The sequence below is a fragment of the Marilutibacter penaei genome (assembly GCF_014145395.1).
Classification (GTDB): domain Bacteria; phylum Pseudomonadota; class Gammaproteobacteria; order Xanthomonadales; family Xanthomonadaceae; genus Marilutibacter; species Marilutibacter penaei.
The window spans coordinates 1-56926 of the sequence record NZ_JACHTE010000003.1; the positions used below are offsets into that span (position 1 = coordinate 1).

Here is a 56926-nt window from a genome sequence, read left to right on the forward strand (position 1 = left end):
ATGTTCGGAAGCGATAACCGCTGAAAGCATCTAAGCGGGAAGCGCGCCTCAAGATGAGATCTCCCGGGAGCTTGACTCCCCTGAAGGAACCATCAAGACCAGGTGGTTGATAGGCTGGGTGTGTAAGTGCAGCAATGCATTGAGCTAACCAGTACTAATGATCCGTGTGGCTTGACCATATAACCTCAAGTGGCCTTGGTCTCGACGATACGTCGACGACATTCGCCTCATTCGCTACTTCCCACCCCATGCAAGCTGGCGCGCCTCGCGCTGCTTCACCAGCTTGTTCAGCGACCATAGCGCTGTGGACCCACCCGATCCCATTCCGAACTCGGAAGTGAAACGCAGCTGCGCCGATGGTAGTGTGGCCCATGCCATGTGAGAGTAGGACATCGCTGGACATTTACACCGAAGGCCGGATCCCACAAGGATCCGGCCTTCTTCTTTGCCGGCCCCTGCCTTGCCCGTCGCCCGAACATCGCAGCTGACGGACCGCTGATGGAGATGCGCGTCCCAGGCCGGTCCGCGCCAGGCAACACGCACGCCAGGCAACAAAAAGCCCCGCTCGCGCGGGGCTTTTGCGTTGCGGATGGAATCGCGGGGGACGTAGGCACCGGCGCTCGCACTCAATCCGTCGACGCTCCTAGAGGCGTCAGCAGTTCCGGCCCCGGCGCCCCCAACCGATAGGCGTTTCCGGCGACCAGCGTCGACGGATCGCCGTCGTCGATGAGGTCGGGCCATGGATTGTCGTGTTGCGGCCCGGGCACGAACGCATGCCATTCCCCATAGGCCGTGGCCGTCCGCCCGGGCGGAATGAACTCCACGGGAACCCGTGCCAGCCACGGGGGCGCGTTGTCCGGGCCGGTCGGCGGTGCGAACGACCACGTCTTCGCTACAGCGAGGGCTGCGCGCTCCAGGCCATCGCGCATGCGTTGCATCTGGATATCGTTGCCCAGCGTCGTGAGGTCCACACGCTCGGCCAGCACGTCCGCCACGCTGCCGTCCGCCGCGATCCTGACCACCACGTAGACCGTTCCGCCTACGCCCAGATCCACGAGGTGGGGCGGGTAGTGCGGCGCGGCCAGCGGCTGCCGCGGACGTATTCCAGACCCTGTTCGCCCGCTGAAACGTGCCCCGGCGATGCCCATGAAGTAGCGATGCTCGTCGATCTTCTTTGCGCGCACCCGGATGCTTGCACGCGTGCTGACGGAGGCGGGCACGCCATCGACCCGGACCGGCTTGAAGCGCCAGCCGGCAATGGTCTCTTCGACCAGACTCAGGACTTCCGGCGGCAGGGCGTCGGGCCGGTCGAGACGGTAGGCCGCCACCGCGCCGTCCGCGGTGACGTCAATGTCCCCGGTGACGAGCATGCTGGCTTCGATCTGGCTGCGCGCGGACGCGGGTGGAGGGCCTGCCGCCCAGGTCGAAACCGGTAACGCCAACCACAATGCAATCAGGGCGAGGGTGCGATGCATTTCTTTCCTTCCTTGGTCATGGCGCGAAGCCGTATGGAATGCGCGTTCATGGCGCGCGTTAACCCTGGGGCAGCAGCTCGAAACGGCTGTCGACCGCCACGGCCTCGTTCTTCCCCTTGCCGGCCGCTGCCTGGCACACCGGCGCGGCGGCCTGGGTCTCCCGGATGGCGTTCCGGGCCTGCGCGCTGGTGACGCCTGCGGGGCGCCGAACCATCATCATCGGCAACTCCATGACGGTGGAGACCGGGCGGTCACCGATGACCTCGGGATTGAACCGGATCCGTGCGATCTCCCGCCGGAGGTCACGTTGCCAGCCGGGGGCATAACGGCGATCCAGCTCCGGATCGAGCAGGCTTGCGTCCAGGAGTTCGGCGCGACCATCCGGTTGGACGCGATAGCGGATCAGGAACTCGTACTCGACGCCGGCCGTCGCGGTCCGCATGAGGTTGATCGGGAGGGTGGGGCGCCATTGGCCGGATACGCTGCCTGGCCCATTCATGCCCTTGGAGATGGCGACGTTCAGGTGTCCTTCGGTGGAAGGTGCGAGGCATATCCGTACGTCGGCCCACGTCTTGCCGCCCACCGGTTCGCCGTTCTCGACGATCGGTTTGAATTGCCAGGTCTGGACCGCTTGTTCCGTTCGCTCGCGCAGCACGTCGGGCAGGCGCGCCGTGGGGTCCAGTTCGACACCCACGACCCGCCCACCGGCATCGACTTCGATTCCCGCCTGCACCACGACCAGGGTCGGGGTCTGTTCCTCTTCGGCCCGGAGTCCGGGCGGAACCCACAGTCCGCCTGCCAGCAGACCAAGGACCACCAGCGAACGGGTCACGCGCATGCCATGCCTCCGGTACGACGCGGTTGTGTCCGGTGCCCGGTACGGCGGCTCAACCCTCGCCCGCCTGCAGCGGCGTGAGGAGTTTGGGGCCGTCCAGGCCCACCGGATAGGTGCCATTGGCCGCGAGGGTCTCCGGAGATACGCCATCGTCCTCGTCCGACCAGGGGTTGGCCTGCCGCGGACCCGGCACGTAGGCCTGCCACTCGCCGTAGGCGGCCTCTTGTCCGACAACCACGAAGTCGACCGGTACGCGCACGGACCAGGAACCGTCGGCATCGATCTCGACGCCGTCGGGCCGCGGGAATGTCCACGTGCGTGCGGCGGTAAGTGACGCTCGCGCGAATGCATTGCGCATCTGGGCCATCTGCCGCTCGCGGGCGACGACCGTCAGGTTGACCTGCTCGGCGATCTGGTCCTCGACCTTTCCGTCCGGCCCGACTTTCAACAGGAGGTAGACGGTCGCGCCGGCGCCGGCCCTGAGCAGGTCCGGGGGATAGGCCGGTGCCCTGCGGTCCGTGCGCTGGGCTATCGGGTATTCCCCATGCGCACTCCCGCGATGCGCCGCGGTGAAGTGGGCGCCTCCGATATGCACGGCGAAGCGGTCGTTCTCGACCTCCCGTGCGACAAGACGGATGCTCGCGGGCACGCGTGCGGGTACCGCCTGGCCATCGACGATCACCGGCTCGAAGCGCCATTTGGGGATCTGCTCGCCGAGCATGGCCGTGACCACGGCCGGGAGTGCATCGGCTTTGTCGAGTACGTGACCGGAGACACTGCCGTCGGGCTCGACGTCGATCGTGCCGGTCACCAGCATGCTTGCCTCGATCGCCCCATTCGTCTTGTCCGGTGCCTGCGCGGCGACTGCCGCCGTGGCGACGAACAACGCCAGCCCCATCAGAATCTTTCGCATCGACTTTCCCTCCTGGAGAGTGCGCCGCCGGAACCGTTGGCGGAACGAGGACACGATAGCGGGGGTAAAGCGGTCGCAGCAACTCGTGGCAGGGGCGGGCGGGACGCGTGCCATCCCGCGGAAACCTGTGGGGTCAGCGGCCGCCGAGCTGGGTCAGCAACTGCGGGGCATCGGGATCGACGAGGCTGATCGTGTCGGGCGGCAGCGCATCCGATCCGCCCTCACCCGCTGCGATCCAGTCAGGCTGGGTGCGGGGACCGGGCAGGTAGGCCTCCCATTGCCCATAACCCGGGCCGGATGGGGAGTCGGCATAAGGCCGAAACACGACGGGTACGCGCGCATTCCAGTACGGGTCCCCCGCGAGCTCCCCCCGGGTCGGGGTAGTAAACGTCCAGCGCTCCACGGCCTTGAGCGCGGCCCTTGCCAACTGGTCGCGCATGTAGACGACGCTGGGCCCGTGCCTTGGGTATTGGGTCAGGTTGACCTGCTCGGTGGCCACCCGGGTCACGCGGCCCTCCCGCGAGACCTCCATGAACAGATAGACGATGCCCGCCACGCCCTCGCCCTGGAGCAGGACGGGGTAGCGCGGCCTTGTGTCGTCCGTGAGTTCAATCAGGCTGAGCCCGCCGGCGACGGCCTCGTCCCCGAACGTGGCGCCGACCACTTCCAGGTTGAATCGTCCGTCTTCGCGGGGCCGCGCGCGCACGCGGATGTGGGCCAGGGCGCCAACAGGGGTGGGCACGCCGTCCTGCAGGACGGGTTTGAATTTCCAGGCCGGCACCTGCCGTTCCAGCAGGCGGGCGACGCCTTCGGGAAGTGCGTCGCGCCCGTCCAGCGCGAAGGATTCGACATCCCCGGCGGCACTGATGCGCATCTTCGCTGCAACGACCATGGTGGCTTCGGTCTGCTGGCCCCCGGCGTCCGCGCGGCCCCAGACCGTGACCGACACCAGTACGATCGCCATGAACACCAGGATTCGACGCACGGTTCATTCCCCCAGGCGCGCCACCGGAACGGATGGCGGATCGCTGACACAATAGCGACAGCGCGGGATACGCCGCAATCGCGATGGCGTCCCGGCGCCAGGAGCCCCCATGCACAGCGAAAGCCTCGACATCGCCCTGCTGTTCCTGCTCGCCGCGGTGATCGCGGTGCCGGTGTTCCGTCGCTTCGGCCTGGGGGCGGTGCTGGGCTACCTGGCCGCAGGCGTGGTGCTCGGGCCGTTCGGGACGGGCGTGGTGCGCGATGCCGAGCGGGTACTGGCCGCGTCGGAGATCGGCGTGGTGATGATGCTGTTCGTGATCGGACTCGAGCTGTCGTTGCCGCGGCTGAAGGTGATGCGCAAGCCGGTGTTCGGCGTCGGCGGATTGCAGGTGCTGGCCTGCGGGGTGGCGCTGGCGGCGATCGCGATGCTCGGTGGCCTGGGTGCGAAGGCGGCCTGGGTCGTGGGGTTCGGCCTCGCGCTGTCGTCGACGGCCGTGGGGCTGCAACTGCTGGCCGAACGCAAGGCGTTGACGGCACCGCACGGGCGGCTTGCCTTTGCGATCCTGCTGTTCCAGGACATCGCGGCCATTCCACTGCTGGCGGTGATCCCACTGCTCGGGGTGGGGGCGGCCGGGGACGCGGAGGGCGGCTGGCAGGCCGTCGGCATCGCCATCGCGGCGATCGCCGCGCTCGTGTTCGGCGGGCGGCTGCTGCTGCGGCACGTGTTCCGGATCGTCGCCCGCTCGCAGATGCCCGAGGTGTTCACCGGCGCGGCGCTGCTGATCGTGCTCGGCTCGGCCTGGATGATGCAGCACGCGGGGCTGTCCGCCGGCCTGGGCGCATTCATCGCCGGCGTGCTGCTGGCCGACTCCGAATTCCGCCACGAGCTTGAAGCGCAGATCGAGCCCTTCAAGGGCCTGCTGTTGGGCCTGTTCTTCATGGCGGTGGGCATGAGCATCGACCTGGGACGCGTACTGGCCGAACCGGCGGCCATCGCGGCGTTGGTGGCGGTGCTGATGCTGGTCAAGTTCACGCTGATCTTCGTGATCGGCCGCGGCCCGGGTCGGCTGGACATGCGCGAGGCGGCCCAGCTGGCGACCGTGCTGGCGCTGGGCGGCGAGTTCGCGTTCGTGGTGTTCGCCGAAGCGGTCCGCGCCGGCCTGCTGGACCTCGTCGTACGCGACCGCCTGGTCGCGGCGGTCGGCGTGTCGATGGCGCTGACGCCGGTGTTGCTGATCGGCCTGGCGTACCTGTTGAAGGCGCGGCCACGCGAGCGCGCGCCGCGCGATGCGGATGCCCTCCCGGAGGACGGGCAGCCGCAGGTGCTGATCGCCGGCTTCGGGCGTTTCGGGCAGATCGTCGCGCGCGTGTTGGCGATGCACGACACGCCTTTCATCGTGATCGAGCATGACGTGGAACAGCTGGAGTTTTCCCGTCGCTTCGGCAACACCCTCTATTACGGCGACCCGGCCCGCCCCGACCTGTTGCGGGCGGCCGGGGCGGCGCAGGTCCGTGTATTCGTGGTGGCCATCGATGATCCCGCGGAAGCGCTGAGGACGAGCCGAGCGATCCGCCACTTCTACCCCGAGGCGCGGGTGATCGCGCAGGCGCGTGACCGCAGAGTGGCGTGGGAACTGAAGGATCTCGGGGTGGAGCCGGTGCGTGAGGTGCTGCATTCCAGCCTGCAGGCAGGCTCGCAGGTGTTGCAGGCGCTTGGCGTGGCCGCCACTGCAGCGGACGCGCTCACGGCGCGCTTTGCCGAACATGATGCGCGACTGTTCGAGGCGCAGCACCCGATCCGCCACGACCAGGACGCCCTGCTGCAGACGGTGCAGGACGCACGCCGCGAACTGGAAGAACTGCTGCGGGCGGACGCCGGCGAAGGCGTGCTGGGGCAAGCCGGGCCGCGTGCCGCTCCGGGCACCCCGCCGTCGGACGCGCCCGCGGGCGACGGACGCTAGGAGCGGTCCCGCAGGAAGCGCGCCATGGACACGCCCTGCGGGGCGGTCGGGGGCGCGAACTCCGCGGCGATATCGACGAAACCGCGCATCACCGCGATCTCGCGCGGGGTGCGGTTGAGCGCGTCGCGTGCGTCCGGGTCGGCGCCGGCCCGCAACAGCCAGCGCACGATCCCCAGTAGCCCATGCAGGGCCGCGAGGTGCAGCGGTCCGAAGCCGCGCGGATCGGCGACGTCGAGGCGTGCATCATGGTCCAGCAGCAGCTCCAGGCCCGCCAGCAGGGTGTCTTCGTCCGCCTCGGTGCCGGGCTCCGCGCGCGCGCCGAGCAGCAGCAACAGGGGCGTGGCGCCCCCGGCTTCGAGGTTGCTGTCGGCATCGCCGCCGGTCAGCAACAGGGTGTCGAACAGCGCAACCAGGCGGCTGCGCTCGCGTGCGGTGAAGCCGTACATCGCGGCGCAGTGGATCGGCATGCGGCCCTGGCTGTCGGCGGCATGGGCATCGGCACCGGCGGCCAGGAGGCGGGCGGCCATGTCGGGCAGGCCCAGCGCGCAGGCCACCATCAGCACCGTGAGCTCGCCCGGCAGGCGCTGCTCCAGCGCGGCGCCGGCCTCGATCAGGCGGTCGACGATCTCCACGTGGCGCATGCTGACGGCGGCGGAAAGCGGCGTCGCGCCGGAGTTGGCGGCGTACTGGGGATCGGCACCGCGCACCAGCAGCAGATCGACGAGCGCGCCATGCCCGCCCCCTGCCGCGCGCAGCAGCGCCGTGCAGCCCTGGTTGTCGGTGGCGTCCACCGGCAGGCCCAGGTCGAGCATGCGCCGCACGGCGTCGGCGTCGCCGACGATCGCCGCGGCGGGCACGTCGCTGGCACGCAAGGGGCGCCGCGGCAGGCTCCAGCCGCGCCAGTCCAGCCAATCGGCAAGATCACGGCGGCCCGCGGACAGCGCCACGCCCAGCGGCGTCTGGCCATCGGCAGCCAGCAGGTCGGGGGCCGCTCCATGGGCGATCAACTGCCGCAGCATGGCGGTGCGGCCCAGCGCTGCGGCCAGGTGGAGCGGGCTCATGCCATGCGCGTCGCAAAGGTTGGGGTCGACCCCGATCTCGAGCAGGCGGTCGAGCAGGTGCCGCCATCCCAGCCGCAGGGCCAGGGTGGACGGCCGGTCGCCGCTGGACGAGGTGCCGAAGGGGTCCGCGCCGCACTCGAGCAACTGCAATGCAAACGCCTGCTGGGCCGGTCCGGAGGCCCCTTGGCGCATGCAGGCGGAGAGGAAGCGGGCAAGCCCGCCCCGGCCCGCGGGGGAAACCCCATTGTCGAGCAGCACCCGCAGCCGCGCGACGGCCGCGCCGCCCTGGTCGAACCAGTGGAACATCACGGTATCGCCGTCGGCGGTGCGCACCCCGGGGTCGGCTCCGTGGCGCAGCAACCACTCGACCTGCATGGGCGAGGGCGCCAGCGCATCGTCGAGCAGGAAGCGTCCCGACTGCGACGGCGTCAGCAGCCGTGCCATGGCGCCCGCCCCGGCCTCGCGGCCGGCATCCAGCGCCTCGCGCAGCAGTTCGGCGGGCGGACGGTCCGGCGGGGGCGTGGTTCCGGAATCGACGGTGTCGTCGTCGACCACGTTGGCCGGCAGGTCGTAGCCGGCGTCCAGCGCCGAAACGAGCGCCCAGCGTCCGGCCTGCGCCGCATGGTCGAGCGCGCGGTCGCCGTTGGCGTCCCTCAGGTCGGGATCGACCCCGAGGGCGAGCAGCCGCTGTACCAGCGCCGGGTCGGTCTGTTCGGACAGGCAGGCATGGTGCAGGGCGCTGCGGCCCTGGGCATCGGTCGCCCGTGCCTCGACGGCCCCGTCGCCGGGAAGCTGCGCCAACAGGGCTTCCAGCAGGGCGGAACGGCCGACGGCCGCGGCTTCCAGCACGGCATTGTTGCCGGCGTCGTCCGCCAGCGCGGGGTCGGCGCCCGCCGACAGCAGGAACCGGACGATGTCCTCGTGCCCGGCACGCACGGCTTCATGCAGGGCGGTGCGGCCCGTGGCGTCGCGAGCGTCCACGCGCGCCTTCTGCTTGAGCAGCAGTTGCACGCCGGCCGGGTCGTCGTCTTCGGTCGCGGCGGCCGCCAGCAGGGCCGGGACCCCGCCCACCGGGTGCGTCTGTGCGCCCCGCTCGAGCAGGAACCGCGCAAGGCGCCAGTTGCCGGCTGCGCAGGCCACGGCCAGCGGCGACTGGCCTTCGGCGTTGAGCACGTCGAGCTCGGCCGCGGCATCGCGGAGCAGCGCGGCGACGCCCGGGTCGGAGCTGCGCGCGGCATGGTGCAACGGCGTGTTGCCGTCGGCGTCGGGCAGGCGGGGATCGGCCCCGTTCGCCAACAGGGTCATGACCGCATCGGGGCGGCCGTGCCAGCTGTCACGGGTCGCCGCGATGAGCGCCGTCATGCCGCCGCCGGGCGGCTGGTTCAGGTCGACGCCATCGGCGATCAACTGGCGCAACAGGCGCAGGTCCGGCAATACGGCGGCCAGTGCCGCCAGGCTGCGGCGGTCGCGATCGCCCTCGGGCGGGATGGCGTGCGGGTCGGCACCGTCCTCGATCAATGCGAGTGCCCGTTCGACCCGCCCACTGCGCGCGGCCGCATACAGGGCGGGTTCCAGCGGCTCGCCCGGCGCCGGGGCCTCGGCTTCGACCTCCGCGACGACGGGCGCCGGTGCATGGCCGGCGCCGACCACCAGGACCGGATCCGCTTCCGCCACTCCCTGCAGCACGGCATGGGCGATCGGTGACCCCAGCGCCAGCAGGACCACGGCGGTCCAGCGCGCGGCGCCGTCGAGCAGTCCGGGCCAGGCCAGCAGCAGCACCAGGCCCAGCAGGGCCAACACCATCGCGGCCACGCCCAGGCCCCGCAAGGCGCCCATTTCCACGTCGTCCATCGCCTGCCAGGCGGGCCCGAGCGGTCCACCGCGACGCTCGACCGAATGCCAGAGCGGCCAGGTGCGCCACAGGGCGACCAGGACCAGCCCAACCACCGTGCTGACGCCGAGTGCCGCCGACAGCTGCCCGGTCGAGACCAGTGCATTCAGGGGCCAGGCCAGCAGCAGGCCGGTCACCAGGCCGCCGCCGCCCCACAGCGCCAGCAGCGCCAGGCCGTCGCGGCGCAGGTCAAGCGGGCGCGGCGATGCCAGCACCGCTGCCGGTGCCTTGCGGCGCGCTCGCCACTCCCGGGCCGCGATCGCCCATGCGGGCTGGGCCAGCAGGCCCGCGAGCAGCGCCACGACGCTGCCCACGCCGGCCACCAGCGCGAGCACCGTTCCGACCGCGACGGCCGGCCACAGGTGTCGCGACACCGAGGGTCGAGCCGGGGCCACCGCCGCCCTGGAAACCGGTTCAGGCATCGGTACCCCAGTCTTCCGTCATCGGATCGGCGACGGTGGGCGGGAACTGCAGATGGAACCCCCGCGCCACCAGGTTCTTCCGCACGACCGCCGGATCTTCCCGGGCCAGCCGGCGATCAGGGGTCAATCCCACCTCGAGCACGAAGGCCAGCGGACCCAGCTGGGCTCGCACCGGGTCGGGGAGGCGGTCGAACGCGTCACGCGCGGCCAGATACACGTAGGTGTCGGCTTTGCGCAGGCTCTTGTAGACGTAGGCGTGCATGGGCGGGCGGCGAGCCGCGGGGGACGGCCGTGGCGAAACAGTGTCCACAAGCATACCCGGCCACGTGCCGCCCGCACACTCGCCGTGCGGGTGGGCCGCGAAAGCCGGGGCGGGTCGCCTCAGTGGTAACCGGCATCCGCGGCGATCTTGCCGCTGAACACCCGGTAGGACCACCACGTATAGCCCAGGATGGCGGGAAGCAGGACCACCAGCCCGGCCAGCACGAAGCCCTGCGAGGCCGGGGGCGAGGCGGCTTCCCAGAGGGTCAGCGAAGGCGGCACGAGATAGGGCCACATCCCCAGCACCAGGCCGGCGAAGCCGAGCAGGAAGAAGCACAGGGTCAGCAGGAAGGGCTTGCCGTCTCGCCCCTCTTCCATGACCGCGCGCCACATCGCCCAGGCGTTGACCAGCACCAGCACCGGCACCGGGGACAGCCACAGGAAATTGCCGCCTTCGAACCAGCGGGCCATGACGCGTGAGTCGAGGAAGGGCAGCCAGGCACTGACCAGCCCCATGAAAACGACCACCACCAGGACCAGCGGGCGGGCCAGCGTGCGGGCCACCTTCTGCAGCGGCCCTTCCGTCTTGAGGATCAGCCAGCTGGCGCCGAGCAGGGCATAGCCGAATACCACCGCCGCACCGGTCAGCATGGAGAAGGGGCTGAACCAGCCCAGCGCGCCGCCCACGTACTTGCCGCCCTGAAGGGGCATCCCTTCCACCAGCGCACCAAGGATCACGCCCTGCGCGAACGCCGCCAGCAGGGAGCCCACCGCGAAGGCCGCGCCCCATGCCGGCTTCGCCCGCTGCGCCTTGAAGCGGAATTCGAACGCCACGCCACGGAACACGAGCGCGATCAGCATCAGCAGGACCGGCAGGTAGAGCGCCGAGAGGACGATGGCGTAGGCCTTGGGGAACGCCGCGAGCAGGCCGGCACCGCCCAGGACCAGCCAGGTCTCGTTGCCGTCCCAGATCGGTGCGGCGGTGTTCATCATGTGGTCGAGCTGGCCCTGGTCTTCGGCGAAAGGGGCCAGGATGCCCAGGCCGAGGACGAAGCCGTCGAGCAGGACGTACATCAGCACGCCGAATCCGATCACGCCGAACCACACCACCGGAAGGACGGTCTGCAGGTCCATCACGCACCCCCTTCGATCGATTCGTCCGGTACCGACAGCGGCCGCATCGGCGTCTTCTCGCCGCCTTCCGGCGAGAGCGGCGGCTCATGCGGCACCGGTCCCTTCTTCAGCAGCCGGGTCAGGTACCAGATGCCGGCACCGAACACGACCGCGTACGCGGCCGCGTAGATGATCAGGGAGGCAAGCACGCTGGCGCCGTCGATGGGGCTGACCGCGTCGGCCGTGCGCAGCAGCCCGTAGATGACATAGGGCTGGCGTCCGATCTCGACCACGTACCAGCCGGCGAGGATCGCGATGAATCCCGACAGCGTCATCATGCGCCAGCCCCAGAGCACGCGGCGGTCCTCGAACAGCCGCTTGCGCCACCACGCCCAGAGCGAGGCCAGCACCAGCAACAGCATGAGCATGCCGATGCCGACCATCACCCGGAAGCTGTAGAACACCGGTTTCACCGGGGGGCGCTCACTGGCGGGCACCGCCGTCAACGGCTCGATGGTGCCGTCCCAGCTGTGGGTCAGGACCAGGCTGCCCAGTCTCGGCACCGCGACCTCGAAGTCGTTGCGTTCCTCGCGCTCGTTCGGCACCGCGAACAGCACCAGCGGAACGCCTTCGCCCTCCGCGCCGTGCTCCCAGTGCGCTTCCATCGCCGCCAGCTTCACCGGCTGGTGCTCGCGTACGTTCAGGCCGTGCAGGTCGCCCACGAAGACCTGCAGCGGCACGGTGATGGCGGCGAAGAGGACCGCCATGCGCAGCATCCGGCGCGCCGGTTCGCGATGGGTCCCGCGCCACAGGTACCCCGCGCTCACGCCCCCGATCACGAAACAGGTCGTGATGAAGGCCGCCAGCACCATGTGCGCGAGCCGGTACGGGAACGAGGGGTTGAAGATGATCGCCATCCAGTCGGCGGGGTGGAACACGCCGTCGACCAGCGTGTATCCCTGCGGCGTCTGCATCCAGCTGTTCGCGGAGATGATCCAGAACGTCGAGATCAGCGTGCCCAGCGCCACCATGCAGGTGGCCAGGAAGTGCAGTTTCTCCGACACCCGTCCCCAGCCGAAGAGCATCACCCCGAGGAAGGTCGCCTCGAGGAAGAACGCGGTCAGCACCTCGTAGCTGAGCAGGGGGCCGAGGATGTTGCCGGCCTGCTCGCTCAGTACCGCCCAGTTCGTACCGAACTGGAAGCTCATCACGATGCCGGACACCACGCCCATCCCGAAGGAGACCGCGAAGATCTTGGTCCAGAAGAAGTACAGGTCGCGCCACACGCTGTCGCGCGTGCGCAGCCACTGGCCCTCCACGAAGGCCAGCCAGCTCGCCAGGCCGATCGTGAACGCCGGGAAGAGGATATGGAACGAGATGACGAATCCGAACTGGATCCGGGACAGCAGCAACGGGTCCACGCATCGTGCCTCCGCGGCACGCGGGGGTGCGCCGCGGCCGACCATTATCCTCGCTCTCCCGGGAAGGGCCAAGCCGCCCGTGACCGATGGCCCGATCCGGCACGGTCGCAGGCTGCTAGGCTGCCCGGGTTTGTCCCGCCGGAACGCCTTGACCATGCCCCTTCGAAACCGCCTGCTCGTCTCGCTCACCGCCCTGCTGTTTGCGCCGCACGCGCTCGCCGCCGACGCGTCCCCGACGCTGGCACCGTCGGAGCCGCTGACCCTCACCCAGGTGATGGCGGATCCCGACTGGATCGGTCCGGCAGTCGAGGACGCCTGGTGGCGCTGGGATGGCGGCGCCATCCAGTACCGGCTGAAGCGCGAGGGTTCGCCGGTGCGCGACACCTGGCAGGTGCCGGCGGGGGGCGGCGCGGTGGCCCGCGTGGACGATGCGGCACGCGCCGACCTCGATGCCCCGTTTCCGGCCTACGATGCGGCGCGGACGCGCATGGCGTTCGCCCGCAACGGCGACATCTTCGTGCGCGACCTGCGCAGTGGCGCGCTGACCCAGGTCACCCGCAGCGACGGCCGCGAGTCGCGTCCGCAGTGGAGCCGCGACGGCAATCTCGTGTTCCGCGCGGGCAACGACTGGTACCAGTGGCGCGCGGGCACGGGCCTGTCCCAGGCGGCCACCCTCGTGGCCGGCAAGGATCCGGCCGAAGCGCCCAAGGCCGACGACCTGCGCGACCGCCAGCTCCGTTACATCGAGACGCTGCGCGAACAGCGCGCGGACGCCGATGCCGTGCGTGCGCAGGAGCGCGAGTGGCGCGACAGCGACCCGACCCGTGCACCTGCGCCGGCCTACCTCGGTGATGGGCTCGTGGTCGAGGACAGCGCCCTGTCACCGGACGGCCGTTGGCTGCTGGTCGTCACCGAACCGAAGGATGGCGAGCGCGGCCAGGACGGCAAGATGCCGAAGTACGTGACCGAGTCGGGTTACGAGGAGTTCGAGGAAGTGCGCCCGCGCGTCGGCTACAAGGCGCCGCTGCCGCACCGCCTGTGGCTGGTGGAAACCGCCACCGCGAAGGTGACCGAACTGAAGTTCGACGCGCTGCCCGGGATCGGCACCGATCCGTTGGCGGCGATGCGCAAGGCCGCCGACGAGAAGCCGCTGGAGGGCAATCGCGCGGTGCGCGTGGAGACCGACGCGAGTGGGACCGGCCCGGCGATCCACTGGACGTCCGACGGCCGCCAGGCCGCCGTCCTCCTGCGCGCCGTCGACAACAAGGACCGCTGGATCGCCACCCTCGAGCCGACCTCGGCCGCGCTGGCGTCACGGCACCGCCTGACCGACCCGGCGTGGATCAACTGGCGCTACAACGACTTCGGCTGGACCGCGGACAACGCGCTCTGGCTGTTGTCCGAAGAGAGCGGCCACTCGCATCTCTACCTCAGCGAGGGCGGCGCCAAGCCGCGCGCGCTGACCTCGGGTGACTGGGAGGTCTCGCAGCCGCAGCTGTCGCCGGATGGACGCACGTTCTACTTCACCTGCAACCGCGACTGGCCGGGCGACTATGAGGTCTGCGCGGTCGACCGGGATGGCGGCGGCGTGCGCGAGCTGACGGCGCTGGACGGCGTCGAGGACTTCAGCCTGTCGCCGGACGGCGGCCGCCTGCTGGTCCGCCACTCCGACAGCTACCTGCCGGCGCAGGTGGCCGTGCTGCCGGTCGCCGGCGGCCAGGCGACGACGCTGACCGACACGCGCCGCGACGCATTCAAGGGGCGCGACTGGATCGAGCCCGAGTACGTGCAGGTGCCGAGCCGGCACGGCGCGGGCACGGTGTGGGGCAAGTTCTACGGCCCGAAGGTGCATGAACCGGGTCGCCGGTACCCGATCGTGATGTTCGTGCACGGCGCCGGCTACCTGCAGAACGTGCACGACCGCTACCCGGCGTACTTCCGCGAGCAGATGTTCCACAACCTGCTGGTGCAGGAAGGCTACGTCGTGCTCGACCTCGACTACCGCGCCAGCGCCGGCTACGGCCGCGACTGGCGGACCGCGATCTACCAGCAGATGGGCCACCCGGAACTCGAGGACTACCTCGACGGCCTGGAGTGGCTGGTCGCCGAGAAGCAGGGCGACCGCGACCGCGCCGGCATCTACGGCGGCAGCTACGGCGGCTTCATGACCTTCATGGCGCTGTTCCGCGAGCCGGGCGTGTTCAAGGCCGGCGCCGCGCTGCGCCCGGTCACCGACTGGTCGCAGTACAACCACGAGTACACCAGCAACATCCTCAACACGCCGCAGCTCGACCCCGAGGCCTACCTGCGCTCGTCGCCGATGGAACATGCCGAAGGCCTGCAGGACCACCTGCTGATCGCCCACGGCATGATCGACGACAACGTCTTCTACAAGGACTCGGTGATGCTCGCGCAGAAGCTGATCGAACTGCGCAAGGACAAGTGGGAACTCGCAAGCTATCCGCTGGAGCGCCACGGATTCGTCCATCCGGATGCGTGGTACGACGAATACCGTCGCATCCACGAGCTGTTCAATCGCGTGCTGAAGGACGGGGAATAGACCGGCGATGCGAAGGCCGGCGGACAGCCCGCGGCCTTCGCCCGGACAAAGCGCCGGTCAGGGCGTTTCGACCTTGACCACCATCGGGTCGGCGACTTCTTCCCAGCTGCTGTCGGGGTCGAACGCTTTCATCGCCTGCGCCGTCGCGGCGCCGTCGGCGCCCAGGTCCTTCTCGAAGACCTGGCCGTCGTGGCTGATCATGAAGCTCATGATCCCGCTTTCGCCATACTCCTGCGGCCAGGCCACCGCCGCGAAGCCCCGGCTCATGTCGTCGCCCAGCCGGTAGTCGTAGGCGCCGCCGGGCGCCGAGGGGCCCTGCGCGGTCAATACCTGGAAGCGGTAACCGTGCCAGCCTTCGCCGGCCTTGGCATCCGCGAACAGGGGGCCCAGCGGGCTGAGGTCGCCGGTCGCATCCTCGGACCAGTACAGGCCGTCGTGCTCGCCTTCGGTGCTGAGGATCTGCCGTGCGTATTCGAGCACGCCGTCGTCGTCGCGATCCTGCGCGGCATAGTCCATCTGCGCGTCGTGGTAGGCGAGCAGCGAGACCAGGGTCTGGGATTCGTTGGTGCCGATGCGGCGGGTGCGGATCTCATCCGCCGCCGCACGGGTGTCGAAGGCCCAGCCGCCGCTGCCCTGCGTGATCGGAATCGGCAGCGTCCAGTGGCCCTCGCCGACTCGCAGGTGCGCGGTATCGCCGTCGACCTGCAGGTCATGGCCATTGCCATAAGCCTCCAGGAAGTAGTCGACGTCCGGTCGCGCGACGCCGCCGGTCGGGATGAAGTCTCCCCAGTCCTTGCCGAGCAGGGCCTCCAACCGGGCGGTGTCCGCCTTGTCCGTGCCGAGGGCCTCGACCAGGGCGTCGGCGGCGGCATCCGGCGTCGGGAAGCGCTCCTGCGCCACCGCTGCCGTGGTCCAGCCCGACAGTCCTAGGGCACAGGCGATGCAGAGGGCGAGCTTTCGTGCGTGCGTCGTCATGGGTGCGCTCCTGTCAGCGTCGGCCGCCACGCTGGGCATGGCCCTGCGGACGTGGCTGGCGATTGACCTGCCGGGCCTGCGTCGACCGCGGCTGCGCGGCATGCGCGCGGCTGGCCTGGCCGCGCGCGGCATGGGCCTGGCTGGTGCTCGGGCGGCTGGCCCCGCTGAAGGCATTGTTGCGGGGCGCTGCCTGGCTCCGGTGGGCCTGCTGTGCCGCCTGCCGGGCCTGGGTGTTGGTGGTCGGTTTGTTGGCGCGCTGTGCAGCCTTCTGCCGTGCCTGTTCGGGGTTGGCGCGTGCCTGCTGGGCGGCCGAATGGGCCTGCTGGCGGGCCTGCGGATGGTTGGCCGCCGCGGACTGCGCGCGGTCGCGTGCCTGCGGGTGGTTGGCCGCCGCGGATTGCGCACGGTCGCGTGCCTGCGGGTGGTTGGCCGCCGCGGATTGCGCACGGTCGCGTGCCTGCGGGTGGTTGGCGGCTGCAGCCTGGGCCCGTTCCCGCGCCTGAGGATTGTTCCGTGCCTGCTGCGCGACTTCGCCGGCACGCGCACGCGCTGCGTCCCGATCGGCCCCCGCGAGTCCGCCAGCACGGGCGGCATCCTGGGCGCGTGCACGCGCCTCCTGGTTGCTGCGCGCCGGGGCCTGGACGCCATGCGACTGCAGCGACTGCCGCGCACGCTCCCGCTCGGCGGTGCGGTTCGCGGTATCGCCGCGGAAGGCATCGCGCGAGGCGGGATTGTCGAGTTGCCGCCCGTAACGCTCGCGGCTGGCCTGGTCACGATACGGCACGCCATCGCGGTGCAGCGAGTTGTGTTGCCACCTGTTGTTGTTGCCGATTTCGATATCGCGGTCGAAATCGAAATTGTTGTACCGGTTGATGTCGATGTCGATGTCGTCGTGGCCCCAGTTGAAGTCACCCCACAGCGAATCGGTGATCGCCACGCCGACGCCCCACATCATGCCGTTGACCAGGGCCGAACCCGGCGCGTAGTAGCGCGAGGGGGGTGGGTAGTAGGTGGGTGGATACGAGGGGTAGGCCCAGGTGCCGTAGACCTGGGTGGGATTGTAGGTGGGGACGTAGACGACCTCGGGGTCGCTCGGCTGGATGATGATCGTGTCCTGTGCCGGCGCGGCCTGCACCACCGTGGTCGTGGACCCGGCCGCCGGTGCCGCCTGTGGCTCAGGTGCCGCGGCGGGCGCGGGTTCGGTCGTGACGTTCTGGTACTCGTTGCTTGCAAGGTTGCCGGCGTCGGCGGCCTGGTGGCGCAGGCGCTGCACGGCGTCCATCACCGCGTCCGGCTGCGCGAGGAAGGCATCGCCCAGCCGCTGCACCCAGGCCGGGTCCTGGCCGAGCAGCGCCAGCGCCTGCGGGAATGCCACCAGCGACTGCACGCTCGGGTCCCACGGCTGGTCCGAGACCTGCCGGACCGCGTCGTCGCCCTGGGCGTCCGGGTGTGCCTCGGACCATCTCGCGGCATCGGCAACGTCGCCCGGGTATGTCGCGGCCATCAGCACCTGCGCGAGCAACGGGTCGGAGTACAACGCGATTGGCGCGACCATCTGGTCCAGCTCCGCGGGACTGAAGACCGCGGGCGCCGGCGCCGCGTCCGGGGGATTGCCGGCCTCGGTGGCCGTCCCTGCCGCCGGTGCAGCGGCGGGCGCCGGCGTGGGCTCGCTTTCCTTCGCGCACCCGGCGACCGACAACACCACCGCCGCCAAGGCAACATTCAATCGGACTCGCATGACCTGCCTCCGTCTGACATCTGGATCATCAAGGACCCGGAAGTCACTCTCCCCGAGCGCCTGCCTGAGGAGGCCGACTCTGACCGCGGCCCCGTTGCCGTGGCGTGAAGTCCGTGGCGCGACTCCAAATGCTTGACGTGCCAGCGCGCGCAGATACCTCCGCTCCTGGCGGTGCCAGGGCATGCGCCGAATAGTACGGGTCGTTTGGGGTCTGCGGGGCCCTAGCCACGCCCTAAGGACACCTGACGTGTCATGGATGCACGGAATCATGGCGTTCGCGTCTGAGGCAGGACAGTGCCCGGGCAGTGGCATCCCGGGCCATGCCCTGCCGGTATCAACAGCGCTTAACCGAAGGGGGCTAGATCAATGAGGATTTGGTCATGAAGCGGCGCTCTTCTCGTAACGGTGTGAAGCACTATCGCTTGCACGATGAGCGCTCTTCTGCGAGAGCGCTCTGAATCAGCACATGGCCAAGGCTCCACGGCAAATTGTTCGAATTGAACGTGGCCCTTGACATGCAAGACGGGGGGGGGGTCACGGTGTAATCGTCTTGATTGGGGAGTCGAGCGCATGACAGGACCTGCCTTGCGGCGAGGAAGAGCGTTACTCGTCCTGGCCTTACTGGCTGCCTTCTACGTTGTTGCAGAAGAAATACCCACTGAGCCAACGATCACCGTCGTGGGGTTTCGGGATACAGGAGAATCCGTGACGTGTGCCACTGCGTCCTGTGTTGATAGCGCCCAGGCAGAGTCAGCGCGCCTCTTGATGGAATGGTTCCGGATGTATCAAGAGTTCCCGCAGGAGGATCTTCCACTGGATGGCGATAAGTTCTGCCAGGCCCTTGCAACACACCAGCCTTCGGGGTGCAGTTTGGATAGTCCGCCGGCATCGCCCGGAATTACAGTCCCTGGGCGGTCGGATTTCGCGCCCAATGGCTGTGGAACCGGTGGCGTAGGGGGGTGGTTTCAGAATGCAGTTCTGTCGGTCATTACATCGAACCACTACTCAGGCGATATCGATGCGCCTTATGCTGGCGTAAGCTTTCGTTCGGTATGCGACGCCCATGACATATGCTGGGCGGCCGGAGGTGCGCGCGGGGCTTGCGATGATGCGTTCCGGGACGGCACGCAAGCTGCCTGTGCCGCGGTGCCCGATCCCCAAGGGACATGCAGTGGATTCGCCAGCCTCTATCACGGTGCTGTCAGTACTACCGTTCCCTCAGACAATGCATACGAGGAGCGCGAAGGGCAGCGTAAATGTGCGCTTTGGGCGAGGGATATGAGGGAGAACGACTGTGAAGACGACTAGAAGTCTCGGGGTTACATGCGCGCTAATGATTGTTGCAGGAGGACTCGTTGGGTGTAATGCGAGAGACGAGGCGGCAATCTCGACGAATGAGGGTGCTGTCGCTGGCGACCAGGAGACGTCGCGGGGACTCGCGGGCTCGGTTACAGAAGATGAAGTCGATCTTGTAGCGGAAGAGGTACAGGCGTCATCGATTACCGGTGCTAATGAGCTGCAAGTGCCTCCGAGTTGGCGGTTCGCGGATATTGTCGAAGTGAGGCGTGCGTCGTCCTGGGATGCCCGGGTGTCGCAATTGCCCAAGTCCGAAGAGGCGTGGCTGCGAGAGCTGAACGATCAGTACGCAGATGCGCTGGCGTTCGGCAGTCCTGAGGAACAGCAACGGCTGATTTCTCAGGGGTTTCCAATGCCTGAAGAATGGATCGCCGCTAAATCCATGTCGACGATGGAGCTTGAGGCCTTGGCCAATACGGGCAACAGCAAGGCCAAGATGTTCTATGTTGATCGCGTCAGCGACGAGATCGGGTCGATTCGCCAGTCTGGACAGGGTCTTGATACGTCGTCTTCGGAAGATATGGCCCTGCTTTCGAGGGTCGCCGCTGCAAACACGATGGTGCTTCAGCTGATGAAATCGACGAGGAGCCCCTTTGCGGCCTATCTGGATGGTCGGATCAACACGGCAATGACGCAGTATGGCCCGCCGGAAAGCATGGCCAGCGCGATCCTGTTGGCTGGTGATCTCGGCGACGTGCGCGCGAGTGACTTGCGGGCGCGCTACTTCCACGCCCATCCTGACATGAATGCTGCAGAAATCACGCAGTCATATGAGGGAAGGAAACGTCTGGTGCTGAGGCAGGGGCAGCCTCCCTCTCCGTAACTAGGCGCGACAGGAACGCCATGAAAAACGCCCCGCATCGCGGGGCGTTTCCGTTCTCCATGGGCGCTCGAACTCAGCGCTTCATCGAGGCGAAGAACTCGTCGTTCGACTTGGTGTTCTTCATCTTGTCGAGCATGAACTCCATCGCGCCGATCTCGTCCATGCCGTGCAGCAGCTTGCGCAGGATCCAGATCTTCTGCAGCAGGTCCGGCTCGATCAGCAGGTCCTCGCGGCGGGTGCCGGAGCGGTTGATGTCGATGGCCGGGTAGACGCGCTTCTCGGCGATGCGGCGGTTGAGGTGGACCTCGGAGTTGCCGGTGCCCTTGAACTCCTCGTAGATCACCTCGTCCATCTTGCTGCCGGTGTCGATCAGCGCGGTGGCGATGATGGTCAGGCTGCCGCCTTCCTCGACGTTGCGGGCCGCGCCGAAGAAGCGCTTCGGGCGGTGCAGCGCGTTGGCGTCGACACCGCCGGTCAGGACCTTGCCCGAGGACGGCACGACGTTGTTGTAGGCGCGGGCGAGGCGGGTGATCGAGTCGAGCAGGATCACCACGTCCTTCTTGTGCTCGACCAGGCGCTTGGCGCGCTCGATCACCATCTCGGCGACCTGCACGTGGCGCGCGGCCGGCTCGTCGAAGGTCGAACTGACCACTTCGCCGCGCACGGTGCGCTGCATCTCGGTCACTTCCTCCGGGCGCTCGTCGACCAGCAGGACGATCATGTGGACGTCCGGGTGGTTGGTCGTGATCGCGGTGGCGACCTGCTGCATCATCATCGTCTTGCCGGCCTTCGGCGGGCTGACGATCAGCGCGCGCTGGCCCTTGCCCTGCGGCGCCATCAGGTCGAGGATGCGGCCGGTAATGTCCTCGGTGCTGCCGTCGCCGCGCTCCAGGCGGAAGCGGCGGCGCGGGAACAGCGGGGTCAGGTTCTCGAACAGGACCTTGTTCTTCGACGCTTCCAGCGGCTCGCCATTGATGGTGTCGACCACCGACAGGGCGAAGTAGCGCTCACCGTCCTTGGGCCAGCGGATGCGGCCGGACAGGTGGTCGCCGGTGCGCAGGTTGAAGCGGCGGATCTGGCTGGGGCTGATGTAGACGTCGTCCGGGCCGGCCAGGTAGCTGGCCTCCAGTGCGCGAAGGAAGCCGAAGCCGTCGGGGAGGATCTCCAGCACGCCGTCGGCGACCACGCCCTCGCCGTGGCGGGTCAGCACCTTCAGGACGGCGAAGATGACGTCCTGCTTGCGTGCGCGGGCGACGCCTTCATGGATGTTCAGCTGCTCGGCGATCTCCAGCAGCTTGGCGGCCGGCATCTTCTTCAGGTCGCTCAGCGAGTAGCTGGGGAAGCCCTCGGGGACCTGCGGATTGTTGCGCGGCACGAACTCCTCGTTGCCGCCGTCCTCCGGGAAGCCGTTGTCGCGGTTGCGGTTGCGGTTGCGGTCCCGGCGGTTGCGGAAACGTTCGCGCCGGTTGCCCTGGCCCTGGCCGCCGCCGTGGTCGCGACCGCCATCCTTGTCCTTGCCGCGCGAGTCGCCACCACTGCCGTCGGCGCTGCCCTCGCTGGCCGAGCCCTCGCTGGCCGGCTTGTCGGCCTTCGCGTCGGCCTTGGCGCCGTCATCGGTTTTCGCCGCGGGCTTGCCCTCGCCAGCGGGCGGGGGGCTGGCCGGCGCGGGGGCCTGGGCGTCGGCGCTCTTGGCGGGGCCTGAATCGGCCGTCGCGTCGGTCTTGCTGGTGGCGGCGGCTGCGGATTTGGCCGCACGCGGCTTGCGCACGCGCTTCTCGGCGGCTTCGCCGGCGTCGGGGGTATTGTCGGACAAGGGTGTCTTCCTCGCTGAACGGCGAGCGCTCGCGGTGGGCGAGCGTGGCGTCGGGGACGTGATGGGTCTGGTGGTTCCAGAAGGGTGCGGCAGCGCGGACAGCGTGTCCGGCCAGCCGGTTGTGACGAAGCTAGCACCGGCCCGCCGCCTTGCGCAAGGGGCCGGTTCGGGTTCGTTCAGAACCCCCGGGGGCCCCGCGGGGCGGGGCCGGTGGCGCTCAGAGCGCCTTGTCGAGCATCGCCGCGAGCTGGGCCTTGCCCACCGCGCCGATCTGGGTGTCCTGGATCTGGCCGTCCTTGAACAGCAGCAGCATCGGGATGGAGCGGACGTGGTACTTCATGGCCGTGGCGCGGTTGTGGTCCACGTTCACCTTGGCGATCTTCGCCTTGCCGGCGTAGGTCTCGGCGAGGTCATCCAGGGCCGGCGCGATCATCTTGCAGGGGCCGCACCACTCCGCCCAGAAGTCGACCAGGACGGGTTCGGACGACTGCAGGACGGCGCTGTCGAAATCGGCGTCGCCGACGTGCATGATCTTCTCGCTCACAAGACTCTCCTGGATGCTGCGGGGGGCGATGGGCGGCCGGACGGTGGCCGGTGCAGGCGGCCGGGCCGCCTCATGGGGTAAACTGGGGCGTTTCGCGCCGGCTTCAAGGGTCGGCGCACGCTGCGGTCAGGGCACCTGGCCGACCCCGGCAGTCTGCGGCGACGGCACCGTCCGCGCAAGCACTGCCCCCGACATGGCGCGTCCTGCGCCTGGAAGCCTGACCTGATGAGCGACAAACCCCTGACCGACGTCACCTTCGACTCCTTCGGCCTGCACCCGGACCTGCTGGCCGGGCTGGAAGGTGCCGGATTCACCCGCTGCACTCCGATCCAGGCGATGACCCTGCCGATCGCCCTGACCGGCCGCGACGTCGCCGGACAGGCACAGACCGGCACCGGCAAGACCCTCGCCTTCCTCGTCGCGGTGATGAACCGCCTGCTGACCCGCCCGGCGCTGGCCGAGCGCAAGCCCGAGGACCCGCGCGCGCTGATCCTGGCGCCGACCCGCGAACTGGCCATCCAGATCCACAAGGACGCGGTGAAGTTCGGCAGCGACCTGGGCCTGAAGTTCGCGCTGGTCTACGGCGGTGTCGATTACGACAAGCAGCGTTCGATCCTGCAGGAAGGCGCGGACATCATCATCGCCACGCCGGGCCGCCTGATCGACTACGTCAAGCAGCACAAGGTGGTCAGCCTGCACGCCTGCGAGATGTGCGTGCTGGACGAGGCCGACCGGATGTTCGACCTGGGCTTCATCAAGGACATCCGCTTCCTGCTGCGCCGCATGCCGATCCGCACCGAGCGCCAGACCCTGCTGTTCAGCGCGACCCTGAGCCACCGCGTGCTCGAGCTCGCCTACGAGCACATGAACGAGCCGGAGAAGCTGGTGGTCGAGGCGGAGACGGTCACCGCCGCGCGCGTGCGCCAGACCATGTACTTCCCCGCGGACGAGGAGAAGATCCCGCTGCTGATCGGCCTGCTGTCGCGCAGCGAGGGCACCCGGACGATGGTGTTCGTGAACACCAAGGTGTTCGTCGAGCGCGTCGCGCGGGCCCTGGAGAAGGCCGGCCACCGCGTCGGCGTGCTGTCCGGCGATGTCCCGCAGAAGAAGCGCGAGACGCTGCTCGGCCGCTTCCAGAAGGGCCAGCTCGACATCCTCGTGGCGACCGACGTCGCCGCGCGCGGCCTGCACATCGACGGGATCAGCCACGTCTACAACTACGACCTGCCGTTCGATGCCGAGGACTACGTGCACCGGATCGGCCGCACCGCGCGCCTGGGTGCCGAGGGCGACGCGATCAGCTTCGCCTGCGAGCGCTACGCGATGAGCCTGCCGGACATCGAGGCCTACATCGAGCAGAAGATCCCGGTCGAGGCGGTGACGCCCGAGCTGCTGGTCGCCGTGCCGCGCGAACCGCGCGTGCCGGTGGAAGGCGAGGAGGGCGAGAGCATCCGCGAGATCTTCCAGGAGGCGCGCGAGCAGCGCGCGGCCGATGAGGAACGCCGTGGTGGCAAGGGTGGCCGCGGTCGCGGCGGACGCGGGGGCGGAAGCCGCGGCGAACGCACGTCCGGCGAGCGCCGGCCACGCCGCAAGGCCAGTCCGGGCGCCAGCGACGGGACGGGCGAGGCCCGCCCGGAGGGCGCATCCGCAGCGTCGGCACCTTCGGCCGCCACCGCCACCGCCACCGCCACCGCACCGGCGACGCCGGTCGGCGCGGACGGTGAGCGCAAGCCCCGGAAGCGCCGTCGCCGGCGCGGCGGACGCAAGGTCGAAGGGGCCGATGCGACGCAGGCGGCTGCGTCCGTGCCGGAGGCGACCCGCAGCGGCGACACGGCCCGCACGACGCGCCAGGTGGAGGCCCGCAAGTCCTCCGGCGCGTCTGCCGGCAAGGCCGGCCCGCAGGCGCCGGCCAGCGAGCCAGGGCTGCTGGGTCGGATCAAGCGGGGCCTGAAGTCGCTGGTGACCCGGGCGCCCCGTTCCCAGCACTGAAGACGGGCGGGCCCAGGGCGTCGGGACGCGTCACCGGGTTTGCGACGCGCGCCCGTCGCAGGGGGTCGCTTTCGCCACGACGCGCGGCGACAATCGGGCGCAGTCGTTCCTCCCGCCCGTTCCCTCTCTGCCCGGTGCCGATCACGCCCCATGAGCATCCTGCGCTTCGACAATGTCAGCAAGCGGTATGCCAGTGGCCGCACCGCGCTCAGCGATGTGAGTTTCGAGGTGCGTGCGGGTGAAATGCTGTTCATCACCGGGCATTCGGGTGCGGGCAAGAGCACCCTGCTCAAGCTCATCCACCTGTCGGAACGCCCCAGCAGCGGCGTGGTGCTCTATGCCGACCGCAACCTCGCCAAGGTGCGCGGGCCGCGGGTGGCGCTGCACCGTCGCGAGGTCGGCGTGGTGTTCCAGGACCATCGCCTGCTGACCGACCGCACCGTGGCCGACAACGTCGCGCTGCCGCTGGTCCTGCGCGGTGAGCGTCGCGGCGAGACCGGCAAGCGCGTGCGCAGCGTGCTGGACCGGGTCGGGTTGGGCGATCGCGCCAATGCCCTGCCGGGCCAGCTCTCCGCCGGTGAGCAGCAGCGCGTCGGCATTGCCCGCGCGATCGTCGCCGAGCCGCGCCTGCTGGTCGCCGACGAGCCCACGGGCAACCTCGACCCGACCCTGTCGGCGGAGATCATGGGCCTGTTCGAGTCCCTGCCCGGTCGCGGCACCAGCGTGATGATCGCCAGCCACGACCTGTCCCTCGTGAAGCGGATGAAGAAGCGCGTGCTGGTGCTCGACCACGGGCGCCTGGCCGACGACATCTCGCCGGAGGACCTGGCGGCATGAGCACGCGCATGCCCCCCGGCAACGCGCCGGCGCGCGCGCCGTCGCGGGTGGCCGGCTGGTTCGACCATCATGTCTTCAGTTTCGTCGCCAGCCTCGGGCGGATGGCGGCCAAGCCCTGGGCGGCCGGCTTGACCGTCGGGGTGATGGCGGTCGCCCTGGCCCTCCCGCTGGGGCTGTGGGCCACGATGGCGAACATGGAACGCTTCGTCGGCGACGTGCAGGAGGCGCGCCAGATCGACCTGTTCCTGCAGCCCGATGTCGATGCGGCGCGCGCGGAGACCCTGGCGGCCGAGTTGCGGGCGCGTGGCGACGTCGCCGCGGTCGAGCTGCGGACGCCGGACGAGGGATTGCAGGCCCTGCGCGGTGCCAGTGGACTGGACGAAGCGCTCGAGGTGATCGGGGCCAATCCGCTGCCGTTCCTGCTGGTGGTGGCGCCGGCCGGCGATGAGATGGCCCTCGCCGAGGCCCTGCGCGCACTGCCTGAAGCCGACGTCGTTCAGCACGATGCCGCGTGGCGCGAACGCCTCGACGGCTGGCTGCGGCTGGGGACGCGACTGGCCTGGGTGCTGGCCGTCCTGTTGGGTGTCGGGGCCCTGCTGGTGGTCGGCAACACGGTGCGCCTGGACATCCAGCAGCGCCGCGAGGAGATCAGCGTGCTGCAGCAGCTCGGCGCGACCGACGGTTTCATACGCAGGCCCTTCCTCTACCTCGGCACCTGCTACGGTGTGCTGGCGGGGAGCATCGCACTGGTCGTCCTGACGGTGGTGGCGTGGTCGCTGCGACCGCCGCTGGCCGCGTTGGCGCGCAGCTATGGCAGCGACTTCATGCTGCAGGGCTTCGGCCCCACCCAGGCCCTGGTGGTCGTGGCGGGCGCCGGGCTGCTGGGCTGGCTCGGGGCCGGCCTGGTCGCCGGCCAGACCCTGCGTCAGACCCGATCGACCGAGACCTGAGCATTCCGACGTGACCGATACCCAGGACAAACTCCGCCATGTCAGCCAGGAGGCGCCCCGCATCATGGTGGTGGACGGCTCGAAGCTGGTCCGCAAGCTGATCGGCGATACCCTCCGCCGCTCCGTGGACGACGTGGAAGTCGTCGCCTGCGGCAGCATCGAGGAGGCGCGTGCCGCGCTCGACGAGGCCGCGGTCGACCTCGTCACCACCTCGCTCGTGCTGCCCGACGGCGACGGCGTGGCGCTGGCGCGCAGCGTGCGGCAGGCGGTCGGACAGGCCTATGTGCCCGTGATCGTGGTATCCGGCGACGCACAGCACCATCTGGAACAGCGCCAGTTCACCGAGGACGTCACCGACTATTTCGACAAGTCGCTGGGGCACGAGGCCCTGGCCGCCTTCGTGCTCGGATACGTGCAGCCCGAGCCCATCCCCGGCGCGCGCGTCCTGTACGTGGAGGACAGCCGGGTCGTCGCCCTGGCGACCAAGCGCATGCTCGAACGGCATGGCGTCAAGGTCATGCACTTCGTCGGCGTCGAAGAGGCGCTGGAACACCTCGAAACCCATCGGGGTTCCGGGGATCCGGGTGCCGACCTGGTGCTGACCGACGTCTACCTCAAGGGCGAACTGAGCGGCATGGACCTGCTGCAGCGCCTGCGCGGAGACTTCGGCTATGGCAAGCGGCGGCTGCCGGTGCTGGTGATGACCGGCGACGACAACCGGGACAACCAGAGCAAACTGCTGGTGCAGGGGGCCAACGACCTCGTGCTCAAGCCGATCGAAGAGCGCCTGCTGATCACCAAGACCCTCTTCCAGCTGCGCGTGGCGAGGCTGCCGGAGCGGGACGCCGTGGATGCCGGCTGAGTCGGCCGACGCACGCATCCGGCTCGAGCCGGGCTGGAAGGCGCGCATCGGCGACTATCTGTTGCGCGACGAGATGCAGTCGCTCTCGGCTTTCCTGCGCGAGCGCAAGGCGGCGGGCGCCACGATCCATCCGGCCGGCCCGCAGATCTTCGCCGCGTTCGACGCCACGCCCTTCGATGCCGTCAAGGTGGTCGTGCTCGGCCAGGACCCGTACCACGGGCCCGGCCAGGCGCACGGCCTGTGCTTCTCGGTCCAGCCCGGGGTGGCGGTGCCGCCTTCGCTGCAGAACATCTACAAGGAGCTCCAGCGCGACCTCGGCATCGCGCCGCCGCGCCACGGGCACCTGCGGCACTGGGCGGACCAGGGCGTGCTGCTCCTCAACGCCGTGCTGACCGTCGAGGAAGGGCGGGCCGGCAGCCACCAGGGCAAGGGCTGGGAGGGCTTCACCGACCACGTCGTGGAGGTGCTCGGGCGCGAGCGCGAAGGCCTGGTGTTCCTGTTGTGGGGCAGCTACGCGCAGGCCAAGGGCAAGGTGATCGATCCGCGCCGGCATCGGGTGTTGAAGGCACCGCACCCCTCGCCCCTCTCCGCGCATCGGGGCTTCATCGGCTGCGGGCATTTCTCCGCGACCAACGCGTGGCTCGCGCGGCGTGGTGCCGGCACGATCGACTGGACCTTGCCTGCAACGCCCTGACCGCTTTGCATCGCCGGTGCGGCGCAGGGATGATGGGGCGCAACGAGGCAACGCTGGCCACGCAGGCAATCAACATGGGGTGGAAGATGAAGCTGACCTTGACCGGCCTGGGCACGCTGGTGCTGGCCTGCCTGCTGTTCGTCCTGCTGGGGTGCTCCAGCCTGCCGCCTCGCCCCGAAGGGCCCGCGGTGACGGTGCTGCCCGCGGGAACGACCACCCGCCTGGACCAGGTGGTGCAGCCGGCGCTGGACGAGCGCCCGGGACAGTCCGGGTTCCACCTGGTGCCGGATGGAGTGGAAGCCTTCGCCCTGCGCGGCCTGTCGGCCCGTGCCGCCGAGCGCAGCCTGGACGTGCAGTACTACATCTGGCACGACGACCTGACCGGGCGGCTGCTCGCGCTCGAACTCATCGAAGCCGCCGACCGCGGCGTCCGCGTTCGCCTGCTGCTCGACGACATGGACGCGCGCGCCAAGAACTTCGCGATCGCCGCACTGGCCGCGCACCCCAACATCGACGTGCGCCTGTACAACCCGTTCGCTTCGCGGCAGGGGTTCTTCGGCAAGGCGATGGAGGGGCTCACCAGCTTCTCGCGCATCAACCACCGGATGCACAACAAGAGCTGGATCGTCGACAACCGCTTCGCGATGGCCGGCGGTCGCAACATCGGCGACGAGTATTTCTCGGCCAGCGAGCACGTCAACTTCAACGATCTCGACGTGGCCTTCGTCGGGCCGGCGGTCGATGAGCTCAGCGCGTCCTTCGACCGGTACTGGAATTCCAACAAGGTCTGGCCCATCGAGTCGCTCAGTCCCGACGACGTGACCGCCGGGGCGCTCGACGACCTGCGCAACCGTGCCCGGGCCTATGCCGTCGAAGCCCGCCAGAGCGCCTACATCCAAGCCATGGACGGGCACGATGCGGTGGCCGCCGCCAAGGCGATGGCCCTGCCGATGCACTGGACCGCGCGATGGCAGGTGCTCAGCGACGCACCGGACAAGGCCGACCGCGAAGGCACCCTGCTGGAAACCTCGGCAGTCCTGCATGGCCTGACGGCCGCGATCGCCGGGGCGGATGGCCAGGTCGACCTGATTTCCCCCTACTTCGTGCCCGGCAAGGGCGGGACCGAACAGCTGACCGGTCTGGTCGCCCAGGGCCGGCAGGTGCGGATCCTGACCAACTCGCTGGCCGCCAACGACGTCGCCGCCGTCCATGGCGGCTATTCGGCGTATCGCGAACCGTTGCTGGAGGGCGGGGTCCGCCTGTGGGAGCTCAAGCCCGAACGCGCCGGCGAGTCTGCCCAGGACGGGATCAGCCTGTTCGGCTCGTCGGGTGCCAGCCTGCACAGCAAGGCGGCGGTGATCGACGAACGGGTGGCCTTCGTCGGCTCCTTCAACCTGGACCCCCGCTCGGTGTCGCTGAACTGCGAGCAGGGCATCCTGATCGACCATCCCGAGGTCGCCGCCCGGCTGTCCGACCTGTTCACCGCGATGATCGCGCCCTCCGCCGCGTGGGAAGTCACGCAGGTGGACGGCGACCTGCGCTGGAGCGACGGCAGCCAGGTCCATGACAAGGAACCCGAAGCCGGCTTCAGCCGCCGCTTCCAGGCCCGTCTGGCGCGCTGGCTGCCCGTGGAGACATTGCTGTAAGCGGAATGCGGCCGGCAGGCAACGCTATCGGCAAGCTGAACGGGGGCTTTGTTCCGCTGGCGGAACAAAGTGAACTTTTGTCGGCTTCAGCAGTCGTAACATGCGACTGCTAATATGACTGCCATGACCCAGACTCCCTCCACCGCCCTGATCTCCAACAGCCTGCCGGTGCCCAGCGCACTGGGGTCGCTCGACGCCTACATCGGCGCCGTGTACCAGATCCCCGTGCTGACGGCCGACGACGAGCAGGACCTGGCACGCCGCTTCCGCGACGACGAAGACCTCGACGCCGCCCGCGAGCTGGTGCATTCGCACCTGCGCTTCGTCGTGCACGTGGCGCGGGGCTACAACGGCTACGGCCTGCCGCTCGGCGACCTGATCCAGGAAGGCAACATCGGCCTGATGAAGGCGGTGAAGCGCTTCGACCCGGAGCAGGGCGTGCGCCTGGTGAGCTTCGCGGTGCACTGGATCCGCGCCGAGATGCACGAGTTCATCCTGAAGAACTGGCGCATCGTGAAGGTGGCCACGACCAAGGCGCAGCGCAAGCTGTTCTTCAACCTGCGCAAGAGCAAGAAGCGCCTGGGCTGGTTGAATGCCGAGGAAGTGCGTGCCGTCGCTGCCGACCTCAATGTCTCCGAGCGCGAAGTGCTTGAGATGGAGTCGCGCCTGTCCGGCCGTGACATCGGTTTCGACGCGCCGGCCGACGAGGACGACGAGCGCGCGCCGCCGTCGCCCGCGGCCTACCTGCGGACCGCCGAGGAGGATCCCTCCCAGCTGTACGAGCGCGAGGACGAGGAAGACAACCAGCTGCAGCTGCTGCGCGAGGGCCTGGCCGGCCTGGACGACCGCTCGCGTGACATCGTCAAGCGCCGCTGGCTGGATGGCGACAGCAAGGTGACCCTGCAGGAGCTGGCTGACGAGTACGGCGTGTCGGCCGAGCGCATCCGCCAGATCGAGGCCAACGCGCTGAAGAAGATGAAGGCGCTGTTCGTCGCCTGAGGCGCCAGCGGCACGGCAACACCCGACGGCCCCGCGAGGGGCCGTCTGCGTTCCGGCACGCGCCGCTCAATCGGTGGGCGTTCGCGGTGCCGCCCGGGTGGACCGGCCGAAGATGATCCGGGCGTGGCGCTGGTAGCTCCAGTAAGACCAGGCCCAGTTGATCAGCACGACCAGGCGGCTGCGGAAGCCGATCAGGAAGAGCACGTGCACCCACAGCCAGAACCACCAGGCGGGCAGGCCCCGCAGGTGCAGGCCGTGCAGGTCGACCACCGCGGCCATGCGGCCGATCGTGGCCAGGTTGCCCATGTCCCGGTAGCGGAAGGCGGGCGGTGTCGCGCCGGCGAGCCGGGCACGGACCGCGCGGGCGACGTGCGCGCCCATCTGCTTGGCGGCCGGGGCGACACCCGGTACCGGGCGCCCGTCCTGTTCGACATGGGCGAGGTCGCCGGCCACGAAGACCTCCGGTTGGCCGGGAACGCCGAGATCGGGCCCGACGTGGACCCGGCCCGCGCGGTCGAGTGGCACGCCGAGCAGGGCGCCCAGCGGCGAAGCGGCCACGCCGGCCGCCCATAGCACCGTCCGCGCCGGTACCCGCGTGCCGCCCAACACGTAGCCCTCGGCATCGATCGCCTCGACGGCGTGGCCGGTGACGACGTCGACGCCCAGTTTCTCCAGCTTGCGGCGGGCGTCTTCCGACAGGCGCTCGGGGAACGTGGACAGCACGCGCGGCCCGGCTTCGACCAGTCGGATGCGTGCCTGCGCCGGATCGATGTGCCGGAACTCGTTCTTCAGCGTATGCCGCGCGATCTCGGCCAGCGTGCCGGCAAGCTCGACGCCGGTCGGCCCGCCACCCACGACCGCAAACTCCAGCCAGGCGGCGCGCTCGGCCGGGTCGTCCGCGGCCTCGGCGTGTTCGAAGGCCATCAGCACCCGCCGGCGGATGCCGAGGGCGTCATCCAGCGACTTCAGGCCGGGTGCGTGCGGTGCCCATTCGTCGTGGCCAAAGTAGGCGTGCGTCGCGCCGGTGGCGACCACGAGCATGTCGTAATCCAGCGCGGTGCCATCCTCCAGGCCGAGCCGGCGTCCCCCCGTGTCGATCGAGGCCACCTCGCCTAGCCGGACTTCGACATTCCGCTGGCGACGCAGGATATGGCGCAGCGGCGCCGCGATGTCCGGTGCCGAAAGGCCCGCGGTGGCGACCTGGTAGAGCAGGGGCTGGAACAGGTGGTGGTTGCGGCGGTCGACCAGCGTGATCCTGACCGCGTCGCGGGCGAGCGCGCGTGTCGCCCACAGGCCGGCGAAACCGCCGCCGACAATGACGACATGGGGCGGAACGTGGCTCATGCGGCGGCTCCGGCGGCGGGCAGGGGCGCGGGTGACGGCGCCACGTGGCGGCCCACCGTGCGCGGCGCGCGCCCGAGCAGGACGGGCAGGCGGTTGTCGCGGGGACAGTTGTCCTGCCGCAGCAGTTCCCAGTGTCCGTAGGAGAACGGCGTCGCGTGCAGCAGGTCGCAGGCATGGCTGGCGACGCGGGCCAGCCAGCCGGGCACCTCGAGCTGCAGCGCCGGGGTATCCGTATGCAGCCGGCGCAGTGCCGCCAGGTGCTCGGCCAGCGTGCACGGATGCAGTCCGCCGAGCTCGTGTTCGCGCATGGACGTCGCTCCGGCCGGTGCCAGTGCAAGCCGCGCGATCGCATCCCCGAGGTCGCGCACGTCGAGCACGGCGATCCGCCCGAGTGCGTCGGCCGGCAGGCAGTGGATTGGCCAGCGTGCGACGCGCCGGAGCCAGCGCGCGCCGAACCCGCCTTCGCCATCGAGCAGCGAGGGCCGGACGATGTGCCAGTCCGCGCCGCTCGCCCGCAACGCGGCCTCGCCGTCGCGCTTGGAGCGCAGGAAGCGGCTGCGGACCGGTCCCTCGAGGCCGAGTGCCGACACGTGCACGAGGCGCAGCCCGCGCGCCCTGCAGGCCTCCGCCAGCGCGGCCGGGGCGAGGTGGTGGACGCGCTCGTAGGTCTCGCGCCCGCGCGGCCGCAGGATGCCGACGCAGTTCACCACCGCATCGACCCCGGCCAGCGGCCCGGCCCAGTCCGCGGCCCCGGTCAGGCGTTCGAACCGGGCGTTACGGAATGCCTGGGCGGGTCCGACGCCATGCCGGAGCCGCCGCCCCGGATGCCGGCTGCCGACGACCGTGAGCGCGCCCTGCCTGTCGAGGGCGTCGACGACATGGCGGCCAATGAAGCCGGCGCCGCCCAGCACGAGTACGCGGGGTGGGCTGGCCGCCTCGATCGGCCCGGGGCGTGGTGCGTCCAAACCTGCCATGGCCCTGCTCCTGTGTCGTTAATTTCTGTATTGACAGAAATATATGACGAAACTAACCTGCCGCCAAGCCCCCCGGACCCTCCCTCGATGCCCGACGCCCATGCACTCTCGCCGATCGCCCAGCGCTTCGTCCTTCATTGGGGGGAAATGGGATCGCGCTGGGGGGTGAACCGCACTGTGGCGCAGATCCATGCGCTCCTGTTCCTGTCCGGGCGTCCGATGCACGCGGAGGAGATCGCCGCGACCCTTTCGGTCGCGCGCTCCAACGTCAGCACCAGCCTGCGAGAACTGACCAACTACGGACTCGTGCGCACGGTGCATCAGCTCGGCGACCGCCGCGACCATTTCGAGACGTCGAAGGACGTGTGGGAGCTGTTCCGCACCGTCGTCCGGGAACGCAAGGCGCGCGAGTTCGATCCGACGGTCGCGATGCTGGCCGACTGCGTGGCCGATCCGGCGCTCGCCGACGAGCCCGCGGAGGTGCGTGCCCGCATCAGGGAGACGCGTGACCTGGTGGCCTCGCTCTCGGCCTGGGGGGACGAGATGCTCCGGCTGGAGCCCTCGACCCTGATGAAGCTGATGAAGCTCGGCAGCCGTATCAAGAAGCTGCTGCGCGAGGGCTGAGTCAGGCCGCGGGGAGCGCGATACCCATCCGACCGGCCAACAGCGCCTCCAGCTTCACCTGGTCGGCGGCGAATTTGCGGATACCCTCGGCGAGCTTTTCGGTCGCCATCGCGTCCTCGTTGTGCTGCCAGCGGAATGCCGGTTCCTCGAGGCCGGCCGGGTGCGGCGCGCGCTGGCCATCGTCCACCAGGGCGCGCACCGCGTCGCCAGCGCCGCGTTCCAGTTCGTCCAGCAGGTCCGGCGAGATGGTGAGCCGGTCGCAGCCGGCCAGCGCCAGCACCTGTCCGGTGTTGCGGAAGCTCGCGCCCATCACCACGGTGTCGTAGCCGTGGCGCTTGTAGTAGTGCCAGATGCGGGTGACCGACTGCACGCCGGGGTCGTCCTGGGGCGTTGCCGGTGCATCCATGCCGTTCGCGCGATGCCAGTCGAGGATGCGGCCGACGAAGGGCGAGATCAGGAACACCCCGGCCTCGGCGCAGGCGACGGCTTGGGCAAACGAGAACAGCAGCGTCAGGTTGCAGTGGATCCCTTCGCGCTCGAGCTGTTCGGCGGCGCGGATGCCCTCCCACGTCGCTGCGATCTTGATCAGCAGCCGGTCGGCGCCGATGCCGGCGTCCTCGTACAGCGCGACCAGCTTGCGGGCCTGCGCGAGCGTGGCCTCGGTATCGAAGCTCAGGCGCGCATCGACCTCGGTGGACACGCGACCGGGGACCCGCTTGAGGATCTCGCCACCAATCGCCACGGCCAGGCGGTCGCCGGCATCGGCAACGCGCGCCGCGTCGTCTGGGCCGCGTGCGTCGGCGATGGCCGTTTCGATCAGGCCCGCGTAGGCGGGCAGGGCCGCCGCCTTGAGCAGCAGCGACGGGTTGGTCGTCGCGTCCATCGGCTTGAAGCGGTCGATGGCCTCGATGTCGCCGGTGTCGGCAACGACGACGGACAGGGCACGCAGGGCATCGAGTGGGGTGGTCATGGGCAGGCGGGCATGGCGCGGGGGCGTCCATTCTGCGGGATGCCCGTCGCGCCGTCATGCCCGACACCGGTGCGCCATCGCCGATGCGCTACGCTCGTGGCCACTCCACCGCCCGGAGGCCCCATGGCCGAGCCCGAGAAACGCATCGCCCTGCTGATCGATGCCGACAACGCACCTGCGTCGAAGATCGACGTCGTCCTCGCCGAGGTCGCCCGCCACGGCGTCGCCAACGTGCGCCGTGCCTACGGCAACTGGAAGAGCCCGGCGATGAAGGGCTGGGAGTCGATGCTGCACGAGTATGCGATCCGGCCGATCCAGCAGTTCGCCTATAGCAAGGGCAAGAACGCGTCCGACATGGCGATGGTGATCGACGCGATGGACCTGCTCTACGCCGGCAAGCTCGATGCCTTCGCGATCGTGTCGTCCGATGCCGATTTCACCCCGCTGGTGATGCGCCTGCTCACCGAAGGCGTGAAGGTGTACGGCTACGGCGCGCAGCAGACCCCCGAGCCCTTCGTCAATGCGTGCACGGTGTTTACTTACGTCGAAGCCCTGGGCCAGCCGGCGAATGCCGACAATGGCACCACCAAGGCGCAGCCGGCGAAGGAACTGCGCGGTGACACGCGGCTGGTGCAGATGCTGCGCAACGCGGTGGAGGCGGCCGGCGACGACGATGGCTGGGCGCACCTGGGCGCGGTCGGCAGCCAGGTGGGCAACCAGGCCTCGTTCGATCCACGCAACTACGGTTACCGCAAGCTCAGCGACCTGATCGACGCGATCGGCCTGTTCGAGGTGAAGCGCCAGGGCCCGATCGTGCTGGTGCGCGACAAGCCCAAGGGGCGGGGCAAGCGCAGCTGATCCGGCTCAGTAAAGGTCGACCGGATCCACGTCCAGCGACCATCGCACGCGACGGGCTTCAGGGCTGGCGTAGAGCGTCGGCAGTGCCGCATCGAGCGCGGCGTGCAGGTCGCGTCGATCTGCCGCGGTCAGGAGCAGCTGCATGCGCTGGTAGCCGGCGCGTCGTGGCATCGGTGCCGGTAACGGGCCGTTGAGCTCGAGCGCGGCGCGCGGCGCGGCGTGTGCCAGGGCCTCGCGGGCAAGGTGCAGGAAGGACTCGGCGGCTTCGACCTGCTTCGCTTCGGCGCGCAGCATCGCCATGTGGGTCGCGGGTGGGAAGCCGGCAGCCTCGCGTTGCGGCAGTTCGGCCTCGGCGAAGGCCGGGTAGCCGCCGCCGAGCAGGGTCTCCAGCAGGGGGTGGCCCGGGTGGTGGGTCTGCAGCAGGACCTCGCCCGGACGGTCGGCGCGACCGGCGCGGCCGGCCACCTGGATCAGCAGCTGGGCGAGCTTCTCGGGTGCCCGGAAGTCGGCGCTGAAGAGGCCTTCGTCGATGCCGACCACCGCGACCAGGGTCAACCCGGCCAGGTCATGGCCCTTGGCCAGCATCTGGGTGCCGACGAGGATGCCCGGCTCCCGACCGAACTCCGCGAGCAGCGTTTCCATGGCATCGCGGCGCTGGGTACTGCCGCGGTCGACGCGGAAGATGCGCGTGTCGGGAAACCGCGCCCTCAAAGCGTCCTCGATCCGTTCCGTGCCGGCGCCCTGCGGCTGCAGGCCCAGGCCGCCACAGTCGGGGCAGGCATCCGGCACGCGCTGGCGATGGCCGCAGTGGTGGCACTGCAGGCGCCGCCCGCCGGCATGCACCGTCATCGGCGTGCCATGCAGCGCGGTGCTGCAGCGCGGACACTGTGCATTCCAGCCGCAGTCGTGGCAGAGCAGCACCGGCGCGTAGCCGCGACGGTTCTTGAACACCAGCACCTGTCCGCCATCGGCAAGGGCGCGTTCGATGGCGGTGAGCAGCTCCGGCGACAGACCGGCATCGAGCGGCCGCTTGCGCACGTCGACCACGCGTACCCGCGGGGGGCGGGCGGCGCCCGCGCGTTCCCGCAGGCGGAGGTGGACGTAGCGTCCGCTCCGGGCATTCCGCAGCGACTCCAGCGAAGGCGTGGCGCTGCCCAGGACCACCGGCACGTCCAGCGCCTTGCCGCGCACGAGGGCGAAATCACGGGCGTGGTAGCGGATGCCGTCGAGCTGCTTGAAGCTGCCGTCGTGTTCTTCGTCCACGACGATCAGGCCCGGCTCAGGGAGCGGCAGGAACACCGCCGAACGCGTGCCGACCACCACCCGCGCCTCGCCCCGCGCGGCGGCGGCCCAGACCCGGGCGCGCTCGCCATCGGGCAGGCCTGAGTGCAGGGCGTGGACCGGGATCCCGAGCCGGTCGCGGAACCGGCCCAGGGTCTGCGGGGTCAGGCCGATCTCGGGGACCAGCACCAGCGCTTGCCGTCCACGCGCCAGGCAGTCGGCGATCGCATGCAGGTAGACCTCCGTCTTGCCGCTGCCGGTGACGCCATCGAGCAGGAGGGGCTGGAACGTCCCGTGGGACGACAGGACTGCGTCGATGGCTGCCTGTTGTCCCGCGTTCGGCGTCGGACCGGCTCCGGGCTCGGCGGCCCGCCGGACCGGCGGAAGTTCGACCCGCTCCGCCAGGCCCCGACCGGAGAGGCTGCGGGCGGCGCTGCGCCACCCCTCCACCGTCTGGTCCAGCCGGTCCTCGTCGATGCGCCCCCCCGCCAGATGATGGGCCAAGCGACGGGGGCGGCCCTCACGCATGCCGGCACATGCGGTCCGCCCCGCTTCGGTCAGCTGCCATCCCCAGACCCGGGTGTCGGGCAGGGGCTCTCCGTGGCGGAGTGGGCCCGGCAATGCTGTCGCGAGTACTTCGCCGAGCGGCGCGTGGGTGTATCGCGCCAGCCAATGCAAGGAGGCCAACAGTTCCCCCTGCAGCAGCGGGGGACCGTCAAGCCGGTCCGAGACCGTCTTGAGCGCACCGGACGCTTCGTCGGGGGCGGCGGTTGCCACCACCACCCCGACTTTCTCCCCGCCGCGCCCGAAGGGCACCCGGACCCGGCAGCCGACAGGATCGCCCTGGCCCGGGGCCTCCGGCGGCCGGTAATCGAACAGCTGTGGCAGGGGCACGGGCAGCGCCACGCGCCAGACCGCGGCCGGTGCATCCGGTGCGGCGGTACAGGTGGGGGCGGCGGCTTCAGGCATCGTCGAAGTCTAGGGGATGGACCGTGGAGACGGCCGCCGCGAGTTGCAGACCATTGCTGCGCGTCATGTGATGAAAATCACGCAAGTCACCGTGGCCAAAGAAGAAATTTCCTTATCCACACGGCCTGTGGATAACGCTGTGCATGGTGTGTCGGCAGGGGGGCCAAATCCCGCTGAATCAAGCCTTCACATCATCTTGGCTAAAAAATGACCACTCCCATAAATATCAATATATTCATATACTTGCGCGTGAAACATATCCGTCACCCGGGGGGCTTGGGGTGGCTGCCCCGGTCCGGTGACGGAATTCTTACTGCTGTGCACAACCGCTTCGGCCGGAAAAGCCCGACAGGGCGGGGAGGAGCGTCGCGTGCACAAATGTCAAGCCGTTTCTTGAAGTCCGTCGCAGCGCCGGAATGCGCCCACGCGCATCGGCGTGGCTATCATGCGGACATGACCGCCGCCTCGCCATGAGCCCTCCGCGCCCCTCCCCTCCGTCCGCCGCCCTGACCGCGTTCATGCGCGGGGTGGAGCGGCGCGCAGCCGTGCTTGCGGAACTGCAGGCGGGGGATGCGGCCGCCGGCGACGCGGCGGTGGAGGCAGCACTGTTCGCGTTCCCTCAGCAGGCGGATACCCTGCCGATGCGGGCGTGGCCGGTCCGCTTCTGGGCGCTCCTCCTGACCGCGCCCGCCTTGCAGAAACGGGTGGCGGTGGCGGTCCCGCTGGATGCCACGGATCGCCTGGCCGAGCTGGGGGCCGGACCCCGGGCCGCGGTCCTGCTGCAACTGGCGGCCGGCCTCGATGAAGCCGAGGCCGCCGAGGTGATGGGGATCAGCGTGGCCGGCTATCGCCTGGCGCTGGCGCAGGCAGTGACCGAGGACGGTGCCGCGCTCAGCCAGCAGCAGGCATGGCAGCGCCTGCGCGAACAGGTCCACATGCGGGTCAGGCTGCTCCCGCCCCCGCGCATGCAGCGCCTGGCCCGGGTGCGCGAGGCCGCGCTCCATGGCGAGACGCCGCAGCTGCCGGCCGGCGCTCCCTCGGGGGATGCGGTGCCGGCCGGCCCTCGACCGCATCGGCGCCTGCGGGGCGTGCTCTGGGGGCTGCTGGTCCTGTGCGTGCTGGCGTTCGCCGCCACCTTCTGGTGGCCGTTCCCGGGGTTCGACCCCCTCGGCCTGTCGCAGGCGTCACGGGCCGGCGCGGCCCCGGCGGACGGACGCGTGGAGGTGGAAGCGCTGGCCGCCGCGGCCCCGGCGGCGACCCACTACGACGCCGCGAATGCCTTGTTGCTGCATCCGGATTTCGAGCAGCTGGCGCACCCCGCGCAGGCCGCCGTGGCCGAAGACCTGGCCTTCTACAGCTGGCTGGTGGCCCGCGATGCTGCGCCCGCCGACCCGATGCTGCCTCCGTTGGCGCCCGTCGCTGAGCAGGAATCGCTGGACGACGTGACGGATGGGAGCGATGGGAGCGAAAGTGATGCCTCAGCGCTTTGAATCCACCCGACGGCGTGGGGTCCGGGCAGCGCTCTGCGTTCTGGTCGCGTGCGGGAGTGCCATGGCGGCCCCCCCGGAGCCAACCGTGCGGGCGAGCCCCGGGGAGGAGGCGCCGGCGGCCGTACCCGGGCAGATCGTCGAGCTGCCTCCCGGGCTGGATGCCCTGCTCGCGGGGCTGCCGGAAGACGCACGCGTCCGCATCCGCTTGCGCGCCGCGCGCTGGCAGGCATGGAGTCCCGCCGAGCGCGCGGCGTTCGCGGAACGGGCGGGCGCCTGGGACGGACAGGCACCCCGCGCCCGCATGGAGCGGCGCGAGGACTGGCGCGCCTGGCAGGCGCTCCCGGCGATGCAGCGCGAGCAGGTGGCCGGCATGTCACGTCAGTTCGCGACCCTCCCGCCCGACGACCGCCAGGCGCTTCGCGCCGAATTCGACGCGCTGGACGTGAGCGTGCAGCGGGGCTGGCGCCTTGGACCGGTCCTGGGCGCGGACTATGCGAGCCTGCACGGACTGCTGGCACAGGTACCGGTCGAGCAGCGTGCACCGCTGCTGGAGGTATTGCATGCGATGAGCTCGGCACAGCGCGCGCAACTGGCGGTGCTCACCCAGCGCACGTCACCGCAGGCACGCGACGATCTGCGGCGCGAGCTGATCGCGACGCCGCCCGAGCGCCGGCAACAATGGCTATGGGAGCAGATGGACCGCTGACGCCGCTCAGCAGGTCTCGTCGCCGTTGAACAGCAGCACCCGTCGCCGTGCGTGGAAGCGCCCGCCGAACCGCGCCTCTCCTTCGGCGCGCAGGCGCGGGGCGTGGTCGCGGATGTAGGCCTGGAACGCCTCGGCGTTCTCCAGCCGGTAGTGCACGCAGAGCGATGCCCGGCCCGCACCCGGGGGCGGGTCCAGCACTTCGTATACCTGCGCGTCGGTGAAGCCCGGCAACGCGCAGATTTCGCTAACGTGCGTGTGCAGCCAGTGGCGGTAGGCTTCGAGCACGCCCGCCTCGATGTCCAGGTTCACTTCGTAGATGACGGCAGGCTTCATAGCGGCTGGGTCAGGAAGTAGAGCGAGGTGAGGGTGGCCAGGATCACGGCCATCAGGAAATACAGGGATCCGATGATGCAGTACTTGAGCACCGTCAGGGGAAGGACGTCGCGGTAGACCCGTTGCTGCATCACCAGCAGGTAGACCGGCATCCAGGCGAGGATGGCGAACGCCGGCAGGGCGACGGCGACCCGCGTCCACGCGTGTCCCTCGCCCATGCTGCCGAGGCCCCACAGCAGGAACACCGCGAGCAGCGCCAGCAACAGGAAACAGTGGCTGTAGAGGGCGACCACCATGTGTTCCAGGTAGACGCGCCCGCTGCCGAGGTAGGCGAGCTTGAGCAGCAGCGCGAAGATCGGTGCCAGCAGGAACAGGGTGGTCGGCTGCGCGTGCAGTACGGCGGGGAGGAACAGCGACGGATCCTGCGTCACAGACGCCAGGTTGCGCTCGGCCTGGGCTTGGCGTTTCGCCAGCCAGGCGTTGACGAACCCGGGCGCGCCCGCGAAGCCGACCGGGTTCTTCTCCGCGCTCCAGGCTTCGGAGGACGGGGTGAACAGCGGGCCTTCCCACTCGGGGACCGTGTCCCCGGGTTTCGCGGTGAGCTGCTCGATCCGGTTGGCGGCTTCGCCCTGGATGCGCACTTCCTCGGTGATGAGCAGCGCGTCCATGCCCGGCATGGGGAACTCCTCGTGCAGGGCGCGCCGGGCCTCCTGGACCTCTGCCAGCAACCGGTCGCGCTCCCGCTCCACCTCCTCGACGGTGGAGGCGCCGGTGATCCCGCTGAGCGGCATCGGCTCCGCGCTGTCGACGTCGACGCGGATCGTCAGCGCACCGACGAAGAACGCCAGCGCGGCCAGGATGACGAACAGCCGCAGCGGCGGCAGGTAGCGGACGCGATGGCCCGCGAGGTAGGCGTTGGCGACGCGTCCGGGCACCATCAGGTCGCGCAGGGTGCGGAACACCCGGCCGTCGAGGTGCCAGAAGGACTCGAAGATGTCCTCGATCGCATGGCCGAGGCTGCGCATCGGATCGTGGCTCGACTGCCCGCAGGCGTGGCAGAACCCGCCCTGCAGGGCGGCATTGCAGTTCGCGCAGTGGGACGGGTGCGCCTCGGGGGGGTGCCTGGCCATCCGGCGGGGTGCCTGTTCATCGAGTCGCCGCTAAGATAGCTGCCTGCCACGACCCGGCGCCAGCGCGCGACGTCCGATCGCTGCCGGCCGAAGTCGCGCGAGTCGTCCCATGCCTCCCGAATCCATCCCGCGCCTGTCCTTCGGCCGCGAGGTGCGCGCATCCGCCGTCCTCGCCGCGCCGCTGGTGCTCGGCCACCTTGCGACCGGGTTGATCGGCTTCGTCGACAGCGTGATCGCCGGCCACCACGGGACCGGCACGCTGGCGGCGGTTTCGGTGGGTACGGCACTGTTCTGGCTGCCGGTGATGGTCCCGATGGGCACGCTGATGGCGGTGCCTGCCGCGGTCTCGCAGCTCGACGGCCGCCAGCGCCGCCACGAGATCGGCGCGCTGTTCCGGCAGGCCCTGTGGCTTTCCGCCGCGCTGGGCCTGCTCCTGTTTGCCTTCATGAGCCTGGCCACCCTGGCACTGGCGCCGATGGGGATCGCGGCGGACATCCGCCCCGGTGCGTCCGCCTTCCTGCACGGCATCCGCTGGGGCGTGCCCGCGCTGACCCTGTACCTGTGCATGCGCTACCTGTGCGACGGACTGCACTGGACGCTGCCGACCATGCTGTTCGGCTTCGGTGGCCTGGCCTTGCTCGTGCCGCTCGGCTTCGCCCTGACGTACGGGGCGTTCGGCCTGCCTGAGCTGGGGGCGGGCGGACTGGGCTTTGCCTCGGCCGCGATGATGTGGGCGCAGGCACTCGCGTTCGCGCTGTACCTGTGGCGCTCGCGGCGCTTCGCGGACCTTCGCCTGTTCGAGCGCTTCGACCCTCCGCGCTGGCCCGCGATCCGGGGCCTGCTCGCCACCGGCCTGCCGATCGGCGTCACCGTTGCGATGGAAGGCGGACTGTTCGTTGCCACCGCGTTGCTGATCGGCCGCCTGGGCGACGTGCCGGCCGCGGCCCACCAGATCGCCATCAACGTCGCCGCGCTGTGCTTCATGATCCCGATGGGACTGGCCGAGGCGACCACCGTGCGGGTCGGCCATGCGGCCGGGCGGGGCGACGGACGCGGTGTGCGGCGTGCGGCCTTCGCCGGTTACGGCCTGATGCTGTGCACCCAGCTGGCATCGGCGCTGGTGCTGCTTTTCGGCCACGACACGGTGGTGGGCTTCTACACCAACGACGTGGCGGTCGCGACGCTCGCGGCGAGCCTGCTGCTGTATGCCGCGGCCTTCCAGTTCCCCGACGGCCTCCAGGTGCTGTCGGCCGGCGCGTTGCGTGGCCTCAAGGACACCCGCGTGCCGATGCTGCTGGCCGCGATCGCCTACTGGGGGGTGGGCATGAGCCTCGGCGCCGGCCTGGGCCTGGGCCTGGGCTGGGGGCCGAAGGGCATGTGGATCGGCCTGATCGCCGGTCTCAGCGTGGCGGCCCTGCTGCTCACGTGGCGTTTCCTGCGGGCCAGTGCGCCCGGCCGCGTGCACCGGCACCTGGACGCGTCTTCCGGCGGCCGGACCGCAGGGTGACCTACGGCCGGTGTGGAGGCGGCGCCGCTGCGGTAGTCTGGCCTCGACTCCATTGATCTTCCCGCCATGAGCTCGACGCCCTACCCGCCGCAACGCAACCCCATTGCCCGCTTCTTCAAGGGCCTGTGGGATGCGATGAATTTCACCCGCCGGCTGATCTTCAACTTCCTGTTCTTCGGCCTGCTGCTGATCCTGCTGGTGGCGCTCGGCAGCGGAGACCGCGCCGCGCCGCTGCTCGAGCGCAGCACGCTGGTGATCGCACCCAAGGGCACGCTGGTCGAGCAGTTCAGCGCCGACCCGCTGACCCGTGCCCTGTCCGAATCCATGGGCCAGGACACCGGCGAAGTCCAGTTGCGAGACCTGCTGCGCGCGCTGGAGGAAGCACAGGACGACGCGCGGATCGAGCGCGTGGTGCTGCGCCTGGATGGCATGGCCGGCGGCGGCATGGCGTCGCGCCGCGAGTTGGCGCGCGCCGTGGCCAAGTTCCGCGAGAGCGGCAAGCCGGTCTACGCGTTCGCCGAGGGCATGGAGCAGGGCCAGTACCTGGTCGCCGCCGAAGCCGACGAGGTCTACCTCGACCCGATGGGCGGGATGCTGATCGAGGGCCTTGGCCGCTACCGCACCTATTACCGCGAGCTCCTGCAGGACAAGCTCGGCGTGGACGTCCATCTGTTCAAGGTCGGCGAGTACAAGTCCGCCGCCGAGCCCTACGTGCTCGATTCGGCGTCGCCGGAGGCCAAGGAGGCCGACCTGTTCTGGATGGGCGACCTCTGGCGGCGATACCTCGCCGACGTCGCCCGGGCGCGCGACATCGATGCCGCGGCGCTGTCCCAGGGCATCGAGACCATGGACGAGGGCATCACCGCGGCGAACGGCGACCTCGCCGCGTTCGCGGTCGCGCAGAAGCTGGTCGACGGCCTGAAGACGCGCGAGCAGTTCGACGACATGCTGGTGGAAGGCGGCGTTGCCGACGAGGACGCCCCGGGCGGGTATCGCCAGGTCGGACTGGATGCCTACCTCGCGCACGTGGACAAGGCCGCGCTGAAGGCCGTGGACCCGCGCCCGCAGGTCGCCATCGTGGTGGCCGAGGGCCAGATCACCGGCGGCGAGCAGCCACCGGGTACGGTGGGCGGCGAGTCGACCTCGGCCTTGCTGCGCCAGGCCCGTGACGACGAAGACGTCAAGGCCGTGGTGCTGCGCGTCGACTCCCCGGGCGGCGAAGTGTTCGCGTCGGAACAGATCCGTCGCGAGGTGGTTGCGCTGAAGGACGCGGGCAAGCCGGTGGTGGTGTCGATGGGCGACCTCGCGGCATCGGGCGGCTATTGGATCTCGATGAACGCCGACCGCATCTTCGCGGACGAGTCGACCATCACCGGGTCCATTGGCATCTTCGGCATGATTCCCACCATCCCGCGCGCACTGGAGAAGATCGGCGTGCGCAGCGATGGCGTCGGAACCACCCCGTTCGCCGGCGCGTTCGACATCACCCGTCCCCTGTCCGAGGACGTGGGCCAAGTGATCCAGTCCGTGATCGAGAAGGGCTATCGCGATTTCACCGGCCGCGTCGCGGCGGCGCGCGGCAAGTCGGTCGAGCAGGTCGACCAGGTGGCGCGCGGGCGCGTGTGGAGCGGGGCGCAGGCCCGTGAGCGGGGCCTGGTCGACGCCTTCGGTGGCCTCGACACGGCGATCGCCGACGTGGCCGAACGGGCCGGCCTGGGCGACGAGGATGCCTACGGCGTGCGTTATGTCGAGAAGTCGGCGACGCCCTTCGAACGCTTCTTCACCGGCCTGGCCGAGGGTCGCGCCGGAACGGCGATGCTCCGCCACAGTGGCCTGGGCGAGGCGATGCTGGCCCGGTCGATGCCCCGGGTGGCGGACGACCTGCGGTTCCTGGAGCAGAGCGTGCCGTCCGTGCGCGGCATTCCGGTCAAGTCGCTCGCCTACTGCTTCTGCGAGTTCTGAGGCAACCCGCCACGAGCAGGTCGCGACGCGCCCGGCAAGTCCGGGCGCGTTTGCGTTGGGCCTCCGAGCCCGGCACCACCGGTCGCGGGGGGTGCGTCAGCCGCCCGCGGCTTCGATGGCGGCGTCCTGCGCATCCGCGGCGTCCTGCACGGCATCACCGGCCGCCTTCGCCCGGTCGATCGGGGCCTGGATCGCATCGCGCATGCCGGTGGCCGTGGGTGCCTGCGGTTCGGGGGGCTGCTCCTTGTCGGGCGCCTGCGGCTTGCTGCAGGCGCTGGCCAGGATGGCCAGGGCGATGATGCCGGTCAGGTGCAGGCGGCGCATGGCGGAACCTCCTCGGGTGCGTGCGGGCTATGCTACGCGCAACCCCGATGGCATGCCGGCGCGTCGAGCCCGGTGGAGGAGCAGGCATGGACCCGAAGCGTTGGCGCTTGGACGGACAACTGGCGCTGGTGACCGGCGGCAGCGCCGGCATCGGCCGGGCGGTCGCGGAGGAGCTGCTGGGCCTGGGCGCGGACGTGCTGCTGGCGGCGCGCGATGCGGATGCGCTGGACGCGGTGCGCGAGGAATTGATGGACGCCTTCCCGGACCGCGACGTGGAGTGGTTCGCGGCCGACGTCTCCCATGACGAGCAGCGGCGCGAACTGCTGGACTGGGTGGAGGACTTCGGCGATGGCCTCAACATCCTCGTCAACAATGCCGGTGGGAACCTTGGCAAGCCGGCCACCGAATACGCCGAAGACGAGTGGCGCGAGATCTTCGAGGTCAACACCTTCGCCGCGTTCGAGGTGTCCCGCTACGTGCATCCGTTGCTGACGCGCCATGCGGCGTCGAGCATCGTCAACGTCGGCAGCGTGTCAGGCCTCACCGCGGTGCGCACCGGCGTGCCGTATGGCATGAGCAAGGCGGCGCTGCACCAGATGACCCGCAACCTCGCCGTCGAATGGGCCGGGGACGGCGTGCGGGTCAATGCCGTGGCGCCGTGGTACATCCGGACCCGGCGGACCTCCGGGAAGCTCGGCGACGCGGACTATCTCGACGAGGTCCTGTCGCGCACGCCGATGGGGCGCGTCGGCGAGCCGGAGGAAGTGGCCGCGGCGGTGGCGTTCCTGTGCCTTCCGGCATCGTCGTACGTCACCGGCGAATGCATCGCGGTGGACGGGGGATTCCTGCGCTACGGCTTCTGAGGGACGGGACCGGGCGCCGCGGGACGGCCTCAGCGACGCGCGCAGGTGCTCTGGGCCAGCATCGCCTCGATACGCTCGATCGTCGCGCGGGTGCCCGCCGGGTCATCGGTACGCGCGAACACCAGTTGCGCCTGCTGGTCGCGGAGGCGGTACCGCCAGGCGTCGCACAACCTGTCTTCGGCCACCGGCTGGCACACGTCATCGCGCATTTCGCAGGCACGTCCCGCACCGATTCCCGCTACGCCACCCAACCCCGTCACTTCCAGCGGCGCACAGCGCGGAGGCGGCTCGGCGAGTTCGCCGTAGTAGGTGTCGTTGTCCCAGGTCCGGCAGGCATACAGGGTGGGGGGCGGAACCCGTGGCGTGCCGCCCTCATCGACGGGGTTGCGCGCCTGGTCCTCCGGCCGGTCGGTCACCGGGTCGCGCTCCGCCTGCGGCGTGCCGGAGTCCAGCAACTGGAAGTCATCACGTCCGGTGGCGCCGGGCCCGATGCCGTCCGACGACACCTCCAACGGCTTCTCCCGGATGATCGGCTGGCCGGGCTCAGGGATCAGCGGTTCGGCCGGGGTTACCGGGACGACCGCAGGTGGCATGTCCGGCGGGGTGGCGGCGGGCGCTGGGGTCGACTGCAGTTGCCATTCGGGTTCCGGCAAGTCGCGGGCCGTGGCGGGCGCGGGCGGAGCGCTGGGCAGGTCTTCCACCACCTGGGTGCGCTCCTGCGTACCTTTCGGGCAAGGGGCGCTCTGGATGGTCAGGTTGCCGTCGCCATCGGTGCAGCGGTACAGCGTCGTCTGCGCGTCGGCGGTCGACACGTTCAGCGCGCCGCATGCCAGCGCCAGGAAGCACAGCCAGGCGCGCATCGTCAGTCTCCGCAGTCGTTGGCCAGGCGTGCGTCGATGCCGCGCTGTTCATTGACGATCGCGTGCTGCTCGCTCTGCAGCGCACTGTTGTAGCGACGGTCCAGGGCATAGCGGCGATCTCGCAGGCGGGCGCAGACTTCCTGTTGGGGAAGCGCACTGCAGGCGTCGCGGACCCACGTGCCGGCGGGGTACCCGACCACGCCCGCCGGTGGCCTCGGGCGGTGACCGCCACCGACCTGGACCGATCCGCTCACGCTGCCGCTCGTGGTATCGACGCGGGCCCGGTAGTGGCCACCCGGATACGCGGCGGCCGGGTAGCCCAACGTCCACAGCGGCACCCAGCGTGGATTGCCTTCCGGCGTTTCGCTGGTGTAGGTCTCCCCGTCCGGGGTGACGCACTCGTACAGCGGGCGGGGCGGTTGCCGGTAGACCACGCGGGGCGGGGCCGCTGCCGATGCAGGCGTCGCCGGTGCGGGCGCCGGTGCGGGCGGCGCTGCCGGCGCGGGTGGCGGGTCCCTCGGTCGGACCATGGTCTGCACCTGCGCCGCCTCGCCTGCCTTGCAGGGGGTATCGCGCAGGGTGAGGGCGCCGCCCGCGTCGGTGCAGCGGTAGATCGTGACCTCGTCGTCCGCACGCGCGTCCGGCGGCATCGCGAGCAGGCCGGTCAGCAGGAGGGGGAGCGCAGCGTGCCTCATGCGACCATCTTGCCCCCGGCGACGGCGCGACGGAAGCCGCCGCCGTTCAGGCGCGCAGTACCCGACCGTCGCGTGCATCACGGATCGTCGAAGGCGCGCTGCCGCCACTCGTCTCGCCGGGTCCCAGTGCGTCGATTCGTGCGAGGAGGGCAGGAGCGAGGGCCTCACGGCAGTAGGCCGGGGGCTCACCGCCCGGGTTGGCGCTGGTGGACACCAGGGGCGCGCCGAACAGGGTGCACAGCGCCACCACCTCCGGATGCGCGCTGACGCGCACCGCCACGCTGTCGAATGCGCCGGTGATCCAGCCGGGGACGCGACCGGTCGCGGGGACGACCCAGGTATGGGGGCCGGGCCAACTGGCGAGGACCGCCTCGCGCCGCGCTTCGGGCAGGGCCGGCCAGTCCACCAGCCCGTCCAGCTGGGCGGGCGAGGCGGCGATGAGGATCAGGCCCTTCTCCACCGCGCGCTGCTTGATGTCGAGCAGCCGCAGCACCGCGGCCTGGTCGAAGGGGTCGCAGCCCAGGCCCCAGACGGCTTCGGTGGGGTAGGCGATGACGCCGCCGCCGCGTAGGGCGGCGACGGCGGCGTCGAGGTCGGGTGTCGTGCTCATGCGCGCAGTCTGTCAGCTGCCGCCGGCCGGCGCGAGCACCCGGGGCGGATCAGTACTCGATCCAGGCATCCTGCCAGTTGCTGCCGACACCCGGGCCGTAGTGCGCCGCGCTGTTGACGTTGCACCAGCCGCCATGCGGGAACGGGCGGCACGCATACAGTTTCCCGTTGCTGGCTTTCACCACGGTTTCGCCCGGCACGTACTGGCCGATCCCGTCGGGGTAGACGAAATCGTAGTCGCCGGGCGGCGGCGGATCCTGCGGCAGGGTGATGTCGACCTGGTGGCGACGGCCCTCGCCGCGCAGGAAGACGCGATTGGCGCTGGGCGACGCCACCGGGGTGATGACGCCGTTCTGCATCACGCCGATACGGACGAGGCTGGCGCGGGCATTGACCGCGTCGCCCACGTGCTTCGGCCAGCCGGAGGTCGATCCCTGCTGTGTCGTCGAGATCGTCGTGTCGATACGCTCGGCGTCGCTGCCGTCGGCATTGAACACGCGTACCCCGACCGTGGTGCCGACCGGCAGCGCGGTCTCGGCGACCAGCGCCCCGGCATCCGTCCACTCCGCCGGCGGCGGTGGGTTGGTGACCCCGCCGAAGCTCACGTCCACGCAGGTATAGAAGGCTTCCGTGGAGTCCGAGCGCTGCCAGGTGTTGTAGACCACGTGGCGACCGGTGCGCTGCGGCAGCTGGCAGCCGAGGTGGTAGTTGCCGTCGGCCGAAAGCGGCACGTTGCCGATGCGGCAGAACTCCTGCAGGTCGGACCACCTCAGGGTGCTGTTGGGGTCCCAGCCCTCGCGGGTGACGTAGAAGACCCAGTCGCGCGTGGCATGCGGCGCGGTGCCCTTGAAGTGGAACTCGTAGGGGCCAGGCTGCACCGGGGTGGCCTGCCAGTCGTCACGGACGATATCGAGGCCGCGGAAGGTGGGGTTGTTGCCGCTGCACAGCTTGCCGTCGGGCACGACGGCCTGGTGGTTCCCGTTCGCGTTGGCCTGGTTGATGCTCATCCAGTCGTAGAACAGGTGGGGCCCCGCGACTTCCCAGGCCGCCCGGCAAGCCGGGTCGGAGGGGTTCTCCTTGTTGCCCTGGGCGCAGGTGTAGATGCGGCTGGACGGCTTGACCATGGTGCCGTGCGCGTGGGCCTCGCCCCACGGCAGGCTGCTGCCCGCCAACAGGCAGGCCGCCACGGCGGCGAGCCGCAGCGTTGGATACGTCTTCATGACTCAGATCCTCTATTGGATGTCCTGTCCGGATCCCCCCGTGGCCCGAGGATAGACAACGATGTCATCCAGAATCTGTGACATGCGGACCGGAAGGCCGCCCTCGATGCGACCTTTCATCGGAATCGCTTGACGACGCCCTCCTGGCCCGTGTCCGCTTTGACCTGCATTGGCCGGGTGGTCAAAACCCGGCCATGGCATCAGTCGCCCGGGGTCTTCGCGCGTTTGGCAACCGTCTTCCTGGCGGGCGCCTTCTTCACCGCTTTCCCGCTTGCCTTCTTCGCCGCCTTCTTCGCCACCTTTTTCGTGGCCGCCTTCTTGGTCGCCTTCTTTGCGACCTTCTTCACGGCCTTCTTGGCCGGCGCCGCCTTCTTCGCCGCCTTCTTGGCAAAACGGCCACGCGCCGGCTTGCCGGTTTCCTCGAGCAGCTTCAGCGCCTCATCGAGCGTGAGCGAGGCAGGCTCACGGTCCTTCGGGATCTTGCCGTTGAGCTTGCCGTCGCTGATGTAGGGACCGAAGCGCCCGTTGAGCACTTGGATGTCGTGGCCGTCCCATTCCCTGATGATGCGGTTGCGGGCGATCTCCTCCTTCTCCTCGACCAGCGCGACGGCACGCGCGAAATCGATGGTGAAGGGGTCGTCTTCCTTCGTGAGGGAGGCATAGGTGCTCCCGCGCTTGGCGAACGGGCCGAAGCGGCCGATGCCGACGCTGACCGCCTCGCCGTTGGACTCGCCCAGCATGCGCGGCATCTTGAACAGCTCCAGCGCCTCCTCCATGGTGATCGAGTAGATGCTCTGCCCCGGCCGCAGCGACGCGAACTTCGGCTTCTCCTCGTCCTCGACCGTGCCCATCTGCACCAGCGGGCCGTACTTGCCGATGCGCGCGCTGACCTGGCGGCCACTGACGGGATCGTCGCCCAGCACGCGCACGCTGCCCGCATCGATCTTGTCGAGGTTGGCTTTCTTCTCCTCGACCAGTTCCTTGAACGGGTCCCAGAACTTCTCCATCAGCGGCACCCATTCCTCTTCGCCGCGACTGATGGCGTCCAGTTCGTCTTCCATCCGCGCAGTGAAGTCGTAGTCGACGTACTGGGTGAAATGCGTCGACAGGAACTTGCTGACCGCGCGGCCGACGTCGGTCGGACGGAAGCGGCGGCTTTCGAGTTCCACGTACTTGCGGAACAGCAGGGTGGCGATGATCGACGCGTAGGTCGAAGGGCGGCCGATGCCGAACTCCTCCAGCGCCTTCACCAGCGAGGCTTCCGAATAGCGCGGCGGCGGCTCGGTGAAGTGCTGGTCGGCATGCACGCGTTCGAGCGACACGCGGTCGCCCGGTTTCATCGCCGGGAGCTTGCGGCCCTCGTCGTCGTCGTCCTTGCCCTTCGCGTCCTTGCCCTCCTCGTACACGGCGAGGAAGCCCGGATCGACCACGGTCGTGCCGGAGACGCGGAAGGCATGCTCGCTGCCGGCCGCCATGTCGACCGACACGGTGTTCAGGCGGGCCGGGATCATCTGGCAGGCCACGGTGCGCTTCCAGACCAGTTCGTACAGGCGGCGCTGGTCGTCGTCCAGGAACCGGGCGACCTGCGCCGGGGTGCGCAGGGCAGAGGTGGGCCGGATGGCCTCGTGGGCCTCCTGCGCGTTCTTCGACTTGGTCTGGTAGGCATTGGGCTTGTCCGGCAGTGCGCCGGTGCCGAAGTCGCGCGCGATCACGTCGCGCAGCTCCGCCAGCGCGTCGGCCGACAGGTTCACCGAGTCGGTACGCATGTAAGTGATCAGGCCGACCGTGCCCTCCTCGCCGATCGCCACGCCCTCGTACAGCTTCTGCGCGACCTGCATGGTGCGCTTCGTCGTGAAGCCGAGCTTGCGCGAGGCCTCCTGCTGCAGCGTCGAGGTGGTGAACGGCGGCGCCGGCCGGCGCTTGCGTTCCTTGGAGTTGACGTCGGTGACCTGCAGCACGCCGCCGGCATCCTTGACGATGCGCTGGCGCGCCGCCTCGGCGTCCTCGCCGTTGGTCAGGGTGAACTGCTCGAATTTCTGTCCGTCCAGCTTGACCAGGCGCGCGGTGAAGTCCTGCTTCGGGTGCTTGCACTCGGCTTCGACGGACCAGTACTCGCGTGCCCGGAACGCTTCGATCTCCTCCTCGCGCTCGACGATCATCCGCAGCGCGGGCGACTGCACGCGGCCCGCGGACAGCCCGGCCTGCACCTTGCGCCACAGCACCGGCGACAGGTTGAAGCCGACCAGGTAGTCGAGCGCGCGGCGCGCCTGCTGGGCATCGACCAGCGGCTCGGAGATGTCGCGCGGATGGTTCATCGCCTCCTTGATCGCGCGCGGGGTGATCTCGGTGAACACGACGCGCTGCAGCGGCTTGTCCTCGATCAGCCCGCGCTCGGCCAGGATCTCCGCGATGTGCCAGCTGATCGCCTCGCCTTCGCGATCCGGGTCGGTGGCCAGGAACAGCGCTTCGGCCTTGCGGGCCGCCTTGGCGATCGCGTCGACATGCTTTTCGTTCTTCTCGATCACGTCGTAGCGCATCGAGAAGCCGTTCTCGGGATCCACCGCGCCCTCCTTGGGCACGAGGTCGCGGACATGGCCGTAGGACGCCAGGACGGTGAAGTCCTTGCCGAGGTACTTGTTGATCGTCTTCGCCTTGGCGGGCGATTCCACGATGAGGAGGTTCTTGGCCATGCGGGGCTCCACGGGGCGGCGTCGTGCCCCGCATCTGTATACAGCAAAGAAGGCGACGCCCGCGGCAAGGGCGCGGGCGTCCGGGGGGATTCCTTATATATAGTGGAATCACGGCGGCCGGCCAGCTGTCAAGCCGGACCGGCCCCGCGGGTTCAGTTACCGCCCATCACGGCCATCGCGCCGATCAGCATCATCAGGCCGACATAGCCGAGCACCAGCAGTCCGCCGATCACCAGGATGACCGTGGCGACGGTGCCCAGTCGCGGATCCTGGCGCTCGGGATGGGCGGTGAAGGCCCACTGGTCCACGACGAGCGTGCTGCACATCATGTCGTGCAGGGCGCGCTTGCGCTCGGTGAAGCCCGCCATGATGTAGCCGATGCACAGCAGCAGCGAGCTGACGATGGCGGCGAAGAACCGGCCAATGCCCCGGGCAAAGGAAATGCGCTGGCCGGCGTCGTCGGTCACCTTGATGCCGATCGCCATCTTGCCCAGCGTCGCCTGCTTGGCCGATGCGTGGAAGGCGGCGTAGTAGATCGCCTGGAGCACCAGCGGGATGGCAATCATCCCGACCAGCATGCCGACCATGCCTCCCGCCATGATGGCGCCCGCGTCGCCGGTGGCCATCGCGCCGGCGCCCACGCCGAAGAACATCGCCATCACCACCATCTGGACCACCCAGGTCACCATGCCGATCACGAAGTAGTCGATCATGTAGGCGGCTGCGCGCTTCCAGAAGCCGGCGTAGACCACCGCGCCGCCGGCCACGTGGCCGCTGAGGTCGGCCAACTGTGCGCTGGGCGGTGCATAGGGCGAATCCAGGCCGGCGGAGGGCGTGGCCGCACCACGCGCCGGCACCGTTTCGTACGGATTGACGCCGTCGGCAAGCGTGCGCGCGGTTGCGTCGGGAGAGGCGGGCAGGACCTCGCCCATCACCGTCCGCCACGGCTGCCACTGGTCCATGCCTTCCCGCCAGACCAGCGTGTCCGGCTGGAGCCGCGCCTCCGCATGCAGGGCGGCCATGTCCGACGCAGGCACCGGCCCCTGGCGGTTCCGGGCGTCGTCGCTGTAGTACCACTGCGTCATCGTCATTCCTTGTGCTTCGAGAAGTTGTCGTCGGGCGGGACGGCGAGGTGGCCGCCGCGACACTGCGCCGGCCGGTACTTGTCCGGCAGGCTGCCCCCGGCGCATTCCCATTCGTTGCGTGCCTCGGGCAGCAGGCGGAGCTGCAGCGTCTCGCCTGCCAGGTCGCCGTCTTCCCCATCGGCGGGCGCGCCGAACACGAGTTCGATCACGCAGGTGTCCTTGCGCGTACCGTCGAGCTCGATCCCGGCCACCTGGGCACCGCGGTAGGGCTCGAGATCACCGAAGCCCGGGGTGGCGGCGTCGGGACAGGCGCCCTGGTCCTGCCAGTGCTCCACCACCATCACCTTCAGCGGCGTGACGGTGCTGAGCGCCTCCGCGACATGCGCCCGATGCACGTAGTCCTGGTACGCCGGCAGCGCCACCGCGGCGATGATGGCGAGGATCGGCACCAGGAACAGCGCGGCGCAGGCCGCGACGATCGCGGTGATCGCACAGCCCGACAGCTTCTTCGGCGGCGGGGCCGCGGGCGACGTCGGAAGCGCGGTGCCAGGCAGCGGGGGTGGGACCGTCCGGGCGGGCAGGCCCAGTTCAATGGCGAACTCCGCCAGCGGACGCCAGCCCGGCATCCCGTCCCGCCACGCGAGGGTGCTGCCATCCACCTCGCCGCGGGCCCATGCCTCGCGCAGGGCGTCGACGTCGAGCGGGCCGCTGCGTCCCCGCGACGGATCGTGTGTGTACCACTGGATCATGCGTCTCCCCTGTCCTTGCGGTGCCGACGCACGTTCCCCAGACGACGGCCGTTTTTGAAGGCGGACCCTCGGCCCGCCGGACCCCTATTTAACGATCTGGCTCACGCGACGCAAGCGCCGGGACCGGCCGCCGCGGGGTCAATGCACCGGTTCGGGCTCGTCGGCGAAGATCTGCGTTTCCATCCAGGCGTAAGCCGCCTCGGCACCCGGCTGGTTGAACAACACCATCAGGACCACCCACTTGAGGTCGTCCAGGTCGAGGTCGTCCTGCTCCAGTGCCATCGCGCGGTCAATCACCAGCTCGCGCTGCCCGGCATCGAGCACGCCATGCTGTTCGAGGAACAGCAGGAAGCCGCGGCACTCGGCATCCAGCCGGTCCAGTTCCGGCGCGGCGTAGACGCGGGTGGGCAGGCTGGCGCGGGCGACCGGGGTGTCGGGGCGCTGGCGGGCGAGGGCGTCCAGCCACTCGAAGGCCTTGTTGATTTCCGCGGGGCTGAAGCCCGCCTGGCCAAGTTCCTCGATCAGCGGACCGCCGGTGAGGGAGGCCGTGTCGCGGACAAGATCCGTCTCCTGGGTGAAGTAATGCTCGAACAGGTACAGCAGGACGTCCAGGATGCTCTCTTTCATTTCCCTCGGCCTGCGCCGCGTGCGGCGCCGTGGGTCAGGAGGACCCGCCCGGCGGTGGCCTGCCTGGCGGGGGTTCCGACCGTGTCCGTTCAGTGGCGGCGGGAGTAGCGGCCATGCCGAGACGTCACGTGTCCATCTAGCTCCATGTGCAGCAGCATGGAGGACACTTGGGCAGCCGTCAATCCGCTGCGCTCGACCAGTTGATCCATATCACTGGGGTCATGGCCGAGGGCTTGCCACAAGTTGTTGTGGTCCGGGCTGTCGCGCGGTAGCGCGAGATCCACGCTTGGCGGGGCCGTGCCCGGGCTGGGCGCTGGCCGGAGGGCGTGGGTCCGGCCCTCCGATGTGGGGCCGGCCAGGCGGGCTTGCAAGTCCCCGGCCAGGCGTTCGGCGAGTGGGGCGAGCGTTTCGATGATGTCCCCGGCGTCACGGACCAGGGTGGCGCCCTCGCGGATCAGCCGGTGGCAGCCGCGCGCCATGGGGTTGCCCAGGGCGCCGGGCAGCGCGAAGACCTCGCGACCCGCCTCGGCGGCGAGCCGTGCAGTGATCAGCGCGCCGGAGCGCTCGGCTGCCTCCACCACGAGGGTGCCCAGCGACAGCCCGGCCAGCAGGCGGTTGCGCCGGGGAAAATGGCTTCGATGGGGCGCGGTACCGGGCAGGTGCTCGCTGACCAGCACCCCCCGGTCCGGGGTGGCGGCAAGGATGCGGGCGTGCAGGGCGGCGTTGCGTCGCGGGTAGGCGATGTCCGGACCGGTGCCGACCACGGCGGCGGTCAGGCCGCCGGCATCGAGGCATGCCGCGTGTGCGGCCGCGTCCACCCCGGCCGCGAGTCCGCTTGCCACGGCCCAGCCGCGCAGGGCCAGGGCGCGGGCGAAGGCGGCGGCGTGGTCGAGACCCCCCGGAGTCGCCTGGCGGCTTCCCACGATCGCAATGGAGGGGTGCCACAGCCGGGTGGGCTCGCCGGCCACGAACAGGGCCAGCGGCGGTTGCGTGAGCTGGCGCAGCAGCGGCGGATAGTCCGGGTCGTGCCAGCCGAGCAGGCGGTGGCCCGGCCGGTCGAGCCAGGCCCGCGTGGCGGGGTCGGCTGGCGTGTCGGCCCTCAAGGCCATGATGGCCTCGGTGGGCAGGCCGCATGCGCGCCAGGTGGCCGCGCCCGCCAGCAGGGCGGCAGACGGGCTGCCGGCCTCCTCGAGCATCCGGAGTCGCGCGGCCAGCGGGCCGCGGCATGCGATCAGGCGCAGCAGCGCCCGGGTGTCCTCATCCATGCGGGGTCGCTCCTGTAGAGCGGCCAGCGTGGCACGCGAACGAAAACGGCGCCCTCGGGCGCCGTCTCGCAAACGTGTAGGAAAAATCCGAGCCGGCTCAGGACTCCGCGTCCGGGTGCTTGAGCTCCTGGCCGACCTGCACCGGGCGGATGCCGTCCATGACCAGGCCGTAGCTGACCCGGTCGAAGGTGCGGAACACCATGATGTGCCCGGCGAACTCGTCCGGCAGCCGCACTTCGGAGCCGCGTCCGACGGTGTCCTCGCTGCGGTCGGCGCCGACCATCACGCGGTCCGGCGTCAGGCTGCCGACGCGCCAGCTGGAGAACACGGTGCCGTTGTCGACGCCGTCCAGGCGGCCGACCGAAAGGGCCACCACGTCGCGCGGGCCGCCGCTGATGACGCTGTCGGCCACCGCGAGCACCTTGGCCTGGCCGTAGGCCATCTGCTGCGCCGGCGGATGCGGGATGAACTGCAGGTCGTAGGGCTGCGGCTCCACCGGGATCAGGCGGTCGCCAACGCGCACTTCGCGGCCGGGCTCGTCGATCAGCAGGGTGCTGACGTCGGACTGGCCGCTCGGGCCCCGCGTGATCGTGCCGACGGTATGCTGCATCAGCTCGAAGCCGAGGAAGTCGCCGCCACCCGGGGGCAGGGCATGGTTCCACATCGTCTCCACGCCGGCGATGCCACGGCCGCGGAAGTCGAGGTCGCGCGGACGGCGGTTGCCGATTTCGCAGCAGCGCTCCGGGTCCAGCGTGGTGTATTCGGCGGTCGGGCGGACGATCGCGTAGCGGGTGCCGGCCGGGGCCGACTCCACGCCCTTGACGTAAGCCACCTGGCCGTCGGCGCCGCGCAGCCGGTCCTCTTCCAGGCCCACCACGTAGGGCAGCTCCTCGAAGCTGTCGACGACACGCAGGTTCTTGAGGAAGGGCTCGATCTCGGCCAGCGGAATGGCATTGATCGGGGCCTCCTCTCGTGGGCCCGGGTCGACCGCGACGCGGTTGAGGTAGGCCAGCGAGATGACGTCGCCGGGATAGATCAGGTGCGGGTTCGCGATCTGCGGATTGGCCTGCCAGATTTCAGGCCACAGCCAGGGCTTCTGCAGGAACCTGCCGGCGATGTCCCACAGGGTATCGCCGCGCTTGACCACATAGGTGTCGGGATGATCGCCGCGCATCTCGGCCGCGAGGCCATACGTGGCAACGGTGAACAACGCCGCGGCAACTACCGCACGGATCGGTTTAAACATGGCATCCATCTACCTGATTCCCCTTGCAGCTTTCCCCTGAGCACGCCGTTGCGGCGGGGGCCCACGGCACTATAGCCCAGATGACGCAAGCCGTTGCAAGCCCGGGAGCCGCATTATCGGCGTTACAATACGGCTCCTGCTTGCGTCCTGTGACCGGCGCCCCCATTTCGACTGCCATGGCCCTGCTCCCCATTCTCGAATTTCCCGATGCGCGCCTGCGCACCGTCGCCGAGGCGGTGGAGGCGGGCGAGATCGGCACGCCCGGATTCCAGACGCTGATCGACGACATGTTCGAGACCATGTACGACGCGCCCGGCATCGGCCTGGCGGCCAGCCAGGTGGACGTGCACAAGCGGTTCATGGTGATCGACGTCAGCGAGGACCGCGAGCAGCCCTACGTCTTCATCAACCCCGAGATCTCC

47 protein-coding genes, 2 rRNA genes and 1 pseudogene (1 of these 50 cut by a window edge) are annotated in these 56926 nt (G+C 69.8%); 21 read left to right on the forward strand and 29 right to left on the reverse strand.

From position 1 onward, the window contains the following. Both H4F99_RS04260 and rrf read left to right on the forward strand, forming a co-directional pair. A 23S ribosomal RNA gene (locus H4F99_RS04260) occupies window positions 1-179 on the forward strand; the annotation flags it as partial. 107 nt (window positions 180-286) lie between these two features. Then, window positions 287-401: ribosomal RNA gene (gene rrf, locus H4F99_RS04265) — 5S ribosomal RNA — on the forward strand. Window positions 402-626: 225 nt separating this feature from the next. Here the strand turns inward: rrf and H4F99_RS04270 are convergent. The 4 genes from H4F99_RS04270 to H4F99_RS04285 form a co-directional block, all read right to left on the reverse strand. Continuing rightward, the gene (locus H4F99_RS04270; RefSeq protein WP_182668495.1) at window positions 627-1475 is read right to left on the reverse strand and encodes an energy transducer TonB; all 849 of its coding nucleotides are present in this window, start codon (window positions 1473-1475) and stop codon (window positions 627-629) included. Between the two features lie 58 nt (window positions 1476-1533). Then, a complete protein-coding gene (locus H4F99_RS04275; RefSeq protein ID WP_182668496.1) occupies window positions 1534-2313 on the reverse strand; it encodes an energy transducer TonB in 780 nt (259 codons plus the stop codon). A 49-nt stretch (window positions 2314-2362) separates the two neighbouring features. Beyond that, window positions 2363-3223, reverse strand: a complete 861-nt coding sequence (locus H4F99_RS04280; protein WP_182668497.1) for an energy transducer TonB — start codon at window positions 3221-3223, stop codon at window positions 2363-2365. A 133-nt stretch (window positions 3224-3356) separates the two neighbouring features. Then, window positions 3357-4208: an energy transducer TonB gene (locus tag H4F99_RS04285; protein WP_182668498.1), complete on the reverse strand. Its 852-nt coding sequence runs from the start codon at window positions 4206-4208 to the stop codon at window positions 3357-3359. 109 nt (window positions 4209-4317) lie between these two features. Between H4F99_RS04285 and H4F99_RS04290 the strand changes: the two genes are divergently transcribed. After that, on the forward strand, window positions 4318-6168 hold the full coding sequence (locus H4F99_RS04290) for a monovalent cation:proton antiporter-2 (CPA2) family protein (protein ID WP_182668499.1): 1851 nt from the start codon (window positions 4318-4320) through the stop codon (window positions 6166-6168). On the opposite strand, the gene H4F99_RS04295 is transcribed toward H4F99_RS04290, so the two are convergent. The 4 genes from H4F99_RS04295 to H4F99_RS04310 all read right to left on the reverse strand — a co-directional run bounded on the left by H4F99_RS04295 (window position 6165) and on the right by H4F99_RS04310 (window position 12337). Further along, complete coding sequence (locus H4F99_RS04295; RefSeq protein ID WP_182668500.1) at window positions 6165-9542, reverse strand: ankyrin repeat domain-containing protein; 3378 nt, start codon at window positions 9540-9542, stop codon at window positions 6165-6167. The genes H4F99_RS04290 and H4F99_RS04295 overlap by 4 nt on opposite strands. Beyond that, a complete protein-coding gene (locus tag H4F99_RS04300; protein ID WP_182668501.1) occupies window positions 9535-9804 on the reverse strand; it encodes a YcgL domain-containing protein in 270 nt (89 codons plus the stop codon). Before H4F99_RS04300 ends, H4F99_RS04295 begins: the two co-directional genes overlap by 8 nt. A gap of 119 nt (window positions 9805-9923) precedes the next feature. After that, window positions 9924-10937: a cytochrome d ubiquinol oxidase subunit II gene (gene cydB / locus H4F99_RS04305; RefSeq protein WP_182668502.1), complete on the reverse strand. Its 1014-nt coding sequence runs from the start codon at window positions 10935-10937 to the stop codon at window positions 9924-9926. Continuing rightward, window positions 10937-12337 carry a cytochrome ubiquinol oxidase subunit I gene (locus H4F99_RS04310; protein WP_182668503.1) on the reverse strand — a complete coding sequence of 467 codons (1401 nt, stop codon included), beginning with the start codon at window positions 12335-12337 and terminating at the stop codon, window positions 10937-10939. Before H4F99_RS04310 ends, cydB begins: the two co-directional genes overlap by 1 nt. Window positions 12338-12491: 154 nt before the next feature. Here H4F99_RS04310 and H4F99_RS04315 point away from each other — a divergent pair, with 154 nt between their 5' ends. After that, window positions 12492-14897, forward strand: a complete 2406-nt coding sequence (locus H4F99_RS04315; protein WP_182668504.1) for an alpha/beta hydrolase family protein — start codon at window positions 12492-12494, stop codon at window positions 14895-14897. A gap of 57 nt (window positions 14898-14954) precedes the next feature. On the opposite strand, the gene H4F99_RS04320 is transcribed toward H4F99_RS04315, so the two are convergent. Both H4F99_RS04320 and H4F99_RS04325 read right to left on the reverse strand, forming a co-directional pair. Then, window positions 14955-15872: a DUF2950 domain-containing protein gene (locus H4F99_RS04320; protein WP_182668505.1), complete on the reverse strand. Its 918-nt coding sequence runs from the start codon at window positions 15870-15872 to the stop codon at window positions 14955-14957. 13 nt (window positions 15873-15885) lie between these two features. Continuing rightward, entirely contained in the window at window positions 15886-17610 is a 1725-nt protein-coding gene (locus H4F99_RS04325) for a DUF3300 domain-containing protein (protein ID WP_182668506.1), read from the reverse strand. A 1588-nt stretch (window positions 17611-19198) separates the two neighbouring features. Here H4F99_RS04325 and H4F99_RS04330 point away from each other — a divergent pair. Further along, complete coding sequence (locus H4F99_RS04330; RefSeq protein ID WP_182668507.1) at window positions 19199-19789, forward strand: hypothetical protein; 591 nt, start codon at window positions 19199-19201, stop codon at window positions 19787-19789. A gap of 73 nt (window positions 19790-19862) precedes the next feature. On the opposite strand, the pseudogene rho reads toward H4F99_RS04330, so the two are convergent. Both rho and trxA read right to left on the reverse strand, forming a co-directional pair. Beyond that, window positions 19863-21263: pseudogene (rho, locus tag H4F99_RS04335) on the reverse strand (transcription termination factor Rho); the annotation flags it as partial. 556 nt (window positions 21264-21819) lie between these two features. Next, window positions 21820-22146, reverse strand: a complete 327-nt coding sequence (trxA, locus tag H4F99_RS04340; RefSeq protein ID WP_182668509.1) for a thioredoxin TrxA — start codon at window positions 22144-22146, stop codon at window positions 21820-21822. 225 nt (window positions 22147-22371) lie between these two features. On the opposite strand from trxA, the gene rhlB reads away from it, so the two are divergent. From rhlB to rpoH, 7 genes are all read left to right on the forward strand, one after another. Further along, entirely contained in the window at window positions 22372-24135 is a 1764-nt protein-coding gene (gene rhlB / locus H4F99_RS04345) for an ATP-dependent RNA helicase RhlB (protein WP_182668510.1), read from the forward strand. A 150-nt stretch (window positions 24136-24285) separates the two neighbouring features. Beyond that, window positions 24286-24972 (forward strand): cell division ATP-binding protein FtsE, encoded by a 687-nt coding sequence (gene ftsE / locus H4F99_RS04350; RefSeq protein ID WP_182668511.1) that lies wholly within the window; start codon window positions 24286-24288, stop codon window positions 24970-24972. Then, window positions 24969-25922 carry a permease-like cell division protein FtsX gene (gene ftsX / locus H4F99_RS04355; RefSeq protein ID WP_425487990.1) on the forward strand — a complete coding sequence of 318 codons (954 nt, stop codon included), beginning with the start codon at window positions 24969-24971 and terminating at the stop codon, window positions 25920-25922. The genes ftsE and ftsX overlap by 4 nt, the downstream gene beginning before the upstream one ends. A 64-nt stretch (window positions 25923-25986) precedes the next feature. After that, the gene (locus H4F99_RS04360) at window positions 25987-26784 is read left to right on the forward strand and encodes a response regulator (protein ID WP_182668796.1); all 798 of its coding nucleotides are present in this window, start codon (window positions 25987-25989) and stop codon (window positions 26782-26784) included. After that, complete coding sequence (ung, locus tag H4F99_RS04365) at window positions 26774-27478, forward strand: uracil-DNA glycosylase (protein ID WP_182668512.1); 705 nt, start codon at window positions 26774-26776, stop codon at window positions 27476-27478. The genes H4F99_RS04360 and ung overlap by 11 nt, the downstream gene beginning before the upstream one ends. A 29-nt stretch (window positions 27479-27507) precedes the next feature. Next, the gene (locus H4F99_RS04370) at window positions 27508-29124 is read left to right on the forward strand and encodes a phospholipase D family protein (protein WP_246371301.1); all 1617 of its coding nucleotides are present in this window, start codon (window positions 27508-27510) and stop codon (window positions 29122-29124) included. Between the two features lie 123 nt (window positions 29125-29247). Next, the gene (rpoH, locus tag H4F99_RS04375; protein ID WP_182668513.1) at window positions 29248-30123 is read left to right on the forward strand and encodes an RNA polymerase sigma factor RpoH; all 876 of its coding nucleotides are present in this window, start codon (window positions 29248-29250) and stop codon (window positions 30121-30123) included. Between the two features lie 66 nt (window positions 30124-30189). Here the strand turns inward: rpoH and H4F99_RS04380 are convergent, their stop codons facing one another. Together H4F99_RS04380 and H4F99_RS04385 are read right to left on the reverse strand one after the other, a co-directional pair. Further along, on the reverse strand, window positions 30190-31467 hold the full coding sequence (locus H4F99_RS04380; protein WP_182668514.1) for an NAD(P)/FAD-dependent oxidoreductase: 1278 nt from the start codon (window positions 31465-31467) through the stop codon (window positions 30190-30192). Beyond that, window positions 31464-32441, reverse strand: a complete 978-nt coding sequence (locus H4F99_RS04385; RefSeq protein ID WP_182668515.1) for an NAD(P)H-binding protein — start codon at window positions 32439-32441, stop codon at window positions 31464-31466. The genes H4F99_RS04380 and H4F99_RS04385 overlap by 4 nt, the downstream gene beginning before the upstream one ends. Window positions 32442-32528: 87 nt before the next feature. On the opposite strand from H4F99_RS04385, the gene H4F99_RS04390 reads away from it, so the two are divergent. Beyond that, window positions 32529-33065: a GbsR/MarR family transcriptional regulator gene (locus tag H4F99_RS04390; RefSeq protein WP_182668516.1), complete on the forward strand. Its 537-nt coding sequence runs from the start codon at window positions 32529-32531 to the stop codon at window positions 33063-33065. A gap of 1 nt (window position 33066) precedes the next feature. Here H4F99_RS04390 and tal read toward each other — a convergent pair whose 3' ends face one another. Then, window positions 33067-34035: a transaldolase gene (gene tal, locus H4F99_RS04395; protein ID WP_182668517.1), complete on the reverse strand. Its 969-nt coding sequence runs from the start codon at window positions 34033-34035 to the stop codon at window positions 33067-33069. 123 nt (window positions 34036-34158) lie between these two features. On the opposite strand from tal, the gene H4F99_RS04400 reads away from it, so the two are divergent. Next, window positions 34159-34893 carry an NYN domain-containing protein gene (locus tag H4F99_RS04400; RefSeq protein ID WP_182668518.1) on the forward strand — a complete coding sequence of 245 codons (735 nt, stop codon included), beginning with the start codon at window positions 34159-34161 and terminating at the stop codon, window positions 34891-34893. A 6-nt stretch (window positions 34894-34899) separates the two neighbouring features. On the opposite strand, the gene H4F99_RS04405 is transcribed toward H4F99_RS04400, so the two are convergent. Continuing rightward, window positions 34900-37143, reverse strand: a complete 2244-nt coding sequence (locus H4F99_RS04405) for a primosomal protein N' (protein ID WP_182668519.1) — start codon at window positions 37141-37143, stop codon at window positions 34900-34902. A 16-nt stretch (window positions 37144-37159) separates the two neighbouring features. Between H4F99_RS04405 and H4F99_RS04410 the strand changes: the two genes are divergently transcribed. From H4F99_RS04410 to H4F99_RS04420, 3 genes are all read left to right on the forward strand, one after another. Beyond that, window positions 37160-37354 carry a hypothetical protein gene (locus H4F99_RS04410; protein ID WP_182668520.1) on the forward strand — a complete coding sequence of 65 codons (195 nt, stop codon included), beginning with the start codon at window positions 37160-37162 and terminating at the stop codon, window positions 37352-37354. 259 nt (window positions 37355-37613) lie between these two features. Then, the gene (locus H4F99_RS04415; protein WP_182668521.1) at window positions 37614-38633 is read left to right on the forward strand and encodes a hypothetical protein; all 1020 of its coding nucleotides are present in this window, start codon (window positions 37614-37616) and stop codon (window positions 38631-38633) included. Window positions 38634-38718: 85 nt separating this feature from the next. Further along, the gene (locus H4F99_RS04420) at window positions 38719-39339 is read left to right on the forward strand and encodes a DUF3106 domain-containing protein (RefSeq protein ID WP_182668522.1); all 621 of its coding nucleotides are present in this window, start codon (window positions 38719-38721) and stop codon (window positions 39337-39339) included. A gap of 6 nt (window positions 39340-39345) precedes the next feature. On the opposite strand, the gene H4F99_RS04425 is transcribed toward H4F99_RS04420, so the two are convergent. Together H4F99_RS04425 and H4F99_RS04430 are read right to left on the reverse strand one after the other, a co-directional pair. Next, the gene (locus H4F99_RS04425) at window positions 39346-39672 is read right to left on the reverse strand and encodes a DUF4286 family protein (RefSeq protein ID WP_182668523.1); all 327 of its coding nucleotides are present in this window, start codon (window positions 39670-39672) and stop codon (window positions 39346-39348) included. Next, window positions 39669-40802, reverse strand: a complete 1134-nt coding sequence (locus tag H4F99_RS04430) for a DUF3667 domain-containing protein (protein ID WP_182668524.1) — start codon at window positions 40800-40802, stop codon at window positions 39669-39671. Before H4F99_RS04430 ends, H4F99_RS04425 begins: the two co-directional genes overlap by 4 nt. 109 nt (window positions 40803-40911) lie before the next feature. Here H4F99_RS04430 and H4F99_RS04435 point away from each other — a divergent pair, with 109 nt between their 5' ends. Beyond that, the gene (locus H4F99_RS04435) at window positions 40912-42309 is read left to right on the forward strand and encodes an MATE family efflux transporter (RefSeq protein WP_182668525.1); all 1398 of its coding nucleotides are present in this window, start codon (window positions 40912-40914) and stop codon (window positions 42307-42309) included. Window positions 42310-42375: 66 nt separating this feature from the next. Continuing rightward, window positions 42376-44271: a signal peptide peptidase SppA gene (gene sppA, locus H4F99_RS04440; protein ID WP_182668526.1), complete on the forward strand. Its 1896-nt coding sequence runs from the start codon at window positions 42376-42378 to the stop codon at window positions 44269-44271. A gap of 96 nt (window positions 44272-44367) precedes the next feature. On the opposite strand, the gene H4F99_RS04445 is transcribed toward sppA, so the two are convergent. Further along, a complete protein-coding gene (locus tag H4F99_RS04445) occupies window positions 44368-44595 on the reverse strand; it encodes a hypothetical protein (RefSeq protein WP_182668527.1) in 228 nt (75 codons plus the stop codon). A gap of 86 nt (window positions 44596-44681) precedes the next feature. Between H4F99_RS04445 and H4F99_RS04450 the strand changes: the two genes are divergently transcribed. Continuing rightward, entirely contained in the window at window positions 44682-45458 is a 777-nt protein-coding gene (locus H4F99_RS04450) for an SDR family oxidoreductase (protein ID WP_182668528.1), read from the forward strand. Between the two features lie 29 nt (window positions 45459-45487). Here the strand turns inward: H4F99_RS04450 and H4F99_RS04455 are convergent, their stop codons facing one another. From H4F99_RS04455 to H4F99_RS04500, 10 genes are all read right to left on the reverse strand, one after another. Then, complete coding sequence (locus H4F99_RS04455; RefSeq protein WP_182668529.1) at window positions 45488-46318, reverse strand: DUF4124 domain-containing protein; 831 nt, start codon at window positions 46316-46318, stop codon at window positions 45488-45490. 2 nt (window positions 46319-46320) lie between these two features. Beyond that, on the reverse strand, window positions 46321-47013 hold the full coding sequence (locus tag H4F99_RS04460; RefSeq protein ID WP_182668530.1) for a DUF4124 domain-containing protein: 693 nt from the start codon (window positions 47011-47013) through the stop codon (window positions 46321-46323). Window positions 47014-47059: 46 nt separating this feature from the next. Then, entirely contained in the window at window positions 47060-47623 is a 564-nt protein-coding gene (tsaC, locus tag H4F99_RS04465; protein ID WP_182668531.1) for an L-threonylcarbamoyladenylate synthase type 1 TsaC, read from the reverse strand. 49 nt (window positions 47624-47672) lie between these two features. After that, entirely contained in the window at window positions 47673-48842 is a 1170-nt protein-coding gene (locus H4F99_RS04470; protein ID WP_182668532.1) for a lytic polysaccharide monooxygenase auxiliary activity family 9 protein, read from the reverse strand. 200 nt (window positions 48843-49042) lie between these two features. After that, the gene (locus H4F99_RS04475; RefSeq protein ID WP_182668533.1) at window positions 49043-51532 is read right to left on the reverse strand and encodes a DNA topoisomerase I; all 2490 of its coding nucleotides are present in this window, start codon (window positions 51530-51532) and stop codon (window positions 49043-49045) included. A gap of 152 nt (window positions 51533-51684) precedes the next feature. Then, a complete protein-coding gene (locus H4F99_RS04480) occupies window positions 51685-52617 on the reverse strand; it encodes an RDD family protein (RefSeq protein WP_182668534.1) in 933 nt (310 codons plus the stop codon). 2 nt (window positions 52618-52619) lie between these two features. Beyond that, window positions 52620-53366, reverse strand: a complete 747-nt coding sequence (locus H4F99_RS04485) for a pilin (protein ID WP_182668535.1) — start codon at window positions 53364-53366, stop codon at window positions 52620-52622. Window positions 53367-53504: 138 nt separating this feature from the next. Further along, complete coding sequence (locus tag H4F99_RS04490) at window positions 53505-53993, reverse strand: DUF494 family protein (protein WP_182668536.1); 489 nt, start codon at window positions 53991-53993, stop codon at window positions 53505-53507. An 89-nt stretch (window positions 53994-54082) separates the two neighbouring features. Next, entirely contained in the window at window positions 54083-55258 is a 1176-nt protein-coding gene (gene dprA, locus H4F99_RS04495; protein ID WP_182668537.1) for a DNA-processing protein DprA, read from the reverse strand. 97 nt (window positions 55259-55355) lie between these two features. After that, on the reverse strand, window positions 55356-56504 hold the full coding sequence (locus H4F99_RS04500; protein WP_182668538.1) for a LysM peptidoglycan-binding domain-containing protein: 1149 nt from the start codon (window positions 56502-56504) through the stop codon (window positions 55356-55358). Window positions 56505-56680: 176 nt separating this feature from the next. Between H4F99_RS04500 and def the strand changes: the two genes are divergently transcribed. After that, a protein-coding gene (gene def / locus H4F99_RS04505; RefSeq protein ID WP_182668539.1) for a peptide deformylase crosses the window boundary here: on the forward strand, window positions 56681-56926 show its 5' end (the start). 270 nt of this gene lie beyond the right edge of the window; only the first 246 of its 516 coding nucleotides appear in the window; it begins with the start codon at window positions 56681-56683; its stop codon lies off the right edge, out of view.

Excerpts from the sequence above, each read along its gene's own strand:
- H4F99_RS04270 (WP_182668495.1), bottom strand. The coding sequence starts at position 1,475 with ATGCATCGCACCCTCGCCCTGATTGCATTGTGGTTGGCGTTACCGGTT.
- H4F99_RS04275 (WP_182668496.1), bottom strand. The coding sequence starts at position 2,313 with ATGCGCGTGACCCGTTCGCTGGTGGTCCTTGGTCTGCTGGCAGGCGGA.
- H4F99_RS04280 (WP_182668497.1), bottom strand. The coding sequence starts at position 3,223 with ATGCGAAAGATTCTGATGGGGCTGGCGTTGTTCGTCGCCACGGCGGCA.
- H4F99_RS04290 (WP_182668499.1), top strand. The coding sequence starts at position 4,318 with ATGCACAGCGAAAGCCTCGACATCGCCCTGCTGTTCCTGCTCGCCGCG.
- H4F99_RS04295 (WP_182668500.1), bottom strand. The coding sequence starts at position 9,542 with ATGCCTGAACCGGTTTCCAGGGCGGCGGTGGCCCCGGCTCGACCCTCG.
- H4F99_RS04300 (WP_182668501.1), bottom strand. The coding sequence starts at position 9,804 with ATGCACGCCTACGTCTACAAGAGCCTGCGCAAAGCCGACACCTACGTG.
- cydB (WP_182668502.1), bottom strand. The coding sequence starts at position 10,937 with ATGGACCTGCAGACCGTCCTTCCGGTGGTGTGGTTCGGCGTGATCGGA.
- H4F99_RS04315 (WP_182668504.1), top strand. The coding sequence starts at position 12,492 with ATGCCCCTTCGAAACCGCCTGCTCGTCTCGCTCACCGCCCTGCTGTTT.
- H4F99_RS04320 (WP_182668505.1), bottom strand. The coding sequence starts at position 15,872 with ATGACGACGCACGCACGAAAGCTCGCCCTCTGCATCGCCTGTGCCCTA.
- H4F99_RS04325 (WP_182668506.1), bottom strand. The coding sequence starts at position 17,610 with ATGCGAGTCCGATTGAATGTTGCCTTGGCGGCGGTGGTGTTGTCGGTC.
- rhlB (WP_182668510.1), top strand. The coding sequence starts at position 22,372 with ATGAGCGACAAACCCCTGACCGACGTCACCTTCGACTCCTTCGGCCTG.
- ftsE (WP_182668511.1), top strand. The coding sequence starts at position 24,286 with ATGAGCATCCTGCGCTTCGACAATGTCAGCAAGCGGTATGCCAGTGGC.
- ftsX (WP_425487990.1), top strand. The coding sequence starts at position 24,969 with ATGAGCACGCGCATGCCCCCCGGCAACGCGCCGGCGCGCGCGCCGTCG.
- H4F99_RS04360 (WP_182668796.1), top strand. The coding sequence starts at position 25,987 with ATGGTGGTGGACGGCTCGAAGCTGGTCCGCAAGCTGATCGGCGATACC.
- ung (WP_182668512.1), top strand. The coding sequence starts at position 26,774 with ATGCCGGCTGAGTCGGCCGACGCACGCATCCGGCTCGAGCCGGGCTGG.
- H4F99_RS04370 (WP_246371301.1), top strand. The coding sequence starts at position 27,508 with ATGATGGGGCGCAACGAGGCAACGCTGGCCACGCAGGCAATCAACATG.
- rpoH (WP_182668513.1), top strand. The coding sequence starts at position 29,248 with ATGACCCAGACTCCCTCCACCGCCCTGATCTCCAACAGCCTGCCGGTG.
- H4F99_RS04380 (WP_182668514.1), bottom strand. The coding sequence starts at position 31,467 with ATGAGCCACGTTCCGCCCCATGTCGTCATTGTCGGCGGCGGTTTCGCC.
- H4F99_RS04385 (WP_182668515.1), bottom strand. The coding sequence starts at position 32,441 with ATGGCAGGTTTGGACGCACCACGCCCCGGGCCGATCGAGGCGGCCAGC.
- H4F99_RS04390 (WP_182668516.1), top strand. The coding sequence starts at position 32,529 with ATGCCCGACGCCCATGCACTCTCGCCGATCGCCCAGCGCTTCGTCCTT.
- tal (WP_182668517.1), bottom strand. The coding sequence starts at position 34,035 with ATGACCACCCCACTCGATGCCCTGCGTGCCCTGTCCGTCGTCGTTGCC.
- H4F99_RS04400 (WP_182668518.1), top strand. The coding sequence starts at position 34,159 with ATGGCCGAGCCCGAGAAACGCATCGCCCTGCTGATCGATGCCGACAAC.
- H4F99_RS04405 (WP_182668519.1), bottom strand. The coding sequence starts at position 37,143 with ATGCCTGAAGCCGCCGCCCCCACCTGTACCGCCGCACCGGATGCACCG.
- H4F99_RS04410 (WP_182668520.1), top strand. The coding sequence starts at position 37,160 with ATGGACCGTGGAGACGGCCGCCGCGAGTTGCAGACCATTGCTGCGCGT.
- H4F99_RS04415 (WP_182668521.1), top strand. The coding sequence starts at position 37,614 with ATGAGCCCTCCGCGCCCCTCCCCTCCGTCCGCCGCCCTGACCGCGTTC.
- H4F99_RS04425 (WP_182668523.1), bottom strand. The coding sequence starts at position 39,672 with ATGAAGCCTGCCGTCATCTACGAAGTGAACCTGGACATCGAGGCGGGC.
- H4F99_RS04430 (WP_182668524.1), bottom strand. The coding sequence starts at position 40,802 with ATGGCCAGGCACCCCCCCGAGGCGCACCCGTCCCACTGCGCGAACTGC.
- H4F99_RS04435 (WP_182668525.1), top strand. The coding sequence starts at position 40,912 with ATGCCTCCCGAATCCATCCCGCGCCTGTCCTTCGGCCGCGAGGTGCGC.
- sppA (WP_182668526.1), top strand. The coding sequence starts at position 42,376 with ATGAGCTCGACGCCCTACCCGCCGCAACGCAACCCCATTGCCCGCTTC.
- H4F99_RS04445 (WP_182668527.1), bottom strand. The coding sequence starts at position 44,595 with ATGCGCCGCCTGCACCTGACCGGCATCATCGCCCTGGCCATCCTGGCC.
- H4F99_RS04450 (WP_182668528.1), top strand. The coding sequence starts at position 44,682 with ATGGACCCGAAGCGTTGGCGCTTGGACGGACAACTGGCGCTGGTGACC.
- H4F99_RS04455 (WP_182668529.1), bottom strand. The coding sequence starts at position 46,318 with ATGCGCGCCTGGCTGTGCTTCCTGGCGCTGGCATGCGGCGCGCTGAAC.
- H4F99_RS04460 (WP_182668530.1), bottom strand. The coding sequence starts at position 47,013 with ATGAGGCACGCTGCGCTCCCCCTCCTGCTGACCGGCCTGCTCGCGATG.
- tsaC (WP_182668531.1), bottom strand. The coding sequence starts at position 47,623 with ATGAGCACGACACCCGACCTCGACGCCGCCGTCGCCGCCCTACGCGGC.
- H4F99_RS04470 (WP_182668532.1), bottom strand. The coding sequence starts at position 48,842 with ATGAAGACGTATCCAACGCTGCGGCTCGCCGCCGTGGCGGCCTGCCTG.
- H4F99_RS04475 (WP_182668533.1), bottom strand. The coding sequence starts at position 51,532 with ATGGCCAAGAACCTCCTCATCGTGGAATCGCCCGCCAAGGCGAAGACG.
- H4F99_RS04480 (WP_182668534.1), bottom strand. The coding sequence starts at position 52,617 with ATGACGCAGTGGTACTACAGCGACGACGCCCGGAACCGCCAGGGGCCG.
- H4F99_RS04485 (WP_182668535.1), bottom strand. The coding sequence starts at position 53,366 with ATGATCCAGTGGTACACACACGATCCGTCGCGGGGACGCAGCGGCCCG.
- H4F99_RS04490 (WP_182668536.1), bottom strand. The coding sequence starts at position 53,993 with ATGAAAGAGAGCATCCTGGACGTCCTGCTGTACCTGTTCGAGCATTAC.
- dprA (WP_182668537.1), bottom strand. The coding sequence starts at position 55,258 with ATGGATGAGGACACCCGGGCGCTGCTGCGCCTGATCGCATGCCGCGGC.
- H4F99_RS04500 (WP_182668538.1), bottom strand. The coding sequence starts at position 56,504 with ATGTTTAAACCGATCCGTGCGGTAGTTGCCGCGGCGTTGTTCACCGTT.